Source organism: Streptomyces sp. NPDC002144, from assembly GCF_053593695.1.
Genome location: NZ_JBSFDB010000008.1, coordinates 1 through 56,044 on the forward strand (window position 1 = coordinate 1; position 56,044 = coordinate 56,044).

At 71.3% G+C, this 56,044-nt stretch carries 53 protein-coding genes (1 of these 53 cut by a window edge); 19 read left to right on the plus strand and 34 right to left on the minus strand.

The features are described from left to right. Positions 1 to 592 precede the first annotated feature (592 nt). On the plus strand, positions 593 to 1,636 hold the full coding sequence (gene trpS, locus ACWCQ1_RS14050) for a tryptophan--tRNA ligase (protein WP_451026571.1): 1,044 nt from the start codon (positions 593 to 595) through the stop codon (positions 1,634 to 1,636). A gap of 68 nt (positions 1,637 to 1,704) precedes the next feature. Here the strand turns inward: trpS and proC are convergent, their stop codons facing one another. The 6 genes from proC to ACWCQ1_RS14080 form a co-directional block, all read right to left on the minus strand. After that, complete coding sequence (gene proC / locus ACWCQ1_RS14055; protein WP_133044331.1) at positions 1,705 to 2,517, minus strand: pyrroline-5-carboxylate reductase; 813 nt, start codon at positions 2,515 to 2,517, stop codon at positions 1,705 to 1,707. A gap of 85 nt (positions 2,518 to 2,602) precedes the next feature. Further along, complete coding sequence (locus ACWCQ1_RS14060) at positions 2,603 to 3,394, minus strand: ABC transporter permease (RefSeq protein WP_133044330.1); 792 nt, start codon at positions 3,392 to 3,394, stop codon at positions 2,603 to 2,605. After that, positions 3,391 to 4,188, minus strand: coding sequence for an ABC transporter ATP-binding protein (locus ACWCQ1_RS14065; protein ID WP_358602425.1), 798 nt, complete (start codon positions 4,186 to 4,188; stop codon positions 3,391 to 3,393). Before ACWCQ1_RS14065 ends, ACWCQ1_RS14060 begins: the two co-directional genes overlap by 4 nt. A gap of 109 nt (positions 4,189 to 4,297) precedes the next feature. Continuing rightward, positions 4,298 to 5,071 (minus strand): class I SAM-dependent methyltransferase, encoded by a 774-nt coding sequence (locus tag ACWCQ1_RS14070; protein WP_451026572.1) that lies wholly within the window; start codon positions 5,069 to 5,071, stop codon positions 4,298 to 4,300. Positions 5,072 to 5,152: 81 nt separating this feature from the next. Next, a complete protein-coding gene (locus tag ACWCQ1_RS14075; protein WP_451026573.1) occupies positions 5,153 to 5,656 on the minus strand; it encodes an EamA/RhaT family transporter in 504 nt (167 codons plus the stop codon). A 52-nt stretch (positions 5,657 to 5,708) separates the two neighbouring features. Beyond that, positions 5,709 to 6,026: an SH3 domain-containing protein gene (locus ACWCQ1_RS14080; RefSeq protein ID WP_358602417.1), complete on the minus strand. Its 318-nt coding sequence runs from the start codon at positions 6,024 to 6,026 to the stop codon at positions 5,709 to 5,711. Between the two features lie 182 nt (positions 6,027 to 6,208). Here ACWCQ1_RS14080 and ACWCQ1_RS14085 point away from each other — a divergent pair, with 182 nt between their 5' ends. Further along, positions 6,209 to 8,311 (plus strand): serine/threonine-protein kinase, encoded by a 2,103-nt coding sequence (locus ACWCQ1_RS14085; protein WP_451026574.1) that lies wholly within the window; start codon positions 6,209 to 6,211, stop codon positions 8,309 to 8,311. 82 nt (positions 8,312 to 8,393) lie between these two features. On the opposite strand, the gene ilvD is transcribed toward ACWCQ1_RS14085, so the two are convergent. From ilvD to ACWCQ1_RS14105, 4 genes are all read right to left on the minus strand, one after another. Then, positions 8,394 to 10,247, minus strand: coding sequence for a dihydroxy-acid dehydratase (gene ilvD, locus ACWCQ1_RS14090; RefSeq protein ID WP_358602412.1), 1,854 nt, complete (start codon positions 10,245 to 10,247; stop codon positions 8,394 to 8,396). A gap of 122 nt (positions 10,248 to 10,369) precedes the next feature. Further along, positions 10,370 to 10,975 (minus strand): TetR/AcrR family transcriptional regulator, encoded by a 606-nt coding sequence (locus tag ACWCQ1_RS14095; RefSeq protein WP_358602409.1) that lies wholly within the window; start codon positions 10,973 to 10,975, stop codon positions 10,370 to 10,372. Next, a complete protein-coding gene (locus ACWCQ1_RS14100; RefSeq protein WP_133044321.1) occupies positions 10,972 to 11,796 on the minus strand; it encodes a sugar phosphate isomerase/epimerase family protein in 825 nt (274 codons plus the stop codon). Before ACWCQ1_RS14100 ends, ACWCQ1_RS14095 begins: the two co-directional genes overlap by 4 nt. 147 nt (positions 11,797 to 11,943) lie before the next feature. Beyond that, a complete protein-coding gene (locus tag ACWCQ1_RS14105) occupies positions 11,944 to 12,876 on the minus strand; it encodes a Ppx/GppA phosphatase family protein (RefSeq protein ID WP_133044320.1) in 933 nt (310 codons plus the stop codon). A 71-nt stretch (positions 12,877 to 12,947) separates the two neighbouring features. On the opposite strand from ACWCQ1_RS14105, the gene ACWCQ1_RS14110 reads away from it, so the two are divergent. Then, complete coding sequence (locus tag ACWCQ1_RS14110; RefSeq protein WP_133044319.1) at positions 12,948 to 13,799, plus strand: hypothetical protein; 852 nt, start codon at positions 12,948 to 12,950, stop codon at positions 13,797 to 13,799. Between the two features lie 10 nt (positions 13,800 to 13,809). Here the strand turns inward: ACWCQ1_RS14110 and ACWCQ1_RS14115 are convergent, their stop codons facing one another. Beyond that, entirely contained in the window at positions 13,810 to 15,492 is a 1,683-nt protein-coding gene (locus ACWCQ1_RS14115; protein ID WP_358602404.1) for a BACON domain-containing protein, read from the minus strand. A gap of 217 nt (positions 15,493 to 15,709) precedes the next feature. Here ACWCQ1_RS14115 and radA point away from each other — a divergent pair, with 217 nt between their 5' ends. Both radA and disA read left to right on the plus strand, forming a co-directional pair. Then, positions 15,710 to 17,119: a DNA repair protein RadA gene (gene radA, locus ACWCQ1_RS14120; protein WP_133044317.1), complete on the plus strand. Its 1,410-nt coding sequence runs from the start codon at positions 15,710 to 15,712 to the stop codon at positions 17,117 to 17,119. 81 nt (positions 17,120 to 17,200) lie between these two features. Beyond that, positions 17,201 to 18,325 carry a DNA integrity scanning diadenylate cyclase DisA gene (gene disA / locus ACWCQ1_RS14125; RefSeq protein ID WP_133044316.1) on the plus strand — a complete coding sequence of 375 codons (1,125 nt, stop codon included), beginning with the start codon at positions 17,201 to 17,203 and terminating at the stop codon, positions 18,323 to 18,325. A 439-nt stretch (positions 18,326 to 18,764) separates the two neighbouring features. On the opposite strand, the gene ACWCQ1_RS14130 is transcribed toward disA, so the two are convergent. After that, a complete protein-coding gene (locus ACWCQ1_RS14130; RefSeq protein WP_358602401.1) occupies positions 18,765 to 19,604 on the minus strand; it encodes a hypothetical protein in 840 nt (279 codons plus the stop codon). Positions 19,605 to 19,758: 154 nt separating this feature from the next. Between ACWCQ1_RS14130 and ACWCQ1_RS14135 the strand changes: the two genes are divergently transcribed. The 5 genes from ACWCQ1_RS14135 to cseC all read left to right on the plus strand — a co-directional run bounded on the left by ACWCQ1_RS14135 (position 19,759) and on the right by cseC (position 24,240). Next, entirely contained in the window at positions 19,759 to 20,670 is a 912-nt protein-coding gene (locus ACWCQ1_RS14135) for an HhH-GPD family protein (protein WP_358602398.1), read from the plus strand. 228 nt (positions 20,671 to 20,898) lie between these two features. Beyond that, positions 20,899 to 21,441, plus strand: coding sequence for a SigE family RNA polymerase sigma factor (locus ACWCQ1_RS14140; RefSeq protein WP_133044313.1), 543 nt, complete (start codon positions 20,899 to 20,901; stop codon positions 21,439 to 21,441). Further along, a complete protein-coding gene (locus ACWCQ1_RS14145) occupies positions 21,426 to 22,082 on the plus strand; it encodes a hypothetical protein (protein WP_451026575.1) in 657 nt (218 codons plus the stop codon). Before ACWCQ1_RS14140 ends, ACWCQ1_RS14145 begins: the two co-directional genes overlap by 16 nt. A gap of 83 nt (positions 22,083 to 22,165) precedes the next feature. Then, a complete protein-coding gene (gene cseB, locus ACWCQ1_RS14150; protein ID WP_358602395.1) occupies positions 22,166 to 22,870 on the plus strand; it encodes a two-component system response regulator CseB in 705 nt (234 codons plus the stop codon). 17 nt (positions 22,871 to 22,887) lie between these two features. Continuing rightward, positions 22,888 to 24,240 (plus strand): two-component system sensor histidine kinase CseC, encoded by a 1,353-nt coding sequence (gene cseC / locus ACWCQ1_RS14155; protein ID WP_451026576.1) that lies wholly within the window; start codon positions 22,888 to 22,890, stop codon positions 24,238 to 24,240. A 49-nt stretch (positions 24,241 to 24,289) separates the two neighbouring features. Here the strand turns inward: cseC and ACWCQ1_RS14160 are convergent, their stop codons facing one another. The 4 genes from ACWCQ1_RS14160 to ACWCQ1_RS14175 all read right to left on the minus strand — a co-directional run bounded on the left by ACWCQ1_RS14160 (position 24,290) and on the right by ACWCQ1_RS14175 (position 27,751). Further along, positions 24,290 to 25,144: a class I SAM-dependent methyltransferase gene (locus ACWCQ1_RS14160; RefSeq protein ID WP_451026577.1), complete on the minus strand. Its 855-nt coding sequence runs from the start codon at positions 25,142 to 25,144 to the stop codon at positions 24,290 to 24,292. Then, the gene (locus ACWCQ1_RS14165) at positions 25,141 to 25,575 is read right to left on the minus strand and encodes a VOC family protein (protein WP_133044310.1); all 435 of its coding nucleotides are present in this window, start codon (positions 25,573 to 25,575) and stop codon (positions 25,141 to 25,143) included. Before ACWCQ1_RS14165 ends, ACWCQ1_RS14160 begins: the two co-directional genes overlap by 4 nt. A gap of 25 nt (positions 25,576 to 25,600) precedes the next feature. Then, positions 25,601 to 26,068 (minus strand): helix-turn-helix transcriptional regulator, encoded by a 468-nt coding sequence (locus ACWCQ1_RS14170; RefSeq protein ID WP_451026578.1) that lies wholly within the window; start codon positions 26,066 to 26,068, stop codon positions 25,601 to 25,603. Between the two features lie 105 nt (positions 26,069 to 26,173). Further along, positions 26,174 to 27,751, minus strand: a complete 1,578-nt coding sequence (locus ACWCQ1_RS14175) for an MDR family MFS transporter (RefSeq protein WP_451026671.1) — start codon at positions 27,749 to 27,751, stop codon at positions 26,174 to 26,176. Between the two features lie 169 nt (positions 27,752 to 27,920). Between ACWCQ1_RS14175 and ACWCQ1_RS14180 the strand changes: the two genes are divergently transcribed. Beyond that, the gene (locus tag ACWCQ1_RS14180) at positions 27,921 to 28,529 is read left to right on the plus strand and encodes a TetR/AcrR family transcriptional regulator (protein WP_451026579.1); all 609 of its coding nucleotides are present in this window, start codon (positions 27,921 to 27,923) and stop codon (positions 28,527 to 28,529) included. On the opposite strand, the gene ACWCQ1_RS14185 is transcribed toward ACWCQ1_RS14180, so the two are convergent. Next, positions 28,526 to 29,233, minus strand: coding sequence for a M23 family metallopeptidase (locus ACWCQ1_RS14185; protein WP_451026580.1), 708 nt, complete (start codon positions 29,231 to 29,233; stop codon positions 28,526 to 28,528). The genes ACWCQ1_RS14180 and ACWCQ1_RS14185 overlap by 4 nt on opposite strands. Before the next feature lie 372 nt (positions 29,234 to 29,605). On the opposite strand from ACWCQ1_RS14185, the gene ACWCQ1_RS14190 reads away from it, so the two are divergent. Then, positions 29,606 to 30,205, plus strand: coding sequence for an HAD family acid phosphatase (locus tag ACWCQ1_RS14190; protein WP_358602375.1), 600 nt, complete (start codon positions 29,606 to 29,608; stop codon positions 30,203 to 30,205). Positions 30,206 to 30,279: 74 nt separating this feature from the next. Here the strand turns inward: ACWCQ1_RS14190 and ACWCQ1_RS14195 are convergent, their stop codons facing one another. Beyond that, positions 30,280 to 32,805 carry an ATP-dependent Clp protease ATP-binding subunit gene (locus tag ACWCQ1_RS14195; protein ID WP_133044305.1) on the minus strand — a complete coding sequence of 842 codons (2,526 nt, stop codon included), beginning with the start codon at positions 32,803 to 32,805 and terminating at the stop codon, positions 30,280 to 30,282. A 432-nt stretch (positions 32,806 to 33,237) separates the two neighbouring features. Between ACWCQ1_RS14195 and ACWCQ1_RS14200 the strand changes: the two genes are divergently transcribed. Further along, positions 33,238 to 34,041: an SCO3374 family protein gene (locus ACWCQ1_RS14200; protein ID WP_451026581.1), complete on the plus strand. Its 804-nt coding sequence runs from the start codon at positions 33,238 to 33,240 to the stop codon at positions 34,039 to 34,041. On the opposite strand, the gene ACWCQ1_RS14205 is transcribed toward ACWCQ1_RS14200, so the two are convergent. From ACWCQ1_RS14205 to ACWCQ1_RS14250, 10 genes are all read right to left on the minus strand, one after another. After that, positions 34,020 to 34,355, minus strand: coding sequence for a histone-like nucleoid-structuring protein Lsr2 (locus tag ACWCQ1_RS14205; protein WP_358602369.1), 336 nt, complete (start codon positions 34,353 to 34,355; stop codon positions 34,020 to 34,022). The two genes, ACWCQ1_RS14200 and ACWCQ1_RS14205, sit on opposite strands and share 22 nt — an antisense overlap. A gap of 231 nt (positions 34,356 to 34,586) precedes the next feature. Next, complete coding sequence (locus tag ACWCQ1_RS14210; protein WP_133044302.1) at positions 34,587 to 35,129, minus strand: amino-acid N-acetyltransferase; 543 nt, start codon at positions 35,127 to 35,129, stop codon at positions 34,587 to 34,589. Positions 35,130 to 35,138: 9 nt separating this feature from the next. Then, positions 35,139 to 35,576, minus strand: a complete 438-nt coding sequence (locus ACWCQ1_RS14215; protein ID WP_308286606.1) for a BlaI/MecI/CopY family transcriptional regulator — start codon at positions 35,574 to 35,576, stop codon at positions 35,139 to 35,141. Between the two features lie 129 nt (positions 35,577 to 35,705). Beyond that, on the minus strand, positions 35,706 to 35,885 hold the full coding sequence (locus tag ACWCQ1_RS14220; RefSeq protein ID WP_133044300.1) for a hypothetical protein: 180 nt from the start codon (positions 35,883 to 35,885) through the stop codon (positions 35,706 to 35,708). 442 nt (positions 35,886 to 36,327) lie between these two features. Beyond that, a complete protein-coding gene (locus tag ACWCQ1_RS14225; RefSeq protein ID WP_451026672.1) occupies positions 36,328 to 36,996 on the minus strand; it encodes a hypothetical protein in 669 nt (222 codons plus the stop codon). 118 nt (positions 36,997 to 37,114) lie between these two features. Continuing rightward, positions 37,115 to 37,912: a type III pantothenate kinase gene (locus tag ACWCQ1_RS14230; protein WP_133044299.1), complete on the minus strand. Its 798-nt coding sequence runs from the start codon at positions 37,910 to 37,912 to the stop codon at positions 37,115 to 37,117. 9 nt (positions 37,913 to 37,921) lie between these two features. Further along, entirely contained in the window at positions 37,922 to 38,899 is a 978-nt protein-coding gene (gene nadC, locus ACWCQ1_RS14235; RefSeq protein WP_133044298.1) for a carboxylating nicotinate-nucleotide diphosphorylase, read from the minus strand. Between the two features lie 5 nt (positions 38,900 to 38,904). Continuing rightward, entirely contained in the window at positions 38,905 to 40,620 is a 1,716-nt protein-coding gene (locus tag ACWCQ1_RS14240) for an L-aspartate oxidase (protein WP_451026582.1), read from the minus strand. Beyond that, entirely contained in the window at positions 40,617 to 41,669 is a 1,053-nt protein-coding gene (panC, locus tag ACWCQ1_RS14245) for a pantoate--beta-alanine ligase (RefSeq protein WP_451026583.1), read from the minus strand. The genes ACWCQ1_RS14240 and panC overlap by 4 nt, the downstream gene beginning before the upstream one ends. Then, on the minus strand, positions 41,666 to 42,595 hold the full coding sequence (locus ACWCQ1_RS14250; protein ID WP_133044295.1) for a Rossmann-like and DUF2520 domain-containing protein: 930 nt from the start codon (positions 42,593 to 42,595) through the stop codon (positions 41,666 to 41,668). Before ACWCQ1_RS14250 ends, panC begins: the two co-directional genes overlap by 4 nt. A 174-nt stretch (positions 42,596 to 42,769) precedes the next feature. On the opposite strand from ACWCQ1_RS14250, the gene ACWCQ1_RS14255 reads away from it, so the two are divergent. Next, positions 42,770 to 43,981: a threonine aldolase family protein gene (locus ACWCQ1_RS14255; protein WP_451026673.1), complete on the plus strand. Its 1,212-nt coding sequence runs from the start codon at positions 42,770 to 42,772 to the stop codon at positions 43,979 to 43,981. A gap of 68 nt (positions 43,982 to 44,049) precedes the next feature. Beyond that, positions 44,050 to 45,153: a DUF5937 family protein gene (locus ACWCQ1_RS14260; protein WP_451026584.1), complete on the plus strand. Its 1,104-nt coding sequence runs from the start codon at positions 44,050 to 44,052 to the stop codon at positions 45,151 to 45,153. Positions 45,154 to 45,181: 28 nt separating this feature from the next. Here ACWCQ1_RS14260 and ACWCQ1_RS14265 read toward each other — a convergent pair whose 3' ends face one another. From ACWCQ1_RS14265 to ACWCQ1_RS14275, 3 genes are all read right to left on the minus strand, one after another. After that, positions 45,182 to 45,814: an AAA family ATPase gene (locus ACWCQ1_RS14265; RefSeq protein WP_451026585.1), complete on the minus strand. Its 633-nt coding sequence runs from the start codon at positions 45,812 to 45,814 to the stop codon at positions 45,182 to 45,184. 49 nt (positions 45,815 to 45,863) lie between these two features. Continuing rightward, positions 45,864 to 46,535, minus strand: coding sequence for a response regulator transcription factor (locus ACWCQ1_RS14270; protein WP_133044292.1), 672 nt, complete (start codon positions 46,533 to 46,535; stop codon positions 45,864 to 45,866). Between the two features lie 64 nt (positions 46,536 to 46,599). Further along, positions 46,600 to 47,802 carry a sensor histidine kinase gene (locus ACWCQ1_RS14275; RefSeq protein WP_133044291.1) on the minus strand — a complete coding sequence of 401 codons (1,203 nt, stop codon included), beginning with the start codon at positions 47,800 to 47,802 and terminating at the stop codon, positions 46,600 to 46,602. Between the two features lie 118 nt (positions 47,803 to 47,920). Between ACWCQ1_RS14275 and ACWCQ1_RS14280 the strand changes: the two genes are divergently transcribed. Next, positions 47,921 to 48,958, plus strand: coding sequence for an SAM-dependent methyltransferase (locus tag ACWCQ1_RS14280; RefSeq protein ID WP_451026586.1), 1,038 nt, complete (start codon positions 47,921 to 47,923; stop codon positions 48,956 to 48,958). A 27-nt stretch (positions 48,959 to 48,985) separates the two neighbouring features. Here ACWCQ1_RS14280 and ACWCQ1_RS14285 read toward each other — a convergent pair whose 3' ends face one another. After that, the gene (locus ACWCQ1_RS14285; protein ID WP_358602348.1) at positions 48,986 to 50,137 is read right to left on the minus strand and encodes an NADH-quinone oxidoreductase subunit D; all 1,152 of its coding nucleotides are present in this window, start codon (positions 50,135 to 50,137) and stop codon (positions 48,986 to 48,988) included. Between the two features lie 31 nt (positions 50,138 to 50,168). Here ACWCQ1_RS14285 and ACWCQ1_RS14290 point away from each other — a divergent pair, with 31 nt between their 5' ends. Together ACWCQ1_RS14290 and ACWCQ1_RS14295 are read left to right on the plus strand one after the other, a co-directional pair. Next, positions 50,169 to 50,681, plus strand: coding sequence for a PH domain-containing protein (locus ACWCQ1_RS14290; protein ID WP_451026587.1), 513 nt, complete (start codon positions 50,169 to 50,171; stop codon positions 50,679 to 50,681). Next, positions 50,678 to 52,015, plus strand: coding sequence for a PH domain-containing protein (locus tag ACWCQ1_RS14295; protein WP_451026588.1), 1,338 nt, complete (start codon positions 50,678 to 50,680; stop codon positions 52,013 to 52,015). Before ACWCQ1_RS14290 ends, ACWCQ1_RS14295 begins: the two co-directional genes overlap by 4 nt. A gap of 38 nt (positions 52,016 to 52,053) precedes the next feature. Here ACWCQ1_RS14295 and ACWCQ1_RS14300 read toward each other — a convergent pair whose 3' ends face one another. After that, entirely contained in the window at positions 52,054 to 53,460 is a 1,407-nt protein-coding gene (locus tag ACWCQ1_RS14300; RefSeq protein WP_451026589.1) for a hypothetical protein, read from the minus strand. A gap of 134 nt (positions 53,461 to 53,594) precedes the next feature. Then, positions 53,595 to 54,722 carry an alpha/beta hydrolase gene (locus tag ACWCQ1_RS14305; protein ID WP_133044285.1) on the minus strand — a complete coding sequence of 376 codons (1,128 nt, stop codon included), beginning with the start codon at positions 54,720 to 54,722 and terminating at the stop codon, positions 53,595 to 53,597. Between the two features lie 224 nt (positions 54,723 to 54,946). Here ACWCQ1_RS14305 and ACWCQ1_RS14310 point away from each other — a divergent pair, with 224 nt between their 5' ends. Beyond that, positions 54,947 to 56,044: the 5' portion of a phosphatidylglycerol lysyltransferase domain-containing protein gene (locus ACWCQ1_RS14310; protein WP_133044284.1), read on the plus strand. 720 nt of this gene lie beyond the right edge of the window; 1,098 of the gene's 1,818 nt are visible here — the first part of the coding sequence; it begins with the start codon at positions 54,947 to 54,949; its stop codon lies off the right edge, out of view.

Genomic DNA, 56,044 nt, shown 5'->3' on the forward strand with positions numbered 1-56,044 from the left:
TGAGTTCTCAAGGAACGGACGCTTCCTTCGTACTCACCCTTCCGGGCTTTCCTCCGGGCGCTTCCCTTCGGTCTTGCGTTTCCGACTCTATCAGACCCTTTCGGTGTCTGATTCCCCGTCAGAGGGGGTTGTCTTCCCGACCGTTGGGCCGTTCCGACGAGTGAGACTTTAGCGGATTCCCGGCCCCCGCGCTAATCGGGGGCTCACGTCCTTTCGAACGCGGATTCCTCATTTCGCAAATACGCACGCCAATAAAACGACGGCGGCCTGTTCGACGGCAGTCGACTAGTGGTTGGTACCTGCGGAATGGCTGTCCGGGGACCGACCGGAGTCGGCTCTCACGTCGGACAACTCGAAGTACCTTACGGATCTCTCCTGGGTGTGTCAACTCGCTGCCGGTCCGCACCGTCGAGGCGTACGCTGGCTGCCATGACAACGCGTACGTGCACCCAGCAGTGGTGGGCCGCCTGACGGCGGCCGAACTCGCGTATGCACTCAACGGCCGCCGCCTCGGCGGCCGTTCTCGTATCTCCTCCGGATCTCCGAGGGGCGGCCGACCGGGACGGCGGGCGGCGACGGAGAAGGAGTGGAGATGGCACGGGTCTTCAGCGGTATCCAGCCGACCGGACACCTGACCCTGGGGAACTATCTGGGAGCCATGCGGCGGTGGGCCGCGGCGGACCAGCATCAGGCCGACGCGCTGTTCTGTGTCGTCGATCTGCACGCGCTGACCGTGGAGCACGATCCGGCGCGGGTGCGCAGACTGAGTCAGCAGGCGGCGACGCTGCTGCTGGCGTCGGGCCTGGACCCCGAGCTGTGCACCCTCTTCGTCCAGAGCCATGTGGACGAGCACGCGCGGCTGTCGTACCTGCTGGAGTGTGTGGCGACGGACGGCGAGATGCGGCGCATGATCCAGTACAAGGAGAAGGCCGCGAAGGAGTCCGCCCGGGGCAGGAGTGTCCGGCTGTCGCTGCTGACGTACCCGGTGCTGATGGCGGCGGACATCCTGGCGTACGGCACGGACGAGGTGCCGGTCGGTGAGGACCAGAAGCAGCATGTGGAGCTGGCGCGGGATGTGGCCGTGCGGTTCAACCAGCGCTACGGCCACACGTTCACGGTTCCGCGGGCGACGCTGCCGGCGGTCGGTGCGAGGGTGATGAACCTGCAGGAGCCGACGCGGAAGATGGGGAAGTCCGACGAGTCGGGCCTGGGTGTCGTCTATCTGCTCGACGAGCCGGACGTGGTGCGCAAGAAGGTCATGCGGGCCGTGACCGACAGCGGGCGGGAGGTCGTCTACGACCGGGAGGAGCGGCCCGGGCCGGCGAATCTGCTGGAGATCCTGGCCGCCTGCACAGGTGGGAACCCGGAGGACCTGAGCGGTGTATATGAGTCGTACGGGTCCTTGAAGCAGGACACCGCGGAGGCCGTGGTCGAGGTCTTGAGGCCCGTGCAGGAGAGGCACCGGGCGCTGTGCGCCGATCCTGGCTATGTGGAGGGGGTGTTGCGGGATGGTGCGGAGAAGGCACGGGCGATGGCCCGGCCGACCGTGGATGCCGCGTATCGGGCGATCGGCTTGCTGCCGGCCGTTTCGGATACCGGCGCCGCTGCCGACGTGGTGCTGAACACCGCTGGTTAGGCACGCGAGCCGACGCCGGTTTCTCCGTGCGGTCGGTCAGCCCTTCTTGCCGTCAGTCCTTCTTGCCGTCAGTCCTTCTTGCCGGAGGCCAGTTCGCGGCTGCGGTCGCGGGCGGCTTCGAGGGCGGCGATGAGGGCGGCCCGTACGCCGTGGTTCTCGAGTTCGCGGATGGCGTTGATGGTGGTGCCCGCCGGGGACGTGACGTTCTCGCGGAGCTTGACCGGGTGTTCGCCGCTGTCGCGGAGCATGGTGGCGGCGCCGATCGCGGACTGGACGATCAGGTCGTGGGCCTTGTCGCGGGGCAGGCCCAGCAGGATGCCGGCGTCGGTCATGGCCTCGACCAGGTAGAAGAAGTAGGCCGGGCCGGAGCCGGAGAGCGCGGTGCAGGCGTCCTGCTGGGACTCGGGGACGCGCAGCGTCTTGCCGACGGCGCCGAAGATCTCCTCGGCGTGGGCGAGGTGGTCGGCGGTGGCGTGGGTGCCGGCGGAGATGACGGACATCGCCTCGTCGACGAGGGCGGGGGTGTTCGTCATGACACGGACGACGGGGATGCCTGCGGCCAGGCGCTCCTCGAAGAAGGAGGTGGGGATGCCCGCGGCGCCGCTGATGACCAGGCGGTCGGCGGGGAGGTGCGGGGCGAGTTCGTCGAGGAGGGTGCCCATGTCCTGCGGCTTGACGGTGAGGATCAGGGTGTCGGCGGTCTTGGCGGCTTCCGGGTTGCTTACGGGGGTGACTCCGTAGCGGGTGCGGAGTTCCTCGGCGCGCTCCTGGCGGCGGGCGGTGACCAGGAGATCGGCGGGGGCCCAGCCGCCGCGGATCATTCCGCTGAGCAGGGCTTCGCCGATCTTGCCGGTGCCGAGGACTGCGACTTTCTGGGTCATGGCGCGGATGCCTCCGGGGGGTTGCGTCGTCCGGGTTCATCCTCGCACCGGGGGTGGGCGTGCGGCTCGGTTGTCCGGTGGGTGGTCACGCGGTGCGGCGGCGCAGGGTGGCCGCTCCGAGGCAGAGCACCAGCAGCGCGCAGCCGGCCACGATGAGGACGTCGCGTACGAAGGTGGCGGTCATGTCGGTGTGCTTGAGGACCTCGTTCATGCCGTCGACGGCGTAGGACATGGGCAGGACGTCGGAGATGGCCTCCAGGACGGGGTGCATGTCGGAGCGGGGGGTGAACAGGCCGCAGAGGAGGAGCTGGGGGAAGATCACGGCCGGCATGAACTGGACGGCCTGGAACTCGGAGGCCGCGAAGGCGGAGACGAAGAGGCCGAGGGCGGTGCCGAGCAGGGCGTCGAGGAGGGCGACCAGGAGCAGGAGCCAGGGGCTGCCGGTGACGTCCAGGCCGAGTGCCCAGAGCGCGAGGGCGGTGGCGAGGACGGACTGGATGATCGCGATGGTGCCGAAGGCGAGGGCGTAGCCGGCGATCAGGTCGCCCTTGCCGAGGGGCATGGCGAGGAGACGTTCGAGGGTGCCGGAGGTGCGTTCGCGGAGGGTGGCGATCGAGGTCACCAGGAACATGGTGATCAGCGGGAAGATGCCGAGGAGTGAGGCGCCGATGTTGTCGAAGGTGTGCGGGCTTCCGTCGAAGACGTAGCGCAGCAGGACCAGCATTACGCAGGGGACGAGGAGCATCAGCGCGATGGTGCGCGGGTCGTGGCGCAGTTGGCGCAGGACGCGGGCGGCCGTGGCGGTGGTGCGGGAGAGGTTCAGGGCGCGGGGTGCGGCGGGGTCGGCCGTCGTGGTCGGCGCGGTCGCGGTGCTCATCGGGTGGTCTCCTTCTCGCGGGCGGCCGCTGTGGCCTGGTCGACCAGGTGCAGGAAGGCTGCTTCGACGGTGTCGGCGCCGGTGCGGGTGCGCAGGGCGTCGGGGCTGTCGTCGGCGAGGATCTCGCCCTCGCGCATCAGCAGCAGGCGGTGGCAGCGCTCGGCCTCGTCCATGACGTGCGAGGAGATGAGGAGGGTGGCGCCGCGGTCGGCGGCGAGGGAGTGGAAAAGGTTCCACAGGTCGCGGCGGAGTACGGGGTCGAGGCCGACGGTCGGCTCGTCCAGGACGAGGAGTTCCGGTGTGCCCAGCAGGGCCACCGCCAGGGAGACGCGGCTGCGCTGGCCGCCGGAGAGGTTGCCGGCGAGGGCGTCGGCGTGGCTGGTGAGGTCGACGTCGGCGAGGACGCGGTCGACCTCCTGGCGCCGGTCGGCTGAGCTGCGGTTCGGGGTGAGGACCGAGGTGAAGTAGTCGAGGTTCTGGCGGACGGTGAGGTCGTCGTAGACGGAGGGGGCTTGGGTGACGTAGCCGATGTGGGTGCGCAGGGTGGGGTGGCCGGCGGGGCGGCCCAGGACCTCGAGGGTGCCGGTGACCTTGGCCTGGGTGCCGACGATCGAGCGGATCAGGGTGGACTTGCCGCAGCCGGAGGGTCCCAGCAGGCCGGTGATCTGGCCGCGCGGGACGGTGAAGCCGAGGCCGCGCAGGACGGTGCGGGGGCCGCGGACGACGGTGAGGTCTTCGGCGCGGACGGCGGGATCGCCCGAGGGGCCGCTTCGCACGGACGCGTAATTCATCATGCGATGAATAATCCTCGCGAGCGGCCGGAAGCGTCAAGTGCCGAAAGGGGTGGGCATCGCTTGCGCGCGCTTGACGCGTCGCTGGGAGGCCGGCCGCCGCGAGAGAGCCTCAGGGTGTGGCGACGATCAGCAGGACGTCGTAGACCTCCTCGACCGTGCCGTCCGGGAAGATCCGCAGCAGGTGCTCGCGCTCCTCGGCGAGGAAGGCATTGGTCTTCTCTTTGTCCTGGACGAGGAAGATCGAGTGGCTGCCGATGTTGGCGAGGTGGGTGTCGAGGGGGATCCTGCGGCTCCAGCGCACGACGCGGTGCGCGTGGGGCGGGATGTCGTCGACACCCTTGAAGGCACCCTCCGTGCGGATGGCGGCGGCGCCCTGCTTGTCGCCGTGGTGGCCGCGGAAGTGGTGCCGTATGCGTTCGGACTGCTCGGTGATCCAGGGGACGTCGGCGGGATCCCGGTTCCACCAGAGGGCGAGCGCCCCGCCGGGCCGCAGCACTCGCCGGGCCTCCGGCACCGAGCGCTCGGGGTCGGTCCAGTGCCAGGCCTGGGCGTAGGTGAGGAGGTCGACCGAGTGGTCGGCGAGCGGGAGGGCGTTGCCGTCACCGCGGACGAGGGGGACGTCGGGGAGGGTGCGGCGGAACTGGGCCGCCATGCCGTCGCCGGGCTCCACCGCGAGCACTTCGGCTCCGCGTGCGTGCAGCAGGGCGGTGGCGATACCTGTACCGGCCCCGACGTCCACGACCCGGGCTCCGGTCAGGGGGCGGCCGGCGAGTTCCTCGACGGCGTCGAAGAGGGACGGGGGGTAGGCGGGGCGGTTCGCCGCGTACTGGGCGGCGGCCGCGTTGAAGGAATGGGCCCTGGTGGCGTCCGGATACAGCGTCATACGGCCATGGTGGCCCGCGTTGGTTGCCGGGGGCAGCGAATTTGTGGTGCGCGGGGGGCGTGCGGTGCGCCCCGGTCACCACTACGAACGGCGGCGCTTCTTGGAGGGGTTGCCGGTGCGGCGGACGGTGCGCTTCTCGTGCTGCTCGACGGCGGCCTCGTACTCGTCGCGGTGGAGCGTCTCGCCGGGGGCCTCGGTGAGAGAGCGGAAGAAGTAGGCGAGGAGGGAGCCGACGAAGCCGATGGCGAGCAGGCCGCGCAGGGAGGCCTGGCGGTCGGGGTCGGGGCGCCGGTTGAAGGAGTCCCAGGTGTGGCGGAAGGCCAGCGCGCTGCAGACGGCGAACATGACGACGACCAGCGCGGTGACGAAGGCGCCGCTGTCGGCGATCTGGAGCCCCTGGTAGGCGAAGTCGAGGACGAGGCAGGCGGCCACGGCGGCGGCGAGGGAGCCGGTGGCCGCGCCGACGCGGCGGAGGGCGTAGCCGTTGTCGTGGTTCACCCAGGTCGTGCCGAAGAAGCGGATCGGTTCTGGGCGGGGACCGGTGGAGCCCGCCGGGGCTGCCGGGGTGCCGTTATCGTCGCTCACGTGACGATTATGGCTCCGGGGCCGGGGCGGGCTTCCTCGGGGACCGGACGGGTCAGCCGCAGCGGGAGGCCACGTAGCCGTCGCTGCCTGTGAGGACGTAGGCGTCGGAGACGAATTCGCCGTCGTCGATGTTGTCCCAGATGTTCGAGGTGCCGTACGGACCGGTCACGTTCGTGCCCGGTGTCTGGCAGAAGATGGGGACCTGCGCTCCTTCGGGCAGGACACGGACGATGCCGTACTGAGTCCCCGGGCCGCGACGGACGTTGAGACGGACGCCGGGTGCCACCGGGTAGTAGTGCAGTGCGGCGGCCGCCGTCGCGACGGCCTCGCCCTTGTTGCTCTCGGCCTCGCCGAGCTGGTCGACAGACATGGAAAACCTCCCCCGTTGAGCCCCATGAATGCCATGGGGCCCCGTTGATTCCCCGAAAACGCGCCATGAAACACATGTACGTAACTCGCTCACGAACGCCAGCAAGCCGCCTCGGTCTCGTACGAGTCATCGACTAGGCTCCGTGCGTCGCGCGTGCGGACGAACAGCACGGGGGAGGTCCCATGGCGCCTGGGCGCAACACCGGAGCGGGCGCGGAAGCGGAACTTCCCGACTACGCCGGTCACTACCGCTTGGAGTCCTGCCTGGGCTCGGGCGGCATGGGAGTCGTGCATCTGGCCCGCAGCACGTCCGGGATGAAGCTCGCGGTGAAGGTCGTACATGCGGAGTTCGCCAAGGACCCCGAGTTCAGGGGCCGTTTCCGGCAGGAGGTCGCCGCGGCGCGGCGGGTGAGCGGCGCTTTCACCGCGTCCGTGGTGGACGCCGATCCGGAGGCCGAACGGCCTTGGATGGCCACGCTGTTCATTCCGGGACCGACGCTTTCCGATCATGTGAAGCGGAACGGGCCGATGGCTCCCGCCCAGTTGCGCCGGCTGATGGCCGGGCTGGCTGAGGCGCTGCGTGACATCCACCGGGTCGGAGTCGTGCACCGGGACCTGAAGCCGAGCAACGTGCTGCTCGCCGAGGACGGGCCGAAGGTCATCGACTTCGGCATCTCTCGGCCAAAGGACAGCGAACTGCGCACCGAGACCGGGAAGTTGATCGGTACGCCGCCCTTCATGGCACCCGAGCAGTTCCGGCGGCCACGGGAGGTCGGGCCCGCCGCCGACGTCTTCGCGCTCGGTTCCGTCCTGGTGCACGCGGCCACGGGACGCGGCCCGTTCGACTCCGACAGCCCATACGTGGTCGCCTACCAGGTCGTCCACGACGAGCCGGATCTGACCGGCGTACCGGAGGATCTGGCGGAGCTGGTGTCGCGCTGCCTGGCCAAGGAACCGGAGAGTCGGCCCACCCCCGACGAGTTGATGCGGGAACTCCGGTCGGTCGCGGCCTCGTACGACACCCAGGCGTTCATACCGGCGCAGCGGGCCGGCGACGAGCCACCACCGCCGGTCCCGCCCCGCGCCGAGAAGCCGGCACGACCGCCCGCGCGGCCCGGCCGGCGCCGGAGGGTGCTGCTCGCCGCCGGGGCTCTCGTCCTCGTCGCGAGTGGCGTGCTCACCTCCGTCCATCTGCTCGGCGACAAGCCCGCCGCCTCGCACGGCACAGCACGCCCGACCGCCCCGGCGAAGTTCCGTGCCTGGGCTGCGGATCCGGTGTCGGGGAGCGGTGCGGTGCGGTGCTCGTACGGAGCGGGAAGGCTGCTCTGCGCCCGGCCCGGCGTCGTGTTCGCCCTCGACCCGTCCGACGGGGGTCTGCTGTGGCGGCACGCCGCCGGCACGACACGCTGGAGCACTCCTCCGGTCCTGTCGGGTGGTCTCGTGCAGCCGCTTCCCGACCATGGCCGGCACCTTGAAGCCCTGGATCCCGCTTCGGGCAAGGCCCGTTGGGAGCGGGACGTCCGCGCGTACACCCTGGCGCAGCCGGTCGGCGGCATGATCCTGCTGACTCACGCGGACGGCACGGTCAGCGGCGTGGACAGCGCGTCGGGCGAGACGAAGTGGTCCCGGCCCATCGCGGACGACCATGCGTCGGCCTTCAGCTCCTTCGCCGGCGACCCGCTGGCCTACATGGTCAGCATCTCCGCCCAGGGGACGAGCACGCATGTCACCGCCGTGGATCCCACCACCGGTGACGTCCGATGGGACGCCCATCTGAAGGGCTCGCTGGAACCGGCCGGAACCTCCGGCGGCTCGGTCTTCTTCCTCGCCGCCGACCCGGTCTACGGCGACACCCAGGCGGTGGTCCGCTACAACCCCCGATCCGGGGCGACGCGCAGGGTCGCCCTGCCCGTGCGCCGTCAGAGTGCCCACGCCGGCGTGCGCGGCGACGTCGTCTATCTGCTGGCCGCCGGCGGTTCGCTGGCAGCCGTCGACACGCACTCCGGCAAGCAGCTGTGGACCATCGAGACCTCCGTGAGCCGGGGCTCCGCTCCCGTCTCCGACGGCCGTTACGTGTATGTCAGCGCCGCCGACGGACGCCTGCTCGCGGTGGACGCCCGCAAGGGGACACTCGCCGGTCAGACCCCGGCGCGGCTCGGCGCGAGCACGGGCCAAGTGGTGACCGCCGCCCTCCCCACCCCCGTCCTGACCCACAACCACGTCTACGCCACCGCCCCCGACGGCACCGTCTTCGCTGTGGATGCGCGGGATCCGTCGAGCTGGTGAGGCGGCGGGGGCGTCGTGGGACGTGGAAGGGGCCGCCCCCGGCAGGGACGGCCCCGCGACAGTCTCCGTTACGGCGGCGGCCTCAGCCCAGCTTTGAGACGTCCCGCACCGCGCCCTTGTCCGCGCTCGTCGCCATCGCCGCGTAGGCCCGCAGGGCCGCTGAGACCTTGCGTTCGCGGGACTTGGGGGCGTAGACCCCGCCGAGGGCCTGCTCGCGGCGGGTGAGTTCCTCCGGGGTGACCAGGAGCTCGATCGTGCGGTTCGGGATGTCGATGCGGATGCGGTCGCCGTTCTCGACGAGGGCGATCGTGCCGCCGGACGCCGCCTCGGGCGAGGCGTGGCCGATGGACAGGCCCGACGTGCCGCCGGAGAAGCGGCCGTCGGTGATCAGGGCGCAGGTCTTGCCGAGGCCGCGGCCCTTCAGGAAGGACGTCGGGTAGAGCATCTCCTGCATGCCGGGGCCGCCCTTGGGGCCCTCGTAGCGGATGACGACCACGTCGCCGTCCGTGACCTGCTTGTTGAGGATCTTCTCGACGGCCTCTTCCTGCGACTCGCAGACGACCGCCGGGCCCTCGAACGTCCAGATGGACTCGTCGACGCCGGCCGTCTTCACCACGCAGCCGTCGACCGCGAGGTTGCCCTTGAGGACCGCGAGGCCGCCGTCCTTGGAGTACGCGTGCTCGACGGAGCGGATGCAGCCTTCCGCCGCGTCCTCGTCCAGGGCCTCCCAGCGCTCGGACTGGGAGAAGGCCTCGGCGGAGCGGACGCAGCCGGGGGCCGCGTGCCACAGTTCGACCGCCTCGGGCGACGGGGAGCCGCCGCGCACGTCCCACGTCTTCAGCCAGTCGGCCAGGGACGGGCTGTGGACGGAGTGGACGTCCTCGTTGAGGAGGCCTCCGCGGTGCAGCTCGCCGAGCAGGGCGGGGATGCCGCCCGCGCGGTGCACGTCCTCCATGTAGTACGTACGGGTCTTCGCGACGTTCGGGGCGACCTTGGCGAGGCAGGGCACGCGGCGCGAGACCGCGTCGATCTCGTTCAGGCCGAAGGGGACGCCCGCCTCCTGGGCCGCGGCCAGCAGGTGCAGGATCGTGTTGGTCGAGCCGCCCATCGCGATGTCCAGCGCCATCGCGTTCTCGAAGGCCGCGAAGGTGGCGACGGAGCGCGGCAGGACCGTGTCGTCGTCCTGCTCGTAGTAGCGGCGGGTGATGTCCATGACCGTCCGCGCGGCGTTGACGTACAGCTGCTTGCGGGCCGTGTGGGTGGCCAGGACCGAGCCGTTGCCGGGGAGGGAGAGGCCGATGGCCTCCGTCAGGCAGTTCATCGAGTTGGCGGTGAACATGCCGGAACAGGAGCCACAGGTCGGACAGGCGTTCTCCTCGATGCGGAGGATGTCCTCGTCCGAGATCTTGTCGTTGACGGCGTCGGAGATCGCGTCGACGAGGTCGAGCGTGCGGACCGTGCCGTCGACGAGGGTCGCGCGACCGGCCTCCATCGGGCCGCCGGAGACGAACACCGTCGGGATGTTCAGGCGCAGGGCCGCCATCAGCATGCCCGGCGTGATCTTGTCGCAGTTGGAGATGCAGACCAGGGCGTCGGCGCAGTGCGCCTCGACCATGTACTCGACGGAGTCCGCGATCAGGTCGCGGGAGGGCAGGGAGTACAGCATGCCGCCGTGGCCCATCGCGATGCCGTCGTCCACGGCGATCGTGTTGAACTCGCGCGGGATGCCGCCAGCCTCGGTGATCGCCTCGCTGACGATCCGGCCGACCGGCGCCAGGTGCGTGTGGCCCGGCACGAACTCGGTGAAGGAGTTGGCGACCGCGATGATCGGCTTGCGGCCGATGTCCGCACCGGGTACACCGGAGGCGCGCATAAGGGCGCGGGCGCCCGCCATGTTGCGGCCGTGGGTGACTGTGCGGGACCTCAGCTCGGGCATCGTCGCTCGCTCCTTCAGACAGATAGGGCTGCTAACGAGACTACGCCCGTCATCCAGGGGTCGGGACGCGGTGTCCGGAATGCGGGACGACCGTCTCGGCGGCCCCCACCGGGGCCGTACCGTCAGCTCCCGGTCAGATGCCCCTGTACCACCGGCGCCACCCGCGCGATCACCTGCTCCACGTCCGCCGAGGCCAGCGGCTCCAGCTTGATCACGTACCGCATCATCGCGCACCCCACCAGCTGCGCGGCCGCCAGTTCGGCGCGCAGCTCGGCGTCCGGGGCGTCCAGCTGGGCGGCGACGCGGCGCAGCAGCTGGGAGGCGACCAGGCGGCGGAAGACGGCGGCGGCGGTCTCGTTGTTGACGGCGGAGCGCAGGATCGCCAGCAGGGGCGTACGGGTCGTCGGGTTCTCCCAGACGCCGAAGATGAACCGGGTCAGACGCTCCCCGACGCCGTCGAGGGGGCCGTCGGCCAGCGCCTCGGGCGCATGCAGCGCGGGGGCGAAGGCGACCTCGATCGCCGCCGCGAAGACCTGTTCCTTGGTGCCGAAGTAGTGGTGCACCAGCGCGGAGTCCACGCCGGCCGCCTTCGCGATCCCCCGCACGGACGTCTTGTCGTACCCGCGTTCGGAGAACTCCTCGCGGGCCACGGTCAGGATCCGGTCCCGGGTGTCGGCGGATTCGGTACGGGGGCGACGTCCCCGGCGCCGGGAGGCGGTGTCGGTCACGGCCGGGGCACCTTCACCGCCGACGCGAGGTGCAGCCGTGTGAAGGCCAGCGCCTCCGCGAGGTCGGCCTCGCGTTCGGCGCCTGACATGGCGCGCCGGGTGTTGACCTCGATGACGACATGGCCGTCGAAGCCGGTCAGCGCGAGCCGTTCCAGCAGCTCGGCGCAGGGCTGGGAGCCGCGGCCGGGAACCAGGTGCTCGTCCTTCGCCGACCCCTTGCCGTCGGCCAGGTGGACATGGCCCAGGCGGTCGCCCATGCGGTCGACCATGTGCATGGCGTCGGAGCGGGCCGTGGCGCTGTGACTGAGGTCGATCGTGAAGTGGCGGTAGTCCTCCTTCGTCACGTCCCAGTCGGGGGCGTACGCGAGCATCTCGCGGTCGCGGTAGCGCCAGGGGTACATGTTCTCGACGGCGAATCGCACGTCCGTCTCGTTCGCCATGCGCCAGATCCCGGTGACGAAGTCACGCGCGTACTGGCGCTGCCAGCGGAACGGCGGGTGCACGACGACGGTGCTCGCGCCGAGCTTCTCGGCCGCCGCCCGGGCGCGCTGCAGCTTGACCCAGGGGTCGGTCGACCACACGCGCTGGGTGATGAGCAGACAGGGGGCGTGGACGGCCAGGATCGGGATGCGGTGGTAGTCGCTGAGTCTGCGCAGCGCCTCGATGTCCTGGCTGACCGGGTCAGTCCACACCATGACCTCGACTCCGTCGTACCCGAGGCGCGCGGCGATCTCGAAGGCCGTCGCCGTGGACTCCGGGTACACCGAGGCCGTGGACAGCGCGACCTTCGCATCCGGGATGCACACGACTGGCTCCGCCATGCGGACAGGGTACGGGGTGCGGGGGGTTGGGGGCCGCGCGCCCATACGCCGTTGTGGGATTCGCCACGGGCGGGTGCGGGTTCGTGGGGGCTTGTCGCGCCCCGCGACGGAGTCGCTGATGTCACAGCCCCGCGCCCTTTGGGGGCGCTACACGGACCCCATGTGATCGAGGCGACGCAGAATGACGCCCTCCCTGAGCGCCCAGGGGCAGATTTCCACGCTCTCCACGCCGAAGAGGTCCATCGCGCCCTCCGCCACCAGCGCACCGGCGAGAAGCTGTTCCGCGCGCCCCTCCGACACTCCAGGCAACTCCGCCCGCTGGGCCGTGGGCATTCCCGCCAGCCTCGGCACCCAGGCCTCAAGCGACTCGCGCTTCAGCTCTCGCTGGACGTACAGGCCCTCGGTCGATCGGGCCGCGCCGGCGATGCGGGCCAGTTGCTTGAAGGTCTTGGACGTGGCGACCACGTGGTCGGGGGCGCCGAAGCGGCTGAACTCGCCCACGGTGCGGGCTATCTGGGCGCGGACATGGCGGCGCAGGGAGCGTATGGACTCCGCGTCCGGGGGGTCGCCGGGGAGCCAGCCCGCGGTGAGGCGGCCAGCGCCGAGGGGGAGGGAGACGGCGGCGTCGGGTTCCTCGTCGATGCCGTAGGCGATCTCCAGGGAGCCGCCGCCGATGTCCAGGACGAGCAGCTTGCCCGCGGACCAGCCGAACCAGCGGCGGGCCGCGAGGAAGGTGAGCCGGGCCTCCTCCTCGCCGGTGAGGACCTGCAGCTCGACGCCGGTCTCGGCCTGCACGCGCGCGAGGACCTCATCGGCGTTGCTGGCCTCGCGCACGGCGGAGGTGGCGAAGGGGAGGAAGTTCTCCACGCCCTTGTCCTCGGCGGCCTGCAGACAGCCCTGGACGACGTCGATCAGTTTTTCGACACCCGCGGGGCCGATCGCTCCGCTGTCGTCGAGGAGTTGGGCAAGGCGCAGTTCCGCCTTGTGCGAGTGCGCGGGCAGCGGGCATGCGCCGGGGTGCGCATCCACCACCAGCAGATGCACCGTGTTCGATCCCACGTCGAGGACACCGAGTCTCATGTACGGAACGCTACTGCCACCTGGGCGGTCCTCCGTATTCCATGGGGCTGCGGGGGCCGTACGCTGGTCCTGTGCCAAAGACGAAAAGGGCGAAGGACGACAAGTCCGCCAAGGGTTCTTCACAGGTGAAGCCAGCGAAGAAGTCGAAGCCGCGGAAGCAGCAGCTCCGGGAGGCCGACGAGAAGGGCCTCGACTTCCCGCGCGCGTGGGTGGAGTTCCCTGATCCGGCGGACGACGAGCAGGTCTTCCGGTGCGATCTGACATGGCTGACCTCCCGCTGGAACTGCGTCTTCGGCAGCGGCTGCCAGGGCATCCAGGCCGGCCGCGCGGACGACGGGTGCTGCACGTTGGGTGCCCACTTCTCCGACGAGGACGACGAGAAGCGCGTAGCCGAGCATGTGGCGAGGCTCACCCCGGACATCTGGCAGCACCACGACGAGGGGCTGCGGGGCGGCTGGGTCTCCGAGGACGAGGACGGCGACCGGCAGACCCGCCCCTACCAGGGCTCCTGCATCTTCCAGAACCGCCCCGGGTTCGCGGGCGGCGCGGGCTGCTCGCTGCACATCCTGGCCCTGCGGGAGGGCCGCGAGCCGCTGGAGACCAAGCCGGACGTGTGCTGGCAGCTGCCGATCCGGCGGACCTACGACTGGATCGACCGGCCCGACGACACGCGGGTGCTGCAGGTGTCGATCGGTGAGTACGACCGCCGGGGCTGGGGTCCGGGCGGCCATGACCTGCACTGGTGGTGCACGTCGGCGACCTCGGCGCACGGCGCGGGTGAGCCCGTGTACGTGTCGTACCGGGCGGAGCTGACCGAGCTGATGGGCAAGGCCGGCTACGACCGTCTCGTGGAGCTGTGCGAGCAGCGGCTGGCCTCGCAGCTGCCGTTGCTGGCGCCCCATCCCGCCGATCCCGTCGCCTGAGACCCGCGGCCTACGACACGGTCGAGCTCGGCGTGCCGCTGTCGGGCGGCGGCGTCGAGCCGCCCGGGTCGGACGGGCCGGAGCCGGTGGGTGTCGGGGTCGGGTCGGGGGACGAGGGCGGGTCGCTCGGCGGCGGGTCGGCGGGTGGCGTGCTCGTCGGGGTCGGGTCCGGGCCGGCCGGGGGCGGGCCGCTGGGGCTGCCGTGGCCGGAGGGGCCGGGCGCGGTGCCGTAGCCGCCGATGGAGACGACGGCGCCGGCCGGCGCGATCGCCACGCGCGCGCTCCAGGGGCCGGACGGCTCGCGCAGATGGTCGACGTACACCTTGATCGTCAACGTCTGGCCCGGTGCGAGGGTTCCCGAGGACCGGCTCAGGTAGAGCCAGGCGGCGCTCGTGCTCGCGGACCAGCGCACCGGCGCGGAACCGGTCGCGGCGAGGGTGACGAGGGTGGTGTCGCCGTCGTTGGCCGCCGACACGTCGAGGTGGCCCGTGTCCTTGCGGCCGGCGCCGGCGACGCTGATGACCTCCACGGAGACGTCGGGCTTGGCGTCCTTGCGGAAGCGGCTGTCGGGTCTGGTGCTGGCGTTCCCGGCGTTCTCGTAGCCGGAGCCGGCCGCCTCCCCGTCGAGGGTGCCGGGGCCGTGCGCCTCGCTGGCGGTGGCGGAGCGGCCGTCGGCGCCCTCGGTGTCGGGCGCGCCCCGGTAGGCGGCCCACAGGGCGATCACTGGGGCGGCGACGACGGTGGCGACGACGGTCGTGGTGACGGCACGCGCGCGCAGCCGGTCGCGGCGGGCGGCGCGGTCCTTGGGGTCCATGGGGAAGCCGCGCCGGTCGAAGCGCGGTACGGCGGCGCCACGCGCGCGTGCGTGGTGCGCGAGCGCCATGTGCAGCTCCGCGCGCGGGGCCTCCAGGACGGGCAGCTCGGCCGGGGTGACCGTCGCGCCTGGCCAGCGGCCGGGGATGGCCCGCTCGGCGCCGCGACGGCAGCGCGGGCAGTCGTCGACGTGCCGGACGAGTTCCTTGCGCAGGGCGGAACTGAGCACGAGCTGCTGGTCGCCGGTGAGCCGGGCGACGCCGGGGCAGCCGCCGCTCTCCACGACGGCGAGGGCGGCGCGGGTGCGCTCCACCTCGCAGGCCGCGGCCGCAAGCAGCTCGCGGGCGGCCGCGAGGTCCATGCCGATCACGGCGGCGACCTCATGGGCGGCGAGCTGGTGGCGCACCGCGAGCTCCAGCGCCTCACGCTGCTCCGGGGTGGTGCCGGCGGCCTCCGGCCAGGCGAGCAGGGCGAGTTCACGCCGGCGCTCCTCCTGGACCTCCTCGGCGACCGGCGGTTGCTGCGGCTCGGCGGCCGAGCGGCCCGCCGCGTGCGTGCCCTGACGTTTCTGCTTGGCCTCGGCCAGCTTGCGCAGACACGCCCAGCGGGCCAGCGCGTACAGCCACGCCCGGCGGTCGGCGGCCGACTGCGGGCCGCGGCGCTTCTCGGCGAGCGCGAGGACGTCGCCGACGGCCTCGGTCGCGGTGTCGTGGTCGCACAGCACGGACAGGCAGTAGGTGAACAGCCCGTCCAGATACGGCTCGTAGCGCACGGGCGGCCGCTGCGCCAACGTGCGCGCCGCGGCACGGTCACGCGCCTCCCGGCGCGCCCGGTGTGCGCCGGTGGTGCGGGTCGAGGTCTGCGGAGTGCTGCTCATCATCCGTGGACCGTAGGGGGCGGAGAGCAGGGCCTTCTGCCCCCTTGAACACATTTACTCCGTACGGGTGAAACGATCCCTCAATCGGGGACAGGAACGGTTCGGTCCGCGGCCGGCTCGGGCTGCGGCCGACCGGTTCGGCCCGGCGCGGGGGCTCGTCGGCGCCGTTCGCGGCACCGACGAGCCCTCGTTGTCAGTGGCGGCGGTTACGGTTCTCGACATGGCTGCCCGTACCAAGACCACCAAGGACCGCCCGTCCTACCGCTGCACCGAGTGCGGCTGGCAGACGGCCAAGTGGCTCGGTCGCTGCCCCGAGTGCCAGGCGTGGGGGACGATCGAGGAGTACGGCGCGCCCGCGGTCCGTACGACGACACCGGGGCGGGTGACCACCTCCGCGGTGCCCATCGGCCAGGTCGACGGCCGGCAGGCCACGGCCCGCTCCACCGGCGTGCCCGAGCTGGACCGGGTGCTCGGGGGCGGTCTGGTGCCCGGCGCGGTGGTGCTGCTCGCGGGTGAACCCGGTGTGGGCAAGTCCACGCTCCTGCTGGACGTGGCGGCCAAGTCGGCGAGCGACGAGCACCGCACCCTCTACGTCACCGGTGAGGAGTCGGCGAGCCAGGTCCGGCTGCGCGCCGACCGCATCAAGGCCATCCACGACGATCTGTATCTCGCCGCCGAGACCGATCTCGCCGCCGTGCTCGGCCACTTGGACGCGGTGAAGCCCTCCCTGCTCATCCTCGACTCCGTGCAGACCGTGGCCTCCCCCGAGATCGACGGCGCCCCCGGCGGCATGGCGCAGGTGCGCGAGGTCGCCGGCGCGCTCATCCGCGCCTCCAAGGAGCGGGGCATGTCCACGCTGCTTGTGGGCCATGTCACCAAGGACGGCGCCATCGCGGGTCCCCGGCTCCTGGAACACCTCGTGGACGTCGTCCTGAACTTCGAGGGCGACCGGCACGCGCGTCTGCGCCTGGTGCGAGGCGTCAAGAACCGGTACGGCACCACGGACGAGGTCGGCTGCTTCGAGCTGCACGACGAGGGCATCACGGGCCTCGCCGACCCGAGCGGACTTTTCCTGACACGACGTGACGAACCGGTCCCGGGCACCTGTCTGACGGTCACCCTGGAGGGCCGCCGCCCCCTGGTCGCCGAGGTCCAGGCGCTCACCGTCGACTCGCAGATCCCCTCCCCCCGCCGCACCACCTCCGGCCTGGAGACCTCCCGCGTCTCGATGATGCTGGCCGTCCTGGAGCAGCGGGGCCGGATCAGCGCGCTCGGCAAGCGGGACATCTACTCCGCGACGGTCGGCGGTGTGAAGTTGTCCGAGCCCGCCGCCGACCTCGCGATCGCCCTCGCGCTGGCCTCCGCCGCAAGTGACACCCCGCTGCCGAAGAACCTCGTCGCGATCGGCGAGGTGGGCCTCGCGGGCGAGGTCAGACGGGTCACGGGCGTCCAGCGCCGGCTCGCCGAAGCACACCGTCTGGGCTTCACGCACGCCCTGGTGCCGGGTGATCCGGGCAAGATCCCGACGGGCATGAAGGTCCTGGAAGTGGCGGACATAGGGGACGCCCTGAGGGTCCTTCCCCGCTCTCGTCGCCGAGAGGCCCCACGGGACGAGGAGGACCGCCGGTAGACTTTGCCCTGGTCTCGCCCGCCTGTACGAACAGAATGTGCGACACGGGGGCGCCCCAGAACCTGCGACCGGAGGAGTGCAGTGGCAGCCAACGACCGGGCGGCAGCTCCCGGAAAGTCCGGCGGGAGCTCCGGCGCCGATGGCCTGATGCGCGCCTCTCTGAGCGCCGTGGCTCCCGGCACGGCGATGCGTGACGGCCTGGAGCGCGTGCTCCGCGGCAACACCGGCGGACTCATCGTGCTGGGCTTCGACAAGACCGTCGAAGCCATGTGCACGGGCGGTTTCGTGCTGGACGTGGAGTTCACGGCCACGCGCCTGCGCGAGCTGTGCAAGCTCGACGGCGGCATCGTGATCTCCTCCGACCTGTCGAAGATCCTCCGGGCGGGCGTGCAGTTCGTGCCGGACGCGACGATCCCGACGGAGGAGACCGGCACCCGGCACCGCACGGCGGACCGCGTCTCCAAGCAGGTCGGCTTCCCCGTGGTCTCCGTCTCCCAGTCGATGCGGCTGATCGCGCTGTACGTCGACGGGCAGCGCCGCGTCCTCGAGGACTCGGCGGCGATCCTGTCCCGCGCCAACCAGGCGCTCGCGACCCTGGAGCGCTACAAGCTCCGGCTGGACGAGGTGGCGGGCACGCTCTCGGCGCTGGAGATCGAGGACCTGGTGACGGTCCGCGATGTCTCCGCCGTCGCCCAGCGTCTGGAGATGGTCCGCCGCATCGCCACCGAAATCGCCGAATACGTGGTCGAACTGGGCACCGACGGGCGTCTCCTCGCCCTCCAGCTGGACGAGTTGATCGCCGGCGTGGAGCCCGAGCGCGAGCTGGTCGTGCGCGACTACGTCCCCGAGCCCACCGCGAAGCGCTCCCGCACGGTCGACGAGGCGCTGTACGAGCTCGACGCCCTCAGCCACGCCGAGCTGCTCGAACTGCCCACGGTGGCGAGAGCGTTGGGCTACACCGGCTCCCCCGAGGCGTTGGACTCGGCGGTCTCCCCGCGCGGCTTCCGCCTGCTCGCCAAGGTCCCCCGCCTGCCCGGCGCCATCATCGACCGGCTGGTGGAACACTTCGGCGGCCTCCAGAAGCTCCTCGCGGCCAGCGTCGACGACCTGCAGACCGTGGACGGCGTGGGCGAGGCCCGGGCCCGCAGCGTCCGCGAGGGCCTGTCCCGCCTGGCGGAGAGCTCGATCCTGGAACGGTACGTGTAGCCGCCCCGGCCCCACCCGCACCGCCTTCCACTTACGGACGCCACCGTTCAGCCCCACCCGCCCGGCTCGTGCATACGCTCGAACGTGGCTCCGGGAGACACCCGGCACGGCCATGAAGCGGGGGCACCTTGACCAGCATTTCGAGACGCTCGCTGCTCGGCTAGTCGGGAACGACCGCGGCGGGCGCGGTACTGGGCACCACCACCTCGGCACAGGCCGTCGACGCCGGGACGTCCACGGTCGGCTTCCCCCCGAACACCGAGTTCACCGGGACGGCCGTCCTCCCGGACCCCGTCTACAGCGAGGGCGCGGGCAGCGTGAAGATCGTGTTCCGCAGCCGGCCGTCACCTTCTACGGCACCCCGGAGCCGGTCGCGCTCAACTGACCCGCCTCGGCTGACCCGCCTCGACGCGGCCGGGCCCGAGGCCGCGGCCCGGCCTCAGTCGTCGTTCAGGACGAACGACGACTGCTGCTTGCCGAACCCGGCGGCCGTCAGCTCCACCAGGTACGTCCCCGCCCCGGCCGAACCCGCGGGCGGGGTCGCGCAGTTGGGGGCGCTCGGCTTGCGGTCCCATTTGACGGTGTACGTGATGCTGCTGCCGGCCGGTGCGCGGAAGAGCAGGCTGCCGGAGGTCCTGGGACAGTCGGCGGAGGACCAGTAGTCGTCGCTGCTGTCCGACTGCGAGATCGTCAACACCGCGCTCTTCGGCCCGAGATCCACCTTGCAGTCCTGCCCGGAGACGTTCCTCGCGGTCAGCAGGAGTGTGGGCGTGTCACCCGGACCGTAGCTGTTGTGCAGGCTGCGCACGCTCAACCGGACCGCGCTCGCCGTGCAGTTGGGCAGCGTGGAGCCCGCCGGAATCGTGTCTCCCTGACCCACGCCGGCCCCGGTACCCGAGCCGCCGGCACCGCCGCCGGACCCCTCCGTACCACCGGAACCACCGGCACCACCCGCCGACCCGGCACCGGACCCGCCGTCCGAGCCCGACGATCCCGAACTCCCCCCGGAGTCCGAACCGCTGGATCCCGAGCCGCCCGAATCGTCCCGGCCGCCGGGCGCCTGGCTGATCGCGGGACCCGAACTCGACGGGCCCGCCGTGATGGTGGGCGCGGGCGTCCTGCCCTTCGAGCCGTCGTCCTTCTTGCCGCCCCCGCCGCCCGACGTCACGATCCAGGTGATCAGCAGCGCCAACAGGGCTAGAACGGACAGCAGTACGACCCTCCGGCGCCAGTAGATGGTGGAGGGAAGCGGCCCGACAGGATTGCGCAGAGATCCCACGGCGCAAACTGTACGAGAGATCGGCGCGTTCGCTTGCCCCACCCGCCGCCACTACGTCAACTTTTCCGGATCATCATCCCGGAATCGGCGACCCACCCACCGGCGCCGGGCAAAGCCGCCCAACCGTCGCGGGCCGTGGCAGGATCAGAAGGCCATGACTGCGCTCACGAACACCCCCGAGACCCAAGCCCCCCACACCGCACTGCACTCCCCCGTCATCGACTGGTTCGACGAACACGCCCGCGACCTGCCGTGGCGCCGCCCGGAGGCCGGCCCCTGGGGCGTGATGGTCAGCGAGTTCATGCTGCAGCAGACCCCGGTCAGCCGCGTCCTGCCGGTCTACGAGCAGTGGCTGGCCCGCTGGCCGCGCCCCGCCGACCTGGCCCAGGAGGCCCCCGGCGAGGCCGTCCGCGCCTGGGGCCGGCTCGGCTACCCGCGCCGCGCCCTGCGGCTGCACGGCGCCGCGGTCGCCATAACGGAACGGCACGGCGGCGACGTACCCACCGATCACGCGCAGCTGCTCGCGCTGCCCGGCATCGGCGAGTACACGGCCGCGGCCGTCGCCTCCTTCGCGTACGGGCAGCGGCACGCGGTGCTCGACACCAACGTCCGCCGGGTCTTCGCGCGCGCCGTCACCGGCGTCCAGTACCCGCCGAACGCCACCACTGCCGCCGAACGCAAACTCGCCCGCGCCCTGTTGCCCGAGGACGAGGCGATCGCCTCGCGCTGGGCCGCCGCCTCCATGGAGCTCGGCGCGCTGGTGTGCACCGCGAAGAACGAGTCCTGTCACCGCTGCCCGATCGCCGCGCAGTGCGCCTGGCGGCTCGCGGGCAAGCCGGAGCACGAGGGACCGGCGCGCAAGGGGCAGACGTACGCCGGTACCGACCGCCAGGTGCGCGGCAAGCTGCTCGCCGTGCTGCGCGAGGCCCACGCGCCCGTCCCGCAGGCGGTGCTGGACCGGGTGTGGCACGAGCCGGTGCAGCGGGCGCGGGCGCTGGACGGGCTCGTCGCGGACGGACTCGTGGAGCCCCTTCCCGGTGGTTTGTATCGGCTGCCGTTGACGTAATCCGCCGTAACGTCACAGGCACCGCAGGGGCAAACCGGTCGATAGCTCCATCAACTGGTGCGCCCCTTTACCCCGTTCCTACGTTCGTTACACAACCGACGTACAGCCGATTGCCAGCCGAGTGCTGGCTCGGACAGCGCCGTGACAACGCCTCCGTAGCTTCATTCCCACGAAAGACACCGCCGGCGAGGGGCCGCGCGGAAACGGGGATTCAGGAGGCGGTTCGACATGGCGCAGGGCGAGGTGCTCGAGTTCGAGGAGTACGTCCGCACCCGGCAGGACGCGCTGCTGCGCAGTGCCCGCCGGCTGGTCCCGGATCCGACGGACGCCCAGGACCTCCTCCAGACGGCGCTGGTGCGGACGTACGGCCGCTGGGAGGGCATCGCGGACAAGCGACTCGCGGACGCCTACCTCCGCCGGGTGATGATCAACACCCGGACGGAGTGGTGGCGGGCGCGCAAGCTGGAGGAGGTCCCGACCGAGCAGCTGCCGGACGCGTCCGTGGACGACGCCACGGAGCAGCACGCGGACCGCGCGCTTCTTATGGACATCATGAAAGTTCTCGCGCCGAAACAGCGCAGTGTTGTCGTACTGCGACACTGGGAGCAGATGTCCACGGAGGAGACGGCCGCCGCCCTCGGCATGTCGGCCGGAACGGTCAAGAGCACGCTGCACCGGGCGCTCGCCCGGCTCCGCGAGGAGCTGGAGAGCCGTGACCTGGACGCACGCGCGCTGGAGCGTGAGGAGCGGGAGCGTTGCACGGCGGCCTGACCGGCACGGGGCGGTCCACCCCGGACCGGGCGACCCTGCAGGCGGCGTTCACGGCGGTGGCCGTGCTCGCCGCCCTCGGCCTTTTCGCCTCCGGCTGCGCCACCGGCGGCACCGGCGCGCGCGACGAGGGCCCGGCGCACGCCGACTCGGTGGCCGGCGCCGCGGCCACGCCAAAACCCGCCCCCGCTCCCTCCCAGACCGCGCGCGTGGACGCGGTCAAGCTGGTCAAGGACGATCCGCAGGTCTCGGCGGAGGTCAAGCGCGAGCTGAAGCCGTGCGTGGCCGACGAGTACCCGGTCGACGTGTCGTACGGAGAACTGACCGGAGGTCCTTCGGACGACGTCGTGGTGAATGTGCTGACCTGCAGTGACGCCGTGGGGGTCGGCTCATATGTGTATCGCGAGCAGGACGGTCGGTACGAGAATGTGTTCCAGGCCGAGGAACCTCCGGTCTACGCGGAGATAGACCGCGGCGACCTGGTGGTGACCAAACAGGTGTACGAGAAGGGTGACCCGGTGTCGAGTCCGTCCGGCGAGAACGTGATCACGTATCGCTGGGCCGCGGGCCGCTTCACCGAGGAGTACCGCACGCACAACGACTACAGCAACGCCGTCGGGAGCGGCGCCTCGCCGTCGAAGTGACGCTCGTGAACCGTTCGGCCCGCTCGGGACGATCCACCAGCAGTACGTACGCCACGACCGACACGAGAACTGAGAGCACCGGGATGGCAGACCAGACCCACGTCCTGTTCGTCGAGGACGACGACGTCATCCGCGAGGCCACCCAGCTCGCCCTCGAGCGGGACGGCTTCGCGGTCACCGCGATGCCCGACGGCCTGTCGGGGCTGGAGGCGTTCCGGGCGGACCAGCCCGACATCGCGCTGCTCGACGTCATGGTGCCCGGCCTCGACGGCGTCAGCCTGTGCCGCCGTATCCGCGACGAGTCGACCGTGCCGGTCATCATGCTGTCGGCGCGGGCCGACTCCATCGACGTGGTCCTGGGCTTGGAGGCGGGCGCCGACGACTATGTGACCAAGCCCTTCGACGGAGCGGTCCTGGTGGCGCGGATACGCGCGGTGCTGCGGCGCTTCGGTCACGCCGGGGGCGGGGACAGGGGCGACGACCACGCCCCCGCGGTCGCCGGCGGGGTGCTGACCTTCGGCGAACTGGAGATCGACACCGAGGGCATGGAGGTGCGCCGCGCGGGGCAGCCGGTGGGGCTGACCCCGACCGAGATGCGGCTGCTGCTGGAGTTCTCCTCCGCGCCGGGCACGGTCCTGTCGCGCGACAAGCTGCTGGAGCGGGTGTGGGACTACGGCTGGGGCGGGGACACACGGGTGGTGGACGTCCATGTGCAGCGGTTGCGTACGAAGATCGGCCAGGACCGGATCGAGACGGTCCGCGGCTTCGGCTACAAGTTGAAGGCCTGAGCGGGGACGTCGAGGACATGCGGGGGATATTCCGGAACGCGGGGACGGGCGGCATCCGTGCGGGACTGCGCCGGAAACTCAGTACCGGGCTGCGCTGGAAACTCAGCGCGGCCATCGCTCTGGTCGGGGCGCTGGTCGCGATCGCGCTGAGCCTGGTCGTGCACAACGCGGCCCGGGTCTCGATGCTGGACAACGCGCGCGACCTCGCGGACGAGCGGCTCCAGATCGCCCAGCGCAGCTACGAGCTGTCCGGCCGGGTGAACTTCCCCAACGTCCAGCAGGACGCCCCGGACCTGCCGTCGCCGCTGCGGGAGAAGGTCGAGCAGGGGCGCCGGGCGACCTATGTCACCGACCGGCACAACGGCGTTCCGGACATCTGGGCGGCCGTGCCGGTCAAGGGCGGGCATGTGCTGTCGCTGCACACCGGGTGGACCGACCGCAGCACGGACATCCTCAACGACCTCGACCAGGCCCTGGTCATCGGCTCCATCGCGGTCGTCCTCGGCGGCAGCGCGCTCGGCGTGCTCATCGGCGGACAGTTCTCGAGGCGGCTGCGCAAGGCGGCGGCCGCGGCCAACCAGGTCGCCAGGGGCGAGCCGGACGTCCGGGTGCGGGACGCGATCGGCGGGGTCGTACGGGACGAGACCGACGACCTCGCGAGCGCGGTGGACGCCATGGCGGACGCGCTGCAGCAGCGGCTGGAGGCGGAGCGCCGGGTGACCGCCGACATCGCGCACGAGCTGCGCACGCCGGTGACGGGTCTGCTCACCGCCGCCGAACTCCTCCCGCCCGGCCGTCCGACCGAGCTGGTCCTGGACCGGGCGAAGGCCATGCGCACGCTCGTCGAGGACGTCCTGGAGGTGGCCCGGCTCGACGGTGCCTCCGAGCGGGCCGAGCTGCAGGACCTGATGCTCGGCGAGTTCGTCGCCCGGCGGGTGGCGGCCAAGGACCCGGACGTCGAGGTGCGGGTGGTGCACGAGTCGATGGTCACGACCGACCCGCGCCGGCTGGAGCGGGTCCTGTTCAACCTGCTCGCCAACGCCGCCCGGCACGGCAAGCCGCCCATCCAGGTCACCGTCGAGGGCCGCGTCATCCGCGTCCGCGACCACGGGCCCGGGTTCCCCGCCGACCTGCTCGCGGAGGGCCCGAGCCGCTTCCGCACGGGCAGCGCCGACCGCGCCGGTCACGGCCACGGGCTGGGGCTGACCATCGCGGCGGGCCAGGCCCGGGTCCTGGGCGCCCGCCTGACCTTCCGCAACGTCCGCCCGGCGGGCGCCCCGGCCCATGTCCCGGCGGAGGGCGCGGTGGCGGTCCTCTGGCTCCCGGAACACGCGCCGACGAACACGGGCAGCTATCCGGTGCTGCCGTAGGTCAGGGGGCCGTCCCGGTCCAGCGCCCGGGATCCCGCTGACCGTCCTGTCATGTCCCGGCGACCAGCAGCTCCTCGCCCCGTGACGGCCGTACCCCGTCCGTCCGGTCCGCGAAGTACCGCTTCTCCAGCTCCGCCGCCGACACGTGCCGGGTCTCCCGGAAGCCCGCCTCGCGGGCCGACGCGAGGATCTGCTCGGGTTTGTAGAAGGTGAGGAACGGGGTGCCGGCCGCCCGGGCCCCCTTTATCGCCACCCGGAGCTGTGCCTGCTGATCGGGCTCGACGTCCTCGACGGGCCGCAGGAAGGTGGTGACGGACACCGAACCGGGGGCGAGTCCGGCGACGAGACGGAACGTGGCGGCGATCGCCTCCTCGCTGAGGTACATGGTGACGCCCGCCGAGGCCACCACCGTCGGCCGCCCCGGATCGAACCCGGCCTCGCGCAACCGCCCCCACCAGTCCCCCTCGAAGTCGACGGGCACGAAGTACAGCCACTCCGGGACGCCGAGACCGAGCTCCGCCAGCCGCTGCCGCTTCCAGGCCTGTGGACCGGGCTGGTCGACCTCGAAGACCCGCAGCCCGTACCGGGTGGCGACCTCCGCCCGTCGCTGGGCGAACGTGTCCAGCCCGGCGCCGAGGACGACGTACTGACCGACCCCGTCCGCCGCCCGCTCCTCGACCAGGTCCTCCACGAACCGGGCCCGGGCCACGATCGACGCCCGGGTACGGCGCGTGGCGTCGACGTCCATGTCGGGCCGCTCCCGCCACCCGTCCCCCGGATCCGCGATCCGCAGTCCGACCTCGTCCTCGACGACGTGCGGCGGCGCGTCGGCGCGCAGATGCAGGGCCCGCCACAGCGCGACCCGCACAGCGGTGTGCTCCGGCGCCGGCTCCTCGGCGCTCACCCGAAGTCCTTCGAGAAGTCGAGCTCCTCGCTGCGCTCGGTCAGCGAGTACCAGTTGCCGCTGTCGTCACGGAAGACCGCCTCGATGCCGTACGGCCGCTCCTGCGGCGCCTGGAGGAACTCGACGCCCCTCGCCCTGAAGGTCTCGTAGTCACCGCGGCAGTCGTCGGTACGGAACGCCCCCGCCCCCAGTACCCCCTTGCTGACGAGCTTCTTCAGCGCCTCGGCCGACTCCGGGTCGAGCCCGGGCCCGTCGAGGCTCATCAGGGCGAGCTCGACGCCCGGCTGGTCCTTGGCGCCGACGGTGATCCACCTCATGTCCCCCATGGAGACGTCGCCCCGGACCTCGAAGTCCAGCTTCTCAGTGAAGAAGGCTTTGGTGCGCTGCTGGTCGAACGTCCACACGGTGCTGATGCCCAGACCAAGAATCATGGCTCCACGGTAGGCAGCACGGGCTTCAGCGCGCTTCTCCGGTATTGCTGTTCCGCGCCTCTCCGGACTCACTGACCCGCGCCTCCACGAAGGCGCCGTTCCGCCGCGGGAAGCCGCCCGCCCACAGCATCGCGTAGCACCCGGGTATGAGCGCGGCTCCGCGGCCCACATGCCTGGTCCGGTACGCGCTCGGGGTCAGCCCCGTACGGGCCTTGAACCGTGCCGAGAACGTCCCGAGGCTGCTGAAGCCGACCAGGTGGCAGATCTCCGTGACGCTCAGATCGGCGCTGCGCAGCATCTCCTCGGCCCGCTCGATGCGCCGGTGGGTCAGATACCGCCCCGGCGTCTGTCCGTACGCCGCCTTGAAGGCCCGTACGAAGTGAAACCGCGAATACCCGGCATACGAGGCCACCCCCTCCAGATCAAGCTGCGGATCGGCCCAGTCCCGATCCATGGCGTCCTTGGCCAGCCGCAACTGGCGCAGCCTGTCCATGCACCCGATGGTGGCACGCGGCACTGACAACGGCCCTCACGGCCGCGGGCATGAGGAAGGCCCCCGGGGCGGACACCATCCGGGGGCCTTCGGCTCACTGTCGGATCAGACGGCCTCGACGACCGGCGGCCGCACCGCGGCGCCCTCGTCCGTACCCTCCGGCTTCGGCCCCGCTCCCCGCAGCGCGACCTCCTTCACGAACACCGCCGCGATCAGTGCGACCACGGCCACCACGGAGCCGAGCAGGAACGCCCAGTGGGTGCCCGCGGACACCGCGTGCTGGTACGCCTCGCGGGCCACCGCCGGCAGTTTCGCCAGGCTCTTCGCGTCCAGCGACGCCGACTTCTCGGTGATCTTCGCGCCCAGGGACCCGGCCCGCTCGGCCATCACGTGCTGGACCCGGTTGTTGAACAGCGCGCCCATGATCGCGACGCCGAAGGAGGAGCCGAGCGTCCGGAACAGGGTGGTCGAGGAGGACGCCACGCCCATGTCCTTCATCTCGACGCTGTTCTGCGCGACCAGCATGGTGACCTGCATCAGGCAGCCCATGCCCAGACCGACGACCGCCATGAACACACCGGAGGTGAACCGCGAGGTGCCGGTGTCCATGGTGGACAGCAGGTACAGCCCGACGATCATCAGGGCGCTGCCGACGACCGGGAAGATCTTGTAGCGACCGGTGTTGGTGGTCACGCGCCCGGCCACCATGGAGGTGACCAGCATCGCGCCGAGCATCGGCAGCAGGAGCAGACCGGAGTTGGTCGCGGAGGCACCCTGCACCGACTGCTGGTACAGCGGCAGGTACAGCGTGGCGCCGAACATCACGAAGCCGGTGATGAAGCCGATGATCGACATCAGCGTGAAGTTGCGGCTGCGGAAGATGTGCAGCGGTACGACCGGCTCGGCGGCCTTGGTCTGCCAGAACACGAACCCGATCAGCGAGGCCACGCCGATGCCGATGAGCTCCATGATCCGCGCGGAGGTCCAGGAGTACTCGGAGCCGCCCCAGGTGGTGACGAGGACGATGGCGGTGATGCCGACCGTCAGCAGGACCACGCCGAGGTAGTCGATGCCGGCCTTGGACCGCTTCTTCGGCAGCTGCAGCACCGCGCTGATCAGACCGAGCGCGACCACGCCGAGCGGCAGGTTGATGTAGAACGCCCAGCGCCAGCCCCAGTTGTCGGTGATGGTGCCGCCGACCAGCGGTCCGCCGATCATCGCGATGGCCATGACGCCGGCCATCATGCCCTGGTACTTGCCCCGCTCCCGCGGCGGGATCAGGTCACCGATGATCGCCATGACGCCGACCATCAGACCGCCGGCGCCGAGACCCTGCACGGCCCGGAAACCGATCAGCTCGCCCATGTTCTGCGCCATGCCGCTGAGCGCGGAGCCGATCAGGAAGATCACGATCGAGGTCATGAACGTGGTCTTGCGCCCGAACATGTCACCGAGCTTGCCCCAGACCGGGGTCGCCGCAGCGGTGGCCAGCGTGTACGCCGTCACCACCCACGACAGGTGCTCCAGGCCGCCGAGCTCGCCCACGATGGTCGGCATCGCGGTGCCGACGATCATGTTGTCGAGCATCGCCAGCATCATGGTGATCATGAGCGCGAGCAGCACCACGCGCACGCTCTTCGGCTGTTTGTCCGGCTTGGTCTCGACCGTCTCTGTGTCCGCCATCATGCCCACTCCCCTATACCTGCTGCGGTACTTCCCCCCGGCCGGCCACTTACTTGCCGCCCGGCTAGTTGACTACACTGAGGAAGGTAGACCCGTAACTAGCCGGGCGTCAAGTAAGTTTACTAGTCGGGCGGCAAGTAAGTCAGCAGGGGGCGTGAGGAGCGCGACAATGGGCGGCACGATGGACGGCACCAAGCGGCAGCGCCGCGGAGACACTCGCCAGCGCATCCAGGACGTGGCGCTCGAACTCTTCGCCGAACAGGGCTATGAGAAGACCTCGCTGCGCGAGATCGCCGAGCGCCTGGACGTCACCAAGGCGGCGCTGTACTACCACTTCAAGACGAAGGAAGAGATCCTCGTCAGCATCTTCGAGGACCTCTCCCAGCCCATCGAGGAACTGATCGAATGGGGCAAGGGACAGCCGCACACCCTGGAGACCAAGCGGGAGATCGTCCGCCGGTACCACGAGGCGCTGTCCGAGGCCCGCCCTCTCTTCCGCTTCATGCAGGAGAACCAGGGGACGGTGAAGGAGCTGCGCATCGGCGAGATGTTCCGCCACCGGATGATGGGGATGCGGGACATCCTCGTCGATCCGGACGCCTCCCTCGCGGACCAGGTCCGCTGCGTCAGCGCGGTCTTCACGATGCACGCCGGGATGTTCGCGCTCAACGACCTGCCGGGCACCGACGAGGAGAAGAACCAGGCGGTGCTGGAGGTCGCGTGGGACCTGGTGGCCCAGGCCCACGCGGGTACGCGCACACCGGCGGAGGCCCCTTAGAGGCTGAGCCCCTTGGCGCGCAGGAACGCCACCGGGTCGATCGCCGAGCCGTAGTTCGCGGTCGTGCGGATCTCGAAGTGCAGGTGCGGGCCGGTGGAGTTGCCGGTGTTGCCGGACCGGGCTATGTGCTGGCCGGTGCGGACGATCTGACCGACCTTGACGTCGATGCGGGACAGGTGGGCGTACTGCGAGTAGGTGCCGTTGCCGTGCTTGATCACGATGGCGTTGCCGTACGCGGGTCCGTCACCGGCGCCGTTGCCGCCGGCCTTGACCACGGTGCCGCCGTGCGCGGCGACGACGTCGGTGCCGCTCGGGACGGCAAAGTCCTGCCCGCTGTGCTTGGCCTGCCACATGCTGCCGGCCTGGTTGAACCTCGCGGAGAGCGTGTACTTGCGCACCGGGTGGACCCAGGAGGCGGCCTTCTTCGCGGCAGCGGCCTTCTTCGCGGCAGCCTTGGCCTTGGCGGCGGCCTTCTCCTTGGCCGCGGCCTTGGCGGCGGCGACCTCGGCGGTCTTGGCGGCCTTGGCCTGCGCGGCGGCCTGGGCCTGGACGGCACTCGCGGCCCTGGAGGCGGCGGTGGTGTCGGCGGCGACCGCGACTCCGGCCCCCAGCACGACCGACGCCCCGAGACCGGCGGCCAGGACGGCCGCGCGGGTGCGCAGCGGGGACATACGGGAAGAACGGAACGGGACACGCAGGGACATCGAAACCTCGGGGGGTCGGCGACAGAGAAAACCACCCGACGCACGACGTCCGCCGGATGGGCCATCCCTTGGTAACCCGGACCCCCACAAAGCCCAAAACAGGGCATCTACGGCGTTCCCTAGTAATGACTGGCGAAAATCCCATTCCACGCCGGAGCGAAAGCGATGACATCCCACTATCAGCGCTAGTAACGGACAAATCGCCTGTGCCTCATGTCACCGGCCGCCGCCACAAGGCCTGATGGAAATCCCTGTCCCATGTGACGCACATCTCTGGCCACTTACCGGCCAGTAACCCTACGGTTCCCCTCGCGCCACCCTCGCCCTCGAACATGCACAGGACAACGACATACGGACGCGAGAGGACCCCCCATGACAAGACGACGCCCCTGGGCGCGCCGCACCGCCGTCATCGCCGTCTCCGCCTCGGCCCTGGTGGCGCTCGGCGCCCCCGCCAACGCGGCCACGAGCACCGCGAAGGTCGACTACGCCACCTGGCAGAAGGACTGCCAGACCGTGATGGACCAGGCACTGCCCTACATCCAGCAGCGCGTCGCCGCGGCCGCGTCCGGCGAGAAGCAGGCGATCGTCTTCGACATCGACAACACCACGCTGGAGACCGACTTCGGCTTCAGCTACCCGCAGCCGGCCAACAGGCCGGTCCTGAACGTCGCGAAGTACGCCCAGGAGCACGGCGTCTCCCTGTTCTTCGTCACGGCCCGCCCCGGCATCATCTCCGTGCCCACCGAGTACAACCTCGAGTACGACGGCTACGAGGTCTCCGGCCTCTACGTCCGCGGCTTCTTCGACCTCTTCAAGGACGTCGCCGCCTACAAGACCGCCCAGCGCGTCGACATCGAGAACAAGGGCTACGACATCATCGCCAACATCGGCAACAGCGCCACCGACCTCTCGGGCGGCCACGCCGACAAAACCTTCAAACTCCCGGACTACGACGGCCAGTTGTCGTAGCCGCCGCATTCCTGGGGCAAGCGAAAGGGGCCGGTGCCCGAAAGCACCGGCCCCTTGGGGCGTCGCCGTGAGGCTTACGCCTCCTTGCTCAGGTTCGGACCGGCGCCGCCGGCCGCCTGCTCGATCGGCGGGACGTCCGGCAGGGCCGACTTCTCCTCGCCGCGGAAGGTGAAGGTCTTGGTCTCGCCCTCGCCCTCCGTGTCCACGACCACGATGTGACCGGGGCGCAGCTCGCCGAAGAGGATCTTCTCCGAGAGGGTGTCCTCGATCTCGCGCTGGATGGTGCGGCGCAGCGGCCGGGCACCCAGCACGGGGTCGTAACCCTTCTGGGAGAGCAGCTCCTTGGCGGACTGGGAGAGCTCGATGCCCATGTCCCGGTCCTTGAGGCGCTCGTCCACCTTGCTGATCATCAGGTCGACGATCGCGAGGATGTCGGTCTGGGTCAGCTGCGGGAAGACGACCACGTCGTCGACGCGGTTGAGGAACTCGGGCCGGAAGTGCTGCTTGAGCTCGTCCTGGACCTTGTTCTTCATGCGCTCGTAGTTGGTCTTCGTGTCACCCGAGGCCGCGAAGCCCAGGTTGAAGCCCTTGGAGATGTCCCGGGTGCCGAGGTTGGTCGTCATGATGATGACCGTGTTCTTGAAGTCCACGACCCGGCCCTGGGAGTCGGTCAGGCGACCGTCCTCCAGGATCTGCAGCAGCGAGTTGAAGATGTCCGGGTGGGCCTTCTCGACCTCGTCGAAGAGGACGACGGAGAACGGCTTGCGGCGGACCTTCTCGGTCAGCTGGCCGCCCTCTTCGTAGCCCACGTAGCCGGGGGGCGAACCGAAGAGACGCGACACCGTGTGCTTCTCGCTGAACTCCGACATGTCGAGGGAGATCAGCGCGTCCTCGTCACCGAAGAGGAACTCGGCGAGCGCCTTGGACAGCTCGGTCTTACCGACACCGGACGGGCCGGCGAAGATGAACGAACCACCAGGACGCTTCGGGTCCTTCAGACCCGCACGCGTACGACGGATCGCCTTCGACAGCGCCTTGACGGCGTCGACCTGGCCGATGACCCGCTTGTGGAGCTCGTCCTCCATGCGCAGCAGACGCGAGGACTCCTCCTCGGTCAGCTTGAAGACCGGGATGCCGGTGGCGGTGGCGAGGACCTCGGCGATCAGCTCGCCGTCGACCTCGGCGACGACGTCCATGTCGCCGGCCTTCCACTCCTTCTCCCGCTTGGCCTTGGCGGCCAGGAGCTGCTTCTCCTTGTCGCGCAGGGAGGCGGCCTTCTCGAAGTCCTGCGAGTCGATCGCGGACTCCTTGTCGCGGCGCACGCCGGCGATCTTCTCGTCGAACTCGCGCAGGTCCGGCGGCGCGGTCATCCGGCGGATGCGCATCCGGGAACCGGCCTCGTCGATCAGGTCGATCGCCTTGTCCGGCAGGAAGCGGTCCGAGATGTACCGGTCGGCCAGGGTGGCGGCCTGCACCAGCGCCTCGTCCGTGATGGACACGCGGTGGTGGGCCTCGTACCGGTCGCGCAGACCCTTGAGGATCTCGATCGTGTGCGGCAGGGACGGCTCCGCTACCTGGATGGGCTGGAAGCGGCGCTCCAGGGCCGCGTCCTTCTCCAGGTGCTTGCGGTACTCGTCCAGCGTGGTCGCACCGATGGTCTGCAGCTCACCGCGGGCCAGCATCGGCTTCAGGATCGAAGCGGCGTCGATGGCGCCCTCGGCGGCACCCGCACCGACCAGCGTGTGCAGCTCGTCGATGAACAGGATGATGTCGCCGCGGGTGCGGATCTCCTTGAGCACCTTCTTCAGGCGCTCCTCGAAGTCACCGCGGTAGCGGGAGCCGGCGACCAGCGCGCCGAGGTCCAGGGTGTAGAGGTGCTTGTCCTTGAGGGTCTCGGGCACCTCGCCCTTGACGATGGCCTGGGCGAGGCCCTCGACGACGGCGGTCTTGCCGACGCCGGGCTCACCGATCAGGACCGGGTTGTTCTTGGTACGGCGGGACAGCACCTGCATGACCCGCTCGATCTCCTTCTCGCGCCCGATGACCGGGTCGAGCTTGGACTCACGAGCGGCCTGGGTGAGGTTCCGGCCGAACTGGTCGAGGACCAGGGACGTCGAGGGGGTGCCCTCGGCAGGCCCGCCGGCGGTGGCGGTCTCCTTGCCCTGGTAGCCGGAGAGCAGCTGGATGACCTGCTGCCGCACCCGGTTGAGATCAGCGCCCAGCTTGACCAGGACCTGGGCGGCGACGCCCTCGCCCTCACGGATCAGGCCGAGCAGGATGTGCTCCGTGCCGATGTAGTTGTGGCCCAGCTGAAGGGCCTCGCGGAGCGACAGCTCCAGGACCTTCTTGGCACGGGGGGTGAAGGGGATGTGCCCGGACGGGGCCTGCTGGCCCTGGCCGATGATCTCCTCCACCTGCTGGCGGACCGCCTCGAGCGAAATCCCGAGGCTCTCAAGGGCCTTGGCGGCGACACCCTCACCCTCGTGGATCAGGCCCAGGAGGATGTGCTCGGTGCCGATGTAGTTGTGGTTGAGCATCCGGGCTTCTTCCTGAGCCAGGACGACAACCCGCCGCGCGCGGTCGGTGAACCTCTCGAACATCGTTAATCGCTCCTCAGAGCGGTCAGGCAGTGGGGGGAACTTCCCCTCCCTGTCCTTCCGCAGCTTAGTCCCGCAAGCGGGGACCGCTCATTCCAACTGCCGACACCGTCGATGGCCTCCTGACCCCGCTAACGCCGACATATGCTCCAACCCGATGGTGCGAGACGATGTTCCCGCAGGCCAGGCAGTTACCCTCACCATCAGTACGCCGATGGCGAACGTGAGACGCCCTGCCCTGCGTGTCGCCCCCTCCCACTAGGGATGTCTTACCCGCTCGCACTGACACTCCATGCCGTACGCCCCCCATCCCTCCGCTATGGGCGAACAACCTTGCGCTCCGCCGCACCCCCGCGCGCCCCCGTTTCCAGCACTCTGCGCACGAGTTAGAGCACCCAGCGTAACTCTCGGAGCCGTTCGGCGGTTGCGATGTACATGGTTGGCAGCCGCTCACAGGCAACACCTCCCTCGCTCCCGACGGACCGCACCAAGGTCCCGCTTCCCCGCCGGCCGCTCGATCCGGCCGACGTTCCCGGCGATCATGTCCGCCGGTGGTACGAGAACGAACTGGGGTGGCCGACGGTGCCCGCGGATCCACAGAATCCGGGAGATCTTCGAGATCCGGGAGATCCGGTAGATCCGGTACGGCTGCGGGTGGGGGAACGTTTCGACGTCCTGGAGGTCCCCGCCGAGGCGGGCCGGGCGGGCCTGCGCCATCTCGCGCCGACCTCCCCGGTCGCGGTGTGCGGCGACAGGATGCGGCTGCTGGTGGCGGCGGGCAGCGCCGAGGAACTGCCGGGCCTGCTGGAGTGGCTGGAGTGGGGCCCGCTGACGCTGGATCTGGCCGTGATCGGCGAGGGCGGAGTCATGGACGCGCCACTGCCGCCCGAGGGGGCGGTACGACTCGGAGCGACCGTGCGGCCGGGAGAGGCCCTACGGCCGGAAGAGACTCTGTGCCCAGAAGAGACCCTGTGCCCGGAAGGGGCCCTACGGCTCCCCCTGGACCGCACGGGCTCCCTGCAGGGGGCCGCCGTGTGGCTGCGGCCCCCTGTGCCGGGGTGCGAGGTCGAGGCCTCGCTGCCGACGCTGTCGGCCCTGGGGGGCGGTGGGGGCGCCCCCGATCTCGTACGACTCGTGGACACGGTGGCAACGCAGTGCCACCGGCTGTGGCTGCGACGCGCGTGTGCGCGGCCGGAAGCCCTTTCCCGGGCCGGTGATCAGGCGTTGGCCTTCTCGTAGGCCTCGCGAATGGACGCCGGAACGCGGCCGCGGTCGTTGACCTCGTAACCGTTCTCCTTGGCCCACGCGCGGATCTGCGCGGTGTCCTGGCTGCCTCCGGAAGTCGCGCGCGCCTTTCCGCGCCCACCCGAAGAGCGGCCTCCGGTACGCCGACCACCCTTCACGTAAGGCTCGAGAAGGCCGCGAAGCTTGTCCGCATTGGCGGTCGTGAGATCGATCTCGTACGTCTTGCCGTCCAACGCGAACGTGACGGTCTCGTCCGCCTCGCCGCCGTCGATGTCGTCGACAAGAAGGACCTGAACCTTCTGTGCCACCGGATTTCCTTTCATCCAAAACTTGAGGGCCGGGGGTCTGCGGCGTCCGCCGTTTCGCCGTCCCCTGTTATATGCAGTACTGCAGTACGTCGGAAAGCAAACCGCTTTTGCCGGAAAAACACAAACCCCTCGACAGGGGAGGGCAGTCCGCCACTGTCAGGGAAGATGCGCGTTTCGGACATAGGGAACGCGGGCAAGGGAGGCCGTCGAATACTCTGCAGTGATCGGTGATCACAGATGCAGAAGCATGCGGCTGTTGCCCAAGGTGTTGGGTTTCACCCGTTCGAGACCGAGGAACTCCGCGACGCCCTCGTCATAGGAACGCAACAGCTCCGCGTAGACATCCCTGTCGACCGGCGTCTCACCGATCTCTACGAAGCCGTGCTTGCCGAAGAAGTCCACTTCGAAGGTGAGACAGAAAACGCGGCGAACGCCCAGCCAGCGCGCGGTGTGCAGCAACTTCTCCAGCAACTGGTGGCCGACGCCGGCGCCCTTCAGACCGGGCTTCACCGCGAGAGTGCGCACTTCCGCGAGGTCTTCCCACATCACGTGCAGCGCGCCGCAGCCGACCACCTCGGCGTTGTCGTCGCGTTCGGCGACCCAGAACTCCTGGATGTCCTCGTAAAGGGTGACGGTCGCTTTGTCGAGCAGGATGCCACCGCGGACGTAGGCGTCAAGGAGACGGCGCACGGCCGGGACATCGCTGGTACGGGCCCGCCGGACGGTGATGGCTTTAGTGCTGACTTCGGGGCCTTCGGGGCTTGCTGCTGACATGAGCGGACGCTATCGCCCGTCGCCGCCCGGTGCGGAGCCGGGGTTCTCCTCGCCATCCGGGGGTTCGGGTGTTTCCGCCGGCTGTTCCGGCCCTTGCACGATCCGTACGGCGTCTCGCAGGGCCTGGCGCTGTTCCTCGCTCATCATCCCGAAGAAGGCGACGAGAGCGGCCGCGGGGTTGTCACTCTGGGACCAGGCGTCGTTCATCAGGGCGGCGGCGTAGGCGGCCCGGGTGGAGACCGCCTCATATCGATAGGCCCGGCCTTCCGCCTCGCGGCGCACCCAGCCCTTCTGATGGAGATTGTCCAAAACGGTCATCACCGTGGTGTAGGCGATGGACCGTTCCTGCTGAAGGTCTTCCAGGACTTCTCGAACGGTCACCGGGCGGTTCCACTTCCACACCCGCGTCATGACCGCGTCTTCGAGTTCTCCCAATGGGCGAGGCACAGCTCAGCACAATAGTGGGAGAACTCCGCATTCGCGTGCCGGACGTGCGCTTTCACTGGCAAACGGCAACAAAAAGGGCGTACGACTCGGAGGAACGAGCCGTACGCCGGGGAAGCGGGGGCGGGCCGCTCAGCCGTCGGTCTTGACGGAGGCCTGCTGGGCGGCCTCCGCGCGCGCGATGGCCGCGTCGACCGCCGCGTCCTCCTTGGCCTTGTTGGCCCCGCCCTGGGTCTTCACGATCACCCTGATCAGCCCGACGAAGAACACGGCCATGACGACCGGCGGAACGAGCGCGGAGACGTAGTCCATGGATCCAGAGTAGCCAGCGCCCGCCGGACAACCGGGCCGGGGTCGGACCAGCGTTTCAAACAAACCCACGCCGGACTCAGACACCGTCGAACCGCTGCGGCGGCCCGCAGCGGGTGGAGGGCCCACACCACGGCGAGCCGCTACACCGAGCCCGCCGGGTCCAGGACGCATCCTGCGGCCAGGCGCCACGGCGAGTCCACCGGGGCAGCGAACCCCCAACGCCACGATCCGCTGCCGCCCGTCCGCCGGCGCGGAGGGGTCACACCGCGGCGCACCGCTGCCCCACGCCCGCCAGTACCGAGACGCCACACCGCGATGCACCGCCCCCCACACGCCCGCCAGGGCAGAGACGCCAGACCGCGGCGAGCGCTGGGGCGGGTCCGCCACGGCGGAGATGGCACGCCACGGCAAGCTGCTGGGGCGGATCCGACGGGCGGAGGGGTCAGACCGCGGCGAGTTGCTGTGGTGGGTTCGGCGGGGGTGGTGGGGTGGGCTTGCGGCGGGGGAAGACCTCGCCCGGGGTGGGGATGGGGCGGGTCGGTTTCGGGGCAGCGGGGGCCGGGGTGGGCTTGGGGGCCGGCTTTTCCGCGGGCTTTTTCTCGGGTTTCCTCGCCGGGTCCTGGCCGGCCTCGGCGGCCGGGGCGGCGGTCCTGGGGCCCGGATGGGCCGAGAGGCCGCCCGGGAGGGCCGTCAGGCGCGTGCGGGAGGCGGAGACGGTCGCGGGGGCCGTACGGGCCGTACCGCGCGCCAGACGGGCTCGTACGTCCTGTTCGGCGAGGACCTGGCAGCGCTCCAGGAGGAGCGGGGCGACCGCGTTGCCCCGCAGCGCGCGCAGGGCGGCGAGGTCGTCGGGCTGCGGCCGGTAACCGGCGGTCAGCGCCTCCTCGAGCAGGGTGAGGTAGCCGGCGGCGGTTCCGGGCAGCGCGGCGCGGTAGCGGCCGAGATCGGCCACCAGGAAGGCCCGCAGCCTGGCCCCCTCGCGCATCGCCTCGTCGAGCGACTCGGCGAGCCGGAGACAGTCCTGGACGTCCTCGGCGGAGGCGGGGCGGGGGTGGAGGGCGAGGGCGAGGGCGCGGCGGAGCACACGCAGCTCCTCCGTGCCGAACGCCATGCCGCCGCGGGATCCGTATGGCGTGGGCATGGGGCGACGATACGCGCTAATCAGACAAACCCGACATAGGGGAGCGGTGTGGCGCAGTCGAGCCACCCGGTTGCTCCCCCCGCGGGGCTCACATCCGGGACACGTTCCGCTCGTACACCAGCCGCAGCCCGACCAGCGTCAGCCAGGGCTCGTGCTCGTCGATGACCGAGGACTCCCCGAGCACCATCGGCGCCAGTCCGCCGGTCGCGATCACGGTCACGTCGTCCGGGTCGTCCGCGAGCTCACGGGCCATCCGGCTGACCACCCCGTCGACCTGCCCGGCGAAGCCGTAGATGATGCCGGACTGCATCGCCTCGACCGTGTTCTTGCCGATCACGCTGCGGGGTCTGGCCACCTCGATCTTCCGCAGCTGCGCGCCCCGCACCCCGAGCGCCTCGACGGAGATCTCTATACCGGGGGCGATCACCCCGCCGATGTACTCCCCGCGCGCGGAGACCGCGTCGAAGGTCGTTGCCGTACCGAAGTCGACGACGATCGCCGGTCCCCCGTACAGCTCGACGGCGGCGACCGCGTTGATGATGCGGTCGGCGCCGACCTCCTTGGGGTTGTCGGTGAGGATCGGCACCCCGGTCTTCACGCCCGGCTCCACGAGCACGGCCGGCACGTCACCGTAGTAGCGCCGGGTCACCTCGCGCAGTTCGTGCAGCACGGAGGGGACGGTGGCGCAGATGGCGATGCCGTCGATGCCGTCGCCCAGTTCGTCGCCGAGCAGCGGGTGCATCCCCATCAGGCCCTGCAGCAGCACCGCCAGTTCGTCCGCCGTGCGGCGCGCGTCCGTGGAGATGCGCCAGTGCTCGACGATGTCCTCCCCGTCGAAGAGGCCCAGGACGGTGTGGGTGTTGCCCACGTCGATCGTCAGCAGCATGGCCGGTACCTACTCCGCCGCTCGCAGGTCGAGACCGATGTCGAGGATCGGCGAGGAGTGGGTGAGGGCGCCGACGGCGAGGAAGTCGACGCCGGTGTCCGCATAGGCCTTGGCGTTGTCCAGGGTGAGCCGTCCGGAGGCCTCCAGCGCGGCGCGGCCGTGCACGATCGCGACGGCCTCCTCGCACTCGCCGGGCGTGAAGTTGTCCAGCAGGATCAGGTCGGCGCCCGCGTCGACGACCTCGCGCAGCTGGTGCAGGGTGTCGACCTCGACCTCGATCGGCACGTCCGGGAAGGCCTCCCGTACGGCCTTGAAGGCCTGCCCGACCCCGCCGGCGGCGACCACGTGGTTGTCCTTGACGAGGGCCGCGTCCGACAGCGACATCCGGTGGTTGACGCCCCCGCCGCAGCGGACGGCGAACTTCTCCAGCGAGCGGAGCCCCGGAGTCGTCTTGCGGGTGTCGCGGACCTTGGTCCCCGTCCCGTCCAGTACGTCCACCCACGCGCGCGTGGCGGTCGCGATGCCGGACAGCCGGCACAGGAGGTTCAGCGCGCTGCGCTCGCCGGTGAGCAGGTCACGCGTGCGCGTGGTGACCGACAGCAGCTTCTGCCCGGCCTCCACGCGGTCGCCGTCCTCGACGTGCCGCTCGACCTCGAACTCGTCCGTGCACACCACGGAGAGCACCGCCTCGGCGACCCTGAGGCCCGCCACGACGCCCGCCTCACGCGCGGTGAAGTCGCCGGTGGCGACGGCGTCCTCGGGGATGGTCGCCACCGTGGTCACGTCCACGCCGTGGTCGAGGTCCTCCTGGATGGCGACGTTGGCGATGTCCTCGACCTCCACGGGGTCGAGTCCGGCGTCGGCCAGGAGCTGGGCGAGCGCGGGGTCGAGGCCGCACTCCAGGTATTCGGCGTCGGTGTCGGCGCCGCAGGCACAGCCGTCGCCGCAGCCGCCGTTCGACACGAGGGGGAGGTCGGGGGTGCTCACTTCTGTCACTGCTCCTGGAGGGGCTGCTGGGTCGGGGGGAAGTCTGCGGTATCGGTGGTGTGCACGGCGAGGGTGCGGTCCGGATTCAGCCGTACGACGATGTGCCGGCGCCATGCCGTGTCGTCGCGGTCGGCGTGGTCCTCGCGCCAGTGGCAGCCGCGTGTCTCCTCGCGCAGGCGGGCGGCGGCGACCAGGACGCGGGCGACGCACAGGAGGTTGGTGGCCTCCCAGGTGTCGACGCCGGGCTCGGCGGTCTTGCCGTTCTCGTCGAGGGAGTCGCGGGCTTCGGTGTGCAGCTGCTGGAGCTGGTCGGCGGCCGTGGCGAGGGAGTCGGCCGAGCGCAGGACGCCCGCGCCGTCGGTCATGATCCGCTGGATCGCGAACCGGGCCTCGGGGGCGAGGAGCGGGTGCGCGGGCTTCTCCGGGTGGTCGACGGGTTCGGGCACGCGCGCGTGGAGGCCGTCGTCGGCGTGGGCCGACGCGATGTCGGCGGCGATGCGCTCGGCGTAGACGAGGCCTTCCAGGAGGGAGTTGGAGGCGAGCCGGTTGGCGCCGTGCACGCCGGTGCAGGCGACCTCGCCGCACGCGTACAGGCCGGGGACGGTCGTACGGCCCCGGGAGTCGGTGCGCACGCCGCCGGAGGCGTAGTGGGCGGCCGGGGCGATCGGGATGGGGTCGGTGACCGGGTCGATGCCGTGGGCGCGGCAGGCGGCGAGGATGGTCGGGAAGCGGTGCTCCCACATGTCGGCGCCGAAGTGCCGGGCGTCGAGGAACATGTGCTCGGCGTCCCGCTCCTGCATGCGGCGCATGATGCCCTTGGCGACGATGTCCCGGGGCGCGAGTTCGGCCAGTTCGTGCTGCCCCAGCATGAAGCGCACCCCGGCGGCGTCGACCAGGTGCGCGCCCTCGCCGCGCACGGCCTCGGAGACCAGGGGCTGCTGGCCCTCGGCGTCCGGGCCGAGGAACAGCACGGTCGGGTGGAACTGCACGAACTCCAGGTCGCTGACCTCGGCGCCCGCGCGCAGGGCGAGCGCCACGCCGTCGCCGGTGGAGACCGACGGGTTGGTGGTCGCCGAGAAGACCTGGCCCATGCCACCGGTCGCGAGCACGACCGCGGGGGCGTGCACGGCGCCCACGCCGTCGTGCTGGCCCTCGCCCATCACGTGCAGGCTCACGCCCGCCGTACGGCCGTCGGCGTCCGTGAGCAGGTCCAGCACGAGCGCGTTCTCGATCGTGCGCACACCGCGCGCGCGTGCCGCCTCGACGAGCGCCCGGGAGATCTCCGCGCCGGTCGCGTCTCCGCCGGCGTGCGCGATACGGCGGCGGTGGTGACCGCCCTCGCGGGTGAGCGCCAGATCGCCGGCCTCGGACTCGTCGAAGTGCGCGCCGGTCGCGATGAGACGGCGCACGGCGTCGGGGCCCTCGGTGACGAGGATCCGTACGGCCTCCTCGTCGCACAGGCCCGCGCCGGCCACCAGGGTGTCGTCCAGGTGCTGTTCGGGGGTGTCGCCCTCGCCGAGGGCCGCGGCGACGCCTCCCTGCGCCCAGCGGGTGGAGCCGTCGTCGAGACGGGCCTTGGTGACGACGACCGTGTTCAGGCCGGCGGCCTCGCAGCGCAGCGCGGCGGTCAGGCCGGCCACCCCGGAGCCGACGACCACCACGTCCGCGGAGATGGCCCAACCCGGTGCGGGGGCGTGCAGTCGTATGCCTGTGCTGGTCACGAGGCGGCTCCGAAGGTTTTCCCGAAGGTGAGAGGGATGTTGTCGATCAGCCGGGTCGTCCCGACCCGGGCGGCGACGGCGAGGACGGCCTCGCCGGTGAAGTCGTCCCCGATCTCGGTGAAGTCGGCGGGGTCGACGAGGGCGAGGTAGTCCAGTTCGAGCGGCGGCGACAGGCGCGCGGCGTCGTCGAGGACCAGTCGGGCGGCCGCGCGGACGGCGGAGGGCGCGCCGTAGGAGGTGCCCCGCGCGGCGTCCGCGCCGGCGGCGGTGGCGGACGACGGGAGGGACTTCGCGACGGCGTGCGCGTCGGCCGCGGCGCGGGACTCCCCTATGGCGCTGAGGGCTTCGGCACGCGCGTGGGTGGCGGGCACTTCGCGTGCCCGTGCGCGCAGCGCCTCCTGCGCCGCGTGCCGGTCGCGGCCCGCGAACAGCGCGCGGGACAGCGCGAGCGCCGTGCGCCGCTCGGCGGGCGACAGGTAGCGGTTGCGGCTGGAGAGCGCGAGGCCGTCCTCCTCGCGCACCGTGGGCACGCCGACGATCTCGACGCCGAAGTTCAGGTCCCGCACCATGCGGCGGATCAGGGCGAGTTGCTGGGCGTCCTTCTGGCCGTACAGGGCGACGTCGGGGCGGGTGAGGTGCAGCAGCTTGGCGACGACGGTGAGCATGCCGTCGAAGTGGCCGGGACGCGAGGCGCCCTCCAGACGCTCCCCCATCGGGCCCGCGCTGATCCGCACCTGGGGCTCGCCGCCCGGGTAGACCTCGTCCACGGCGGGGGCGAACACGACGTCCGCGCCGGACTGTCCGGCGAGCTTCACGTCGGCGTCCAGGGTGCGCGGATAGCGGTCGAGGTCCTCGCCCTTGCCGAACTGCAGCGGGTTGACGAAGACGGTGACGACGACCTCGCCGTCCGTTCCGGCGATCTCGCGCGCGGTGCGGATCAGGGTGGCGTGGCCCTCGTGCAGGGCGCCCATGGTCATCACGACGACGCGGCGTCCGGCACGCGCACGTGCGTGGAGTTCGGCCGCGGTGCTCAGCAGGGTGGTGGTCATCGGGCCTCTCCCTCGGCGCCGTTGGTCCCGTCGGCGAGTACACCGAGGAGGTCCTCGGCGAGTTCCGGCTTCAGCAGCCCGTGGGCGAGCGCCCGGTCGGCGGTCGCGCGGGCCATCGCCAGGTAGCCGGCGACGGCCTGTGGGGCGTGCCGGCGCAGCTCCCGCACGTGCGCGGCCACCGTGCCCGCGTCCCCGCGCGCGACCGGGCCGGTCAGGGCCGCGTCCCCGGAGCGCAGGGCGTTGTCGAGGGCGGCGCCGAGCAGCGGGCCGAGCATCCGGTCGGGCGCCTCGACTCCGGCCGCGCGCAGCAGCTCCATCGACTGGGCGACCAGTGTGACCAGGTGGTTGGCGCCCAGCGCGAGGGCCGCGTGGTAGAGCGGGCGCATCTCCTCGGCGATCCACTCCGGCTCGCCGCCCATCTCGATCACCAGGGCCTCGGCGGCCAGCCGCAGCTCGTCGGGCGCGGTGACCCCGAAGGAGCAGCCGGCCAGCCGCTGGACGTCCACGGGCGTGCCGGTGAAGGTCATGGCGGGGTGCAGGGCCAGCGGAAGCGCGCCCGCGCGCAGGGCGGGGTCGAGGACCTTGGCGCCGTACCGCCCGGAGGTGTGCACGAGCAGCTGGCCCGGCCTTACGGCCCCGGTCTCGGCGAGACCCTCGACCAGTCCGGGCAGTGTGTCGTCCGGGACGGTCAGCAGGACCAGGTCGGCGCGCTCCAGCACCTCGGCGGGCGGGACGACCGGCACGTCGGGGAGCAGTTGCGCGGCCCGCCTGCGGGAGGCGGTGGAGACCCCGGAGACGGCCACCGGGCGGTGCCCGGCGAGCTGGAGGGACGCGGCCAGAGCGGGGCCCACGCGGCCGGCGCCGACGACGCCGACGGTGAGCCGCGCGGGGCGGTCCCTGGGGTCTGGCTGTTGGCTTGTACTCACGCGACGGTGGCCTTCCCGTTCCAGTCCGCTCCGGGTACCGGACGATTTCTCGTCATGTTAACGCTATCGGTCCGAGGGGCGGCCGGTCGTCCACAGGCTGTGGGTTACCGCACACCGTGCCCGCGCCGGCGAGAGCCCGTGGAAATCCGGGTGCCGCCGGGAAGCCGGGCGGGCATGATCCCGGCCATGAGCGATGCGGCGGAGCAGACGGAACGTCCGGACGAGCCGGTAACCGATGAGGAGCGGCGCAGGCGCCGGCGCGAACGACGCATCAGCGCGTACCGGGGCGCCAAGCATGTGCTCGCGCGCCCCGGGTTCCTCGGCACGCTCCGCGAGCGCCTGGCGCTGCTGGACGGTCTCGAGGACGTCTACGACCTGGACGAGCCGGCCGACATCTACGGCGACGGAGTCGTCGAGGCCCTGGAGCGGAAGGTCGCCGAAGTGCTCGGCACCGAGGCCGCCGCGTTCTTCCCGACGGGCACGATGGCCCAGCAGGTGGCCCTGCGCTGCTGGGCGGGCCGCACCGGCAGCCTGGCCGTCGCCCTGCACGCCCTCGCCCACCCCGAGGTGCACGAGCGGAACGCGTTCAGCCAGGTCAGCGGTCTGCGCCCGGTCCGCGTGACGAGTGAGCCCCGGCTGCCGAGCGCCGACGAGGTACGCGACTTCGCGGAGCCCTTCGGCACGCTGATGCTCGAACTGCCCCTCAGGGACGCCGGTTTCGTGCTGCCCTCCTGGGAGGAGCTCACCGAGGTGGTGGAGGCGGCGCGCGAGCGCGACGCGGTGGTGCACTTCGACGGCGCGCGCCTGTGGGAGTCCACCGTCCACTTCGGCCGCCCCCTGGAGGAGATCGCGGGCCTGGCGGACAGCGTCTACGTGTCGTTCTACAAGTCTCTCGGCGGCCTCGGCGGCGCCGCGCTCGCCGGTCCGAGGACACTGACCGACGAGGCGAAGATCTGGCGCCACCGGTACGGCGGCCAGGTCTTCCAGCAGTTCCCGACGGCCCTGTCCGCGCTCGCCGGCCTGGAGCGCGAACTGCCCCGGCTGCCCGAATACGTCGCCCACGCGCGCGTGGTGGCCGAGGCGCTGCGCGAGGGGTTCGCGGCGGCCGGGGTGCCGTGGGCGCGCGTCCATCCGGAAGAGCCGCACACGCATGACTTCCAGGTCTGGCTGCCCTACGACGTCGACGGCGTCTCGGAGGCGGCGATCCGGCAGGGCGAGGAGACGGGGACGCTGCTGTTCGCCGGCTCCTGGGACGAGAAGGGCCCGGGCCTGGCGGTCACCGAGGTCGAGGTACGCGCCGCGGGCCTGGAGTGGACCGCCGACGACGTGAAGGCGGCCGTCGCGGAGTTCGTGGCGCGGCTGCCCGACGCGCCCGGGACCCCGTGACGGCCCTCGATTGACGGGCGTCGTCAATCGGCGACGGCGTTGTCAGTGGTGGGGTGCACCATGGGGTCATGAGCGTGCGCATCGACATCACGGGGCTGCGGCCGGAGAGGGTCGCCGTCGTGCCCTCCCCGCTGGCCGAGCTCGGCATGGCGCTGCACGCGCTGTCCGAGCCCGGCCACCACCCGGGCCTGCAGGGCTGGGTGACGGGTGTGACGGCCGGCCTGGATCCGCATCTGGCCGACCGGATGTGCGAGGCGGACTTCCTGTGGACGACGACGTTCTCGGACCTGTTCCTGCCGTACGCGGGCATCCCCGGCGGTGCCGCCCTGCCCGGGGCCACGCTCGCCGAGGAGCTCGACCTGCTGGACAAGCTCACGGACGAACAGTTCGTCGACGCGGCGCTGGAGTTCAGCTGTGCGATGTCCTACGGCGTCGGGGCCGACTGGCTCGTCGACGCCGCAATGGGCCGGCGCGCCCTGGAGCTGGCCGCCGCGCGGGGGCCGCGCCAGCAGCGGTTCACCGAGCTGCTGCTGACCGACCCGCCCAAAATCAGGGCCTGGTTGCGTCAGTTCCTCGAGGACTGCGACGAGGCGTTCTTCGCCGAGACCTGGTCCCGGCTGCGCCACCAGCTCACCGCGGACGCCCGCCACAAGACCGACCTGCTGCGCCTGAAGGGCCTCGCGGAGGCGCTGACCGCCGTGTCGCCGGCGGTCACGCTCGACGAGGACGGCGAGCGGATCACGGTCGACAAGCTGAGCGTGGGCCGCACGGCCACCGTGGACGGCACCCTGCTGCTCGTCCCGACCAGCCTCGGCTGGCCGCACCTGTCCGTCCTGTACCGGCCCGACTGGCAGCCGGTGCTGCACTACCCGGTCGGCTCCCCGGAGCTCGCCGCCCCGCCCTCGGTCGAGCAGCTCGCCCTGCGGATGACCGCGCTGTCCCACCCCGTACGGATGCGGATCTGCCGCTATCTGGCCCGCAGTGCCTACGCCACCAGCGAGCTGGCACAGGCACACGGCATGACGGCCCCTGAGATATCCCGCCACCTGGGCGTCCTGAAGAAGGCGGGCCTGATCACCACGCGGCGCCGGGGCCGTTATGTGCAGCACCAGTTGGACATAGCGGTCGTGGCCCGGCTGGGCAGCGACTTCCTGGAGGGCATCCTGCGCTGAGCGAGGCCGCCTGCGCCGAGCGGCCGGCTCAGTCGAACCGGATGTGCCGGATCCCCACGCCCGCCTGCCTGAGCCGTGTCCGCAGCGCTCCCTCCTTGTTCGGCCGCAGCGTCAGTCCGGCGAGCACGGCGATGCGGTCCGCCGTCTTCGGCACGGTCGAGTGGTCGGTCCACAGGTGCTCGGCGAACTCGGGCTCCCGCAGCCGCTCCAGACAGTGGTCGAGCTGCCGTACCGCCCAGGTCTCCCTGCCGAGAACGGCGTTCTTGCCGGCGACGTACTGAAGGAGGTGCCCGAAGCCGCGCTCCCGCAGCCGCCGCAGCACGGTCTCGCGCTGGGCGAGGAGGGTGAAGTGGCGTACGTCGTGGCCGAGTTCGCGCAGCCGGCCCACCGTCTCGGCGAAGCAGCCCGAGTCGGTGACCGTCATGGGCGCGATCACGACGCCGTCGTGCTTGGTCAGTGCCAGGTCGAGCACCTCGACCACGCCCTGCCGCCAGGCGGTCAGGTCCTGGAAGTCTCCCCGCAGTTCGGGCGGCAGCATCCGGCGCAGACCGAAGCCGGCGTGCTCGGGGTCGCAGATCACGCTGCCCCGCAGGCGCCGCTGCAGCTCGTGCGCGGTCTGGGTCTTGCCGCCCCCGAAGGGGCCGTTGATCCACAGGAGCATGCGCAGACCCTAGTGGGCGGCGATTACGCGGGCGTCACGCGCGCGTGGATCAGCCGTGCCCGCCCGCCCGCACCAGCCCCGTCTCGTAGGCGAGGACCACCACCTGCACGCGGTCCCTGAGGCCCAGCTTGGTCAGGATGCGTCCCACATGGGTCTTCACGGTCGCCTCGGACAGCACCAGGCGGGCCGCGATCTCGCCGTTGGACAGGCCCTGCGCGACGAGCACCATGACCTCGCGCTCGCGGTCGGTGAGCCGCTCCAGCTCCTTGTGCTGGGGCTCCTTCCCGGCGCTCGGCAGCATCGGCGCGAACCGGTCGAGCAGCCGGCGCGTGGTCGACGGCGCCACCACCGCGTCACCGCTGTGCACGGAGCGGATGGCGGCGAGGAGTTCGCCGGGCGGCACGTCCTTGAGCATGAAGCCGGACGCGCCCGCCTTGAGCCCGGAGAAGGCGTACTCGTCGAGGTCGAACGTGGTCAGGATCAGCACCTTCGGCGGGTCCGGCTCGGAACAGATGCGGCGGGTCGTCTCCACACCGTCCAGCTTCGGCATGCGGACGTCCATCAGGACGACGTCCACCGCCGTCGAGCGCAGCACCTGCAGGGCCTCGACGCCGTCCCCCGCCTCCGCGACGACCTCCATGTCCGGCTGTGCGGCGAGCACCATCCGGAACCCGGTGCGCAGCAGCACCTGGTCGTCGACGAGCATCACGCGGATCGTCATCGAAGCCTCTTCCGTGTCCGTCTTCAAGGGTGTTACAGGTGTCAACAGGGGGCGTGCGAAAACGTCAGTGCGCCGGTTTGAGCGGCAGCAGGGCACTGATGCGGAATCCTCCGCCCGGGCGCGGGCCCGCGTCCAGGGTTCCACCGACCATGCCGACCCGCTCGCGCATCCCGATCAGGCCGTGGCCCTGGCCGTCGGCGCCGCCCTCCTCGTACAGCTCGTGCGGGGCGCCCTTGCCGTCGTCCTCGACGAGCAGACCGAGCCCGTCGTCGAAGTAGACCAGCCGCACGCTCGCGCCCGCGTTGGGCCCGCCGTGCTTGCGGGTGTTGGTCAGCGCCTCCTGCACGATGCGGTACGCCGTCAGCTCGACGCCGCTGGGCAGCGGGCGCGGGGTGCCCTCGACCTTGAAGTCGACCGGCAGACCGGAGGTACGGCACTGCTCGATCAGCTCGTCGATCTGCTCGACGTCGGGCTGCGGGACGTACTCGCCGACCTCCTTGTGCTCTCCGGTGCGCAGCACGCCCAGCAGGCGGCGCATCTCGGCGAGGGCCTGGCGGCCCGTGGAGGAGATGGTCTCCAGCGCCTTCTTCGCCTGGTCGGGGGCGGCGTCGAGGACGTAGGCGGCGCCGTCGGCCTGCACCACCATCACCGACACGTTGTGCGCGACCACGTCGTGCAGCTCGCGCGCGATCCGGGCGCGTTCGGCCGCGACCGCGACCTTGGCCTGCGCCTCGCGCTCCTTCTCCAGCCGGGCGGCACGCTCCTCCAGCTGCGCGAAGTACGCACGCCGCGTGCGGATCGAGTCGCCCAGCACCCAGGCCAGCGCGAACGGCACCGTCTGGAAGATCACCAGCGCCACGTGGCCGAGGGCGCTCGAGTGCTCGGCCGGCCAGCGGAACTCCGCGAAGGTCGCGGCCGACAGCCCCACCGCCAGGGCGAGCCGGGAGGCCCAGCGGGCGCCCATGACGGCCACGGTGTAGACGATCACCAGCATCGCGAAGTCGGCGACCATCGTCGCCACGTCCAGCGCGAGCTGCGCCACACCGAGGGCGATCATCAGCAGCAGCGTCTTCTCCGGCATGCGCCGGCGCAGCGCGATCGCCAGGCACAGCAGCAGCGCGATCGGAACGATCAGGGCCGGTGACACGGTGCCCCGGGTGTCCTGATGGCCGGCTCCACTCGCCAGAGAGACGCCGAACAGGAAGACGGCCCAGAAGGAGTCGACCCCGGTCGGGTGTCTGCGAAGGAAGTCATAGAGGCGCTGCACGTAACCCAGCGTAGGGAAGCGGGATGCGTGCAGGGGTCAACCGGAGGGTCGATCCGCATCCGCCGCGTGTACTCCGCAAGGTGGAGGTCGCGTTCTTCCGTGCGCTTAGCCTGGCCCGGTGACGAAAGACACGACGGACCAGTGGCGCGGCTGGCGGGCGGCGACGCGGGCGGCCCTGTACGGGCCCGGCGGCTTCTATCGCCGCCCCGAGGGCCCGGCCGGACACTTCCGTACGTCCGTGCACGCGTCGCCGCTCTTCGCCGAAGCCGTGGCCCGGCTGCTGTGCCGCGTCGACGAGGCCCTCGGCCGGCCCGCCCGCCTCGACTTCGTCGACATGGCGGCCGGGCGCGGCGAGCTGGTCACCGGCATCCTGGGCGCGCTGCCCGCGGACGTACTCCCACGCGTGCGTGCCTGCGCCGTCGAGCTCGCCGAACGGCCCTCCGGCCTCGACGACCAGGTCGAATGGCTCCCCGAGCCACCTGAGGGCCTCACCGGGCTGCTCTTCGCCAACGAGTGGCTCGACAACGTTCCGCTGGACGTCGCCGAGGTGGACGAGGACGGCATACCGCGCACGGTTCTGGTGCGGCAGGACGGCACGGAACGTCTCGGCGACCCGGTCGGCGGCGAGGAGGCGGACTGGCTCGCGCGGTGGTGGCCGCTGCCGCCCGAGGAAGGCCTGCGGGCCGAGATCGGTCTCCCGCGCGACGAGGCGTGGGCGGGTGCGGTCGCGGCCCTCGACCGGGGGCTCGCGGTCGCCGTGGACTACGCGCACACCCGGGAGACGCGCCCCCCGTTCGGCACCCTCACGGGCTTCCGCGCGGGACGGGAAACGGCGCCCGTACCCGACGGGAAGCGCGACATCACGGCTCACGTGGCGTTGGACGCGTGCGCGGCGCGCTCCGCGGCGCTCGCCCAGCGGCAGGGGCGCGTTCTGCGGCAGCGCGACGCCCTGCGCGCCTTGGGCATCGTCGGCGCACGCCCCCCGCTCGCGCTCGCGTCCGCACAACCCGCCGCCTACGTCCGCGCCCTCGCGAGCGCCGGTGAAGCCGCGGAACTCACCGCGCCCGGCGGCCTCGGCGACTTCGGATGGCTGCTCCAGCCGGTCGGAACGGCGAACCCGCTGGACATCACGGACGCGCCCGACGCGCGGGCGTGACCAACGTGCCGGTGTCCCGGGCCTGACCTATTTGTCGATGTCCCCGACCACGAAGAACAGCGACCCGAGGATCGCCACCATGTCCGCCACCAGCGTCCCCGGCAGCAGCTCCACGAGTGCCTGGATGTTGTTGTAGGACGCCGAGCGCAGCTTCAGCCGGTACGGCGTCTTCTCGCCCTTGCTGACGAGGTAGTAGCCGTTGATGCCGAGCGGGTTCTCGGTCCAGGCGTAGGTGTGGCCCTCGGGTGCCTTGAGGACCTTGGGGAGCCGCTGGTTGATCGGCCCTGGCGGCAGGTCGGCCAGACGGTCGAGGCAGGCGTCGGCGAGGTCGAGAGCGTTGTGGGTCTGCTCCAGGAGCACCTCGAAGCGGGCGAGACAGTCGCCCTCCTGCCGGGTGACGACCCTCAGGACGTCCTGCAGCTCCCCGTACGCGAGATAGGGCTCGTCGCGCCGCAGGTCGAAGTCGACGCCCGAGGCACGCGCGATCGGCCCGCTGACGCCGTACGCGTGCACGGTCCCGGGGGCCAGCGCGCCCACGTCCCGGGTGCGCCCCCGGAAGATCTCGTTGCCGAGGACCAGGTCGTCGAACCGGTCCATGCGCGAGCGCACCCCCGCGACGGCGGCACGCGCGCGTGCGGCCCAGCCGGCCGGAAGGTCCTCCTTGAGGCCGCCGACGCGGTTGAACATGTAGTGCATACGGCCGCCGGAGATCTCCTCCATGACGTTCTGGAGGACCTCCCGCTCCCGGAACGCGTAGAAGACCGGGGTGATGCCGCCGAGTTCCAGCGGATAGGAGCCGAGGAACATCAGGTGGTTGAGCACCCGGTTGAGCTCCGCGAGCAGCGTCCGCGTCCACACCGCGCGCGTGGGGACCTCCATGCCGAGCATGCGCTCGACGGCGAGGACGACTCCCAGCTCGTTCGAGAAGGCCGACAGCCAGTCGTGGCGGTTGGCGAGCATGATGATCTGGCGGTAGTCGCGCGCCTCGAAGAGCTTCTCCGCGCCGCGGTGCATGTACCCGATCACCGGCTCGGCGCGCATGATGCGCTCGCCGTCCAGCACCAGCTTCAGCCGCAGCACGCCGTGCGTGGACGGGTGCTGCGGTCCGATGTTGAGCACCATGTCGGTGCTCTCCGCGGCGCCGCCGATACCGACCATGGTCTCCGTCGTAGGAGTCATGAACACAGTCTCTCCTACGTACGCTGGCCGTATGGAGACGGGGAGCCCGCGGGGCGGGGGCACAAGGGCGGACGAGGCGGGGGAGCCGGAGTGGACCGGGCTGCCGCCCGGGCTGCTGCGGATGCGGCGTCTGCTGCTGGTGGTGTGGCTGGGGCTGCTCGCCCTGGCGGTCGGTCTGCTGCTCGGCCTGCTCGCCGGGCCCGCCTGGGCGGCCTTCGCGCTGCTGCCGCTCGCGCTGACCGCCTGGGGCTGGGTGCTGCTGGGCCGCAACTGGCGCTCCTGGCGGTACGCCGAGCGCGCCGACGACCTGCTGATCAGCCGGGGCGTGCTGTGGCGCGAGGAGACCGTCGTGCCGTACGGGCGCATGCAGCTGGTGGAGGTGACCTCCGGGCCCGTCGAGCGGCATTTCGGGCTGGCCAGCGTGCAGTTGCACACCGCGGCCGCGGCGACCGACGCCACCATCCCGGGTCTCGACCCGGCCGAGGCGGAACGGCTGCGCGACCGGCTCACCGAGCTCGGCGAGGCCCGATCGGCGGGTCTGTGACGGCGCCGGGCGTCGACGACGCCATACGCGCGCGGGAACCCGTCACCGAGCGGCGGCTGCATCCCGTGACGCCCCTCAGGCGGGCGTGGGCGCCGGTGGCGGTGCTCATCGGGTGGGCCGTGCACGACCCGGACCAGGCGCAGCGCCAGCTGACCCGCCTGACCACCACGACCCTGCTGATCGCGCTCGCCGTCCTCGTCCCGGCCGCCGCCCTGTACGGCTTCCTCAGCTGGTGGTTCACGCACTTCGCCGTGACGGACAGCGAACTGCGCGTCCGTACCGGCCTGTTGTTCCGGCGCACCGCGCACATCCGGCTCGAGCGGATCCAGGCCGTCGACGTCACCCAGCCGCTCCTCGCGCGCGTGGCGGGCGTCGCCAAGCTGAAGCTCGACGTCATAGGCACGGCCAAGAAGGACGAACTCGCCTTCCTCGGGGAGCGCGAAGCGCGTGCGCTGCGCGCTGAACTGCTCGCGCGCGCCGCCGGGTTCGCCCCCGAGACGGCGCACGAAGTCGGAGAGGCGCCGGCACGCGAGATCCTGCGCACGCCCCCGCTCCACCTCGCGCTCTCCCTCGTACTGACGGGCGCCACCTGGGGCGCCCTCGGCGCCGCCCTCGTCGTACCGCCCCTGCTGTGGCTGGCCACCCACAGCGTGTGGACGGTCCTCGCCACCGCCCTCCCCCTGCTGGGCGCGGCCGGAGCGAGCAGTGTGGGCCGGTTCGTCAGCGAGTACGACTGGACGGTGGGCGAGTCCCCGGACGGACTGCGCATCGACCACGGCCTGCTCGACCGCACGCACGAGACGGTGCCGCCCGGGCGCGTGCAGACCGTGCGGATCGTCGAACCGCTGCTGTGGCGGCGGCTGGGCTGGGTGCGGGTGGAGCTGGACGTGGCCGGGTCGTCCAACTCCGTTCTCGTGCCGGTCGCTCCGCGCGAGGTCGCCGAGTCCGTCGTCGCGCGCGTGCTGCCGGGGGTGACCGTGCCGGCGTCCGCGGCGCTGTCCCGCCCGCCTCGACGGGCCGGCCGGTGCCTGCCGCTGTGGTGGCGCGGATACGGACTCGCCGTCACCGGCGGGGTGTTCGCCGCCCGGCACGGGCTGCTGCGCCGCCGCCTGGCGCTGGTTCCGCACGCGAAGGTGCAGAGCGTCCGGCTGGTCCAGGGGCCCTGGAAGCGGCTGTGGCGGCTCGCCGACGTCCACGTGGACACGGGGGCCGACAAGACCGTCACGGCCCGGCTGAGGGACGCCCGGGAGGCGGCGGAGCTGCTCCGCGCTCAGGCGGAGCGGTCACGCACGGGCCGCCGGGACGCGCCGCCGGACCGCTGGATGGCACCGTAGGCGGTCCGGACGGCGTCGTGGGACGGTGCTGCCCGGCCTCAGGAGACCGCGCTGCGCAGGCCCTGCAGGTTGATCCGCTCCGTCTCGTCGTGCGCGGTCAGGTCGATCACCTGGCCGACACCCCGCGCGCCCTCGTCGGCCGGCTTGAACTGCGCCTCGGCCTCGGCCTTGTGCACGGCGAGCGCCTCCTCGCCGACCACGTCGGCCAGGTCCGCGTTCTGCACGGCGTCCAGGGCGGCGGGCGGCGACTCCTGCTTCGTACCGAAGAAGTCGAACCCGCCCTCGACCGCCGGGCGCCGCGCGGGCGCCGCAGGTACGACGGCCACCGCGGTCGGCGCCACGAAGTGTCCGGAGGGCTGCTGTACGGGCTGGGCGGAGCGGGCGGGCTCCGCCGGCGTGGTGGCGGCCGCGTGCTCATGCCCGTCGACCGCCTCGGGCTGCCCCTGCGCCTCGTCCTCCTGGGCCGCGGCCTCGGTGCCGTCGGCGGGGGCGGCACCGGTCTCGGCGGGCGCGGCAGGGGCGGAGGTCTCGGCCGCCGCGGTCCTCACCTTCACGGGCTCGCCCTTCGGGGAGCCGTCGCCCTTCGACGGGCCGTCGCCCTTGGGAGACCCGCCGCCCTTCGGGGAGCCGTCGTCCTCGGGGGCGGCTTCGTCCTGCGTGTCGGCCGCGTCCTGCGCTACGACCTCGTCCTGAGCGGCGACCTCGGCATCGGCATCGGTCTCGGCGTCGGTGTCGGTCTCGACGTCAGTGTCGGTCTCGTCCGCCGGCTCGGCTTCGGCGTCGTCGGCAACGTCGTCCTGCTCGGGAGCGTCACCGTCGTCGAACTTCTTCAGCGCCTCCTTGGCCCGCAGGAACAGCTGGGAGCCCTCCGGCGAGAAAACCCCGGCGGTCCGCGCCGTCTCGTCCGTGCCGTGCTGGCCCTCAGCCGAGGCAGCCACAACCTCGGTCTCCTGAGCCGCCGCGGACGGCAACGCGTCCGTGTCGGGAGCCGCGGCCTCTATCTCGAGCAGACGGCGGCCCTCCAGGGCGCTCGCCCGCTCGGTCTCCGCGGTCGCGTACCGGCGCAGCAGCGCCGCGTGCTCGTTGCGCAGGCCCGCCAGCTCGGCGCGCTTGGCCCGCAGCCGCTGCTCCAGCTTGGCGCGCAGCTCGCGCGACTCCTCGAGGTCCGTCTCCAGCTCGGCGACCCGCTCCTCGTGCCGCCACTCGTCGCTCGCACGCGCGCGCGTGAGGTCGGCGACCTGCTTGCCGGCCTGTGCGTCCCAGCGGCGCATGACGGCCGCCCCTATCACGGCCGTGGCCGCGGCGAACGCGGCTATGACGCGGAGCACGGCGGGCTCCGAGAACACCCAGGGACCGAAGGCGCAGACAAGGGAGACGCCTGCGATCGCCGACGGAGGCAGCAGCCTGTGCAAAGGCGGGGAATGGCGGTGACGTCCACGTGGCATGGCCAGAAACTTACCGCGCGTAGGCGAGCGTTGGCGCCCCGCCCCGTAAAAACACAGCCATAACGAAACGTTCACAGCGCATCAGGAATTGCGCCCCGCTGAATTCGCAAGATCATTTCCTGTCGGAACCCTGGTCACCGGTCGCTCAGCCGCCCGCTGATCCACTGCAGCGTCGCCGGAATCTCCCGCCGCCAGGTGTTGAAGTTGTGCCCGCCGCTGTCGAGGATGATCGAGGAGATCCGAGTCAGCTTCGTGGCCTGAACTCGCTCTATGAACTTCAGCGTCGACTTGTAGTTGGATTCCCCGACCCGGCTGCTGGTGACGAGAAGTGAGGTGTCGGGGGCGGGCAGGTGCTTGAGGCACCACCACAGGTCGGCACGGTTGCGCAGCCCTTTGTCGCCCTGGAAGAGATCGCCCGTGGTCGGGTCGACCGGCGCCTTGTAGTACGGCGACAGGCCCGCGCCCGCCGCGTAGGAGCCGGGGTGGTGCATGGCGAGTTTCAGTGCGCAGTAGCCGCCCGTGGAGTCGCCGATGATGCCCCAGCTCCCGGGCTTCCTGCCCACCCTGTAGTGCGCGAGCACGGCGTCCGGCAGGTCCTTGGCGAAGAACGTCTCCGTCTGCGGGCCGCCCGGGATGTCCACGCACTCGGTGTCCCGCGGCGGTGCGACGGTGGGCCGCAGCATCACCAGGATCATCGGCTGCATGCGGCCGTCCTTGGCGAGCTCCTGCGCCGTGCGCGGGTAGTGCAGCTTGTCCACGAGCGCCTGCGCGGTGCCCGGATATCCGGTCAGGACGACGGCCGCGGGGAACGTACGCGCGCGGTAACGGCGCTGAAAGTACTCCGGCGGCAGATAGACATACGCGGGCGTGGCGATGTGCGTCCTGCGGCCCACGATGTCGACCTTCTGGATCTGTCCGCCGGTCTGCGGCCGGGCGCCGCCCGCGCCACGCACGCGTGCCGTGTCGAGCACCTCCAGGGGGCCGCCGGAGCCGCCGGCCGCGGTGTGGTTGACGACCACGCCCTGTTCCTTCTCCTGGCCGAACAGGTCCGCCCAGCTCGCGTAGAACCCGAAGGCCTGGTTGGCGGCGAGGCCCACCGACGCGAAGAGGGCCAGCTGGGTACCGAACAGCAGACCCACGCGACCGCTGACGGCCCGCCAGTTCCGCCGCGCCAGCCGGGGCCACAGCCACACCGTGCCGACGAACAGCAGTACGGCGAACACGACCGCGAGCGCCAGCACCTTGTTGCTCGTAAGACCCATGACCTATCTTCCTGCCTGCGGGTTTCCCCCGGAGCACCACCTCTTCGCGAGGGCTTGTCCGGGACTTTCCCCGTCCTTTGGACCGGCTTTGAGGGGAGGAAGGAACCTCTCCCCCCGAGACACCGTCCTAGAGGGCGCAATGTCGCCGGATGCCCAGAACGGCACCGGGTCCAAGGTCTCTCGCAGAACTACGGGATGCGATGTCTGTCAGGACAGATGAGGAAATGTCGGGTGGGGTTCCCTCCCGCGCAGGCAACACGCGGCGCGTACTGCGAGGTCCGCGCCCCGAGGCCGTACCGGTGCTCGTCGCGAGGGCGTGCGCTCTGGTGGGCGTTCTGGACATCGCCGCGGGCGTCTTCCCGCGCTTCCGGCACAGCCGTATGCACAGCATCGCCGAGGTACTGCCCGGGTCGTTCGGTCCCTTCGCGGCGGCACTCTCGCTGAGCGCGGGCATCCTCCTGCTGCTGCTCGCGCACGGCCTCCGGCGCGGCAAGCGGCGTGCGTGGCGCGCGGCGGTGGCGCTGCTGCCGGCGGGCGCCGTGGCGCAGTTCACGTACCGCCACTCCCTGATCGGGGTGGTCATTTCGGCGGCGCTGCTCGCGCCGCTGCTGCGCCACCGCGACCAGTTCGCCGCGCTGCCCGACCCGCGCAGCAGGTGGCGCGCCCTCGCCAACTTCGTCCTCATGAGCGCCGGTTCCCTCGCCCTCGGCCTGGTCATCGTCAGCGTCCACCCGAACCGCATGGTCGGCGACCCGAGCCTGGCCGACCGCATCACCCACGTGCTGTACGGCCTGTTCGGCTTCGAGGGCCCGGTCGACTACCAGGGCAACACCTCCTGGACGGTGGGCTTCTCCCTCGGCGCCCTCGGACTGCTCACCGCGGTCACGACCATTTACCTGGCTTTCCGGCCGGAACACCCGGCGGCGCGCCTGACGGAGGAGGACGAGGCACGCCTGCGGGCGCTGTTGGACAAGCACGGCCGCCGCGACTCCCTCGGCCACTTCGCGCTGCGGCGCGACAAGGCCGTGGTCTTCTCGCCGAGCGGCAAGGCGGCGGTGACCTACCGGGTCGTGTCCGGTGTGATGCTCGCCAGCGGCGACCCGATCGGCGACGTGGAGGCCTGGCCGGGCGCCATCGAGCGCTTCATGGACGAGGCACGCGCGCACTCCTGGACCCCGGCCGTCATGGGCTGCTCGGAGACGGGAGGCGAGGTGTGGACCCGTGAGACCGGCCTGGACGCCCTGGAACTGGGCGACGAGGCGGTGGTGGACGTGGCGGATTTCTCCCTCGCCGGCCGCGCGATGCGCAACGTGCGGCAGATG

Coding starts and splice junctions, on each gene's coding strand:
- trpS (WP_451026571.1), top strand. CDS start 593: ATGGCACGGGTCTTCAGCGGTATCCAGCCGACCGGACACCTGACCCTG.
- proC (WP_133044331.1), bottom strand. CDS start 2,517: ATGACCCAGAAAGTCGCAGTCCTCGGCACCGGCAAGATCGGCGAAGCC.
- ACWCQ1_RS14060 (WP_133044330.1), bottom strand. CDS start 3,394: ATGAGCACCGCGACCGCGCCGACCACGACGGCCGACCCCGCCGCACCC.
- ACWCQ1_RS14065 (WP_358602425.1), bottom strand. CDS start 4,188: ATGATGAATTACGCGTCCGTGCGAAGCGGCCCCTCGGGCGATCCCGCC.
- ACWCQ1_RS14070 (WP_451026572.1), bottom strand. CDS start 5,071: ATGACGCTGTATCCGGACGCCACCAGGGCCCATTCCTTCAACGCGGCC.
- ACWCQ1_RS14080 (WP_358602417.1), bottom strand. CDS start 6,026: ATGTCTGTCGACCAGCTCGGCGAGGCCGAGAGCAACAAGGGCGAGGCC.
- ACWCQ1_RS14085 (WP_451026574.1), top strand. CDS start 6,209: ATGGCGCCTGGGCGCAACACCGGAGCGGGCGCGGAAGCGGAACTTCCC.
- ilvD (WP_358602412.1), bottom strand. CDS start 10,247: ATGCCCGAGCTGAGGTCCCGCACAGTCACCCACGGCCGCAACATGGCG.
- ACWCQ1_RS14100 (WP_133044321.1), bottom strand. CDS start 11,796: ATGGCGGAGCCAGTCGTGTGCATCCCGGATGCGAAGGTCGCGCTGTCC.
- ACWCQ1_RS14105 (WP_133044320.1), bottom strand. CDS start 12,876: ATGAGACTCGGTGTCCTCGACGTGGGATCGAACACGGTGCATCTGCTG.
- ACWCQ1_RS14115 (WP_358602404.1), bottom strand. CDS start 15,492: ATGATGAGCAGCACTCCGCAGACCTCGACCCGCACCACCGGCGCACAC.
- radA (WP_133044317.1), top strand. CDS start 15,710: ATGGCTGCCCGTACCAAGACCACCAAGGACCGCCCGTCCTACCGCTGC.
- ACWCQ1_RS14135 (WP_358602398.1), top strand. CDS start 19,759: ATGACTGCGCTCACGAACACCCCCGAGACCCAAGCCCCCCACACCGCA.
- ACWCQ1_RS14140 (WP_133044313.1), top strand. CDS start 20,899: ATGGCGCAGGGCGAGGTGCTCGAGTTCGAGGAGTACGTCCGCACCCGG.
- cseB (WP_358602395.1), top strand. CDS start 22,166: ATGGCAGACCAGACCCACGTCCTGTTCGTCGAGGACGACGACGTCATC.
- cseC (WP_451026576.1), top strand. CDS start 22,888: ATGCGGGGGATATTCCGGAACGCGGGGACGGGCGGCATCCGTGCGGGA.
- ACWCQ1_RS14165 (WP_133044310.1), bottom strand. CDS start 25,575: ATGATTCTTGGTCTGGGCATCAGCACCGTGTGGACGTTCGACCAGCAG.
- ACWCQ1_RS14170 (WP_451026578.1), bottom strand. CDS start 26,068: ATGGACAGGCTGCGCCAGTTGCGGCTGGCCAAGGACGCCATGGATCGG.
- ACWCQ1_RS14175 (WP_451026671.1), bottom strand. CDS start 27,751: ATGGCGGACACAGAGACGGTCGAGACCAAGCCGGACAAACAGCCGAAG.
- ACWCQ1_RS14180 (WP_451026579.1), top strand. CDS start 27,921: ATGGGCGGCACGATGGACGGCACCAAGCGGCAGCGCCGCGGAGACACT.
- ACWCQ1_RS14185 (WP_451026580.1), bottom strand. CDS start 29,233: ATGTCCCTGCGTGTCCCGTTCCGTTCTTCCCGTATGTCCCCGCTGCGC.
- ACWCQ1_RS14190 (WP_358602375.1), top strand. CDS start 29,606: ATGACAAGACGACGCCCCTGGGCGCGCCGCACCGCCGTCATCGCCGTC.
- ACWCQ1_RS14195 (WP_133044305.1), bottom strand. CDS start 32,805: ATGTTCGAGAGGTTCACCGACCGCGCGCGGCGGGTTGTCGTCCTGGCT.
- ACWCQ1_RS14200 (WP_451026581.1), top strand. CDS start 33,238: ATGGTTGGCAGCCGCTCACAGGCAACACCTCCCTCGCTCCCGACGGAC.
- ACWCQ1_RS14210 (WP_133044302.1), bottom strand. CDS start 35,129: ATGTCAGCAGCAAGCCCCGAAGGCCCCGAAGTCAGCACTAAAGCCATC.
- ACWCQ1_RS14220 (WP_133044300.1), bottom strand. CDS start 35,885: ATGGACTACGTCTCCGCGCTCGTTCCGCCGGTCGTCATGGCCGTGTTC.
- ACWCQ1_RS14225 (WP_451026672.1), bottom strand. CDS start 36,996: ATGGCGTTCGGCACGGAGGAGCTGCGTGTGCTCCGCCGCGCCCTCGCC.
- ACWCQ1_RS14230 (WP_133044299.1), bottom strand. CDS start 37,912: ATGCTGCTGACGATCGACGTGGGCAACACCCACACCGTCCTGGGCCTC.
- panC (WP_451026583.1), bottom strand. CDS start 41,669: ATGACCACCACCCTGCTGAGCACCGCGGCCGAACTCCACGCACGTGCG.
- ACWCQ1_RS14255 (WP_451026673.1), top strand. CDS start 42,770: ATGATCCCGGCCATGAGCGATGCGGCGGAGCAGACGGAACGTCCGGAC.
- ACWCQ1_RS14260 (WP_451026584.1), top strand. CDS start 44,050: ATGAGCGTGCGCATCGACATCACGGGGCTGCGGCCGGAGAGGGTCGCC.
- ACWCQ1_RS14265 (WP_451026585.1), bottom strand. CDS start 45,814: ATGCTCCTGTGGATCAACGGCCCCTTCGGGGGCGGCAAGACCCAGACC.
- ACWCQ1_RS14270 (WP_133044292.1), bottom strand. CDS start 46,535: ATGACGATCCGCGTGATGCTCGTCGACGACCAGGTGCTGCTGCGCACC.
- ACWCQ1_RS14285 (WP_358602348.1), bottom strand. CDS start 50,137: ATGACTCCTACGACGGAGACCATGGTCGGTATCGGCGGCGCCGCGGAG.
- ACWCQ1_RS14290 (WP_451026587.1), top strand. CDS start 50,169: ATGGAGACGGGGAGCCCGCGGGGCGGGGGCACAAGGGCGGACGAGGCG.
- ACWCQ1_RS14300 (WP_451026589.1), bottom strand. CDS start 53,460: ATGCCACGTGGACGTCACCGCCATTCCCCGCCTTTGCACAGGCTGCTG.
- ACWCQ1_RS14305 (WP_133044285.1), bottom strand. CDS start 54,722: ATGGGTCTTACGAGCAACAAGGTGCTGGCGCTCGCGGTCGTGTTCGCC.